This is a genomic window from Micromonospora sp. DT15 (assembly GCF_049841475.1).
In the GTDB taxonomy this organism is placed as follows: Bacteria; Actinomycetota; Actinomycetes; order Mycobacteriales; family Micromonosporaceae; genus Micromonospora.
The window spans coordinates 616,477-670,987 of record NZ_JBNCKJ010000001.1; the positions used below are offsets into that span (position 1 = coordinate 616,477).

59 protein-coding genes, 1 tRNA gene and 1 pseudogene (2 of these 61 running past the window's edge) are annotated in these 54,511 nt (G+C 70.2%); 36 read left to right on the forward strand and 25 right to left on the reverse strand.

What is annotated here, in order from left to right:
• The 6 genes in view from ACLQ3F_RS02850 to ACLQ3F_RS02875 are tightly spaced (at most 11 nt apart) and all read left to right on the forward strand, a layout consistent with a single transcriptional unit that may run on beyond the window.
• Positions 1-422: the 3' end of an ABC transporter substrate-binding protein gene (locus tag ACLQ3F_RS02850; protein WP_425845673.1), read on the forward strand. It extends 610 nt beyond the left edge of the window; the window shows 422 of its 1,032 coding nt (coding positions 611-1,032); its start codon lies beyond the left edge, outside the window; the stop codon is at positions 420-422.
• Complete coding sequence (locus tag ACLQ3F_RS02855; protein WP_357204605.1) at positions 419-1,348, forward strand: ABC transporter ATP-binding protein; 930 nt, start codon at positions 419-421, stop codon at positions 1,346-1,348. Before ACLQ3F_RS02850 ends, ACLQ3F_RS02855 begins: the two co-directional genes overlap by 4 nt.
• The gene (locus tag ACLQ3F_RS02860) at positions 1,341-2,213 is read left to right on the forward strand and encodes an ABC transporter permease (RefSeq protein ID WP_425845676.1); all 873 of its coding nucleotides are present in this window, start codon (positions 1,341-1,343) and stop codon (positions 2,211-2,213) included. Before ACLQ3F_RS02855 ends, ACLQ3F_RS02860 begins: the two co-directional genes overlap by 8 nt.
• Before the next feature lie 11 nt (positions 2,214-2,224).
• Entirely contained in the window at positions 2,225-3,559 is a 1,335-nt protein-coding gene (locus ACLQ3F_RS02865) for an LLM class flavin-dependent oxidoreductase (protein ID WP_425845678.1), read from the forward strand.
• The gene (locus ACLQ3F_RS02870; RefSeq protein ID WP_357204599.1) at positions 3,556-4,116 is read left to right on the forward strand and encodes a flavin reductase family protein; all 561 of its coding nucleotides are present in this window, start codon (positions 3,556-3,558) and stop codon (positions 4,114-4,116) included. Before ACLQ3F_RS02865 ends, ACLQ3F_RS02870 begins: the two co-directional genes overlap by 4 nt.
• Positions 4,113-4,730, forward strand: a complete 618-nt coding sequence (locus tag ACLQ3F_RS02875) for a malonic semialdehyde reductase (RefSeq protein ID WP_357204597.1) — start codon at positions 4,113-4,115, stop codon at positions 4,728-4,730. Before ACLQ3F_RS02870 ends, ACLQ3F_RS02875 begins: the two co-directional genes overlap by 4 nt.
• 63 nt (positions 4,731-4,793) lie before the next feature.
• Here the strand turns inward: ACLQ3F_RS02875 and ACLQ3F_RS02880 are convergent, their stop codons facing one another.
• On the reverse strand, positions 4,794-6,518 hold the full coding sequence (locus ACLQ3F_RS02880) for an exo-alpha-sialidase (RefSeq protein ID WP_425845682.1): 1,725 nt from the start codon (positions 6,516-6,518) through the stop codon (positions 4,794-4,796).
• A 433-nt stretch (positions 6,519-6,951) separates the two neighbouring features.
• Positions 6,952-7,683, reverse strand: coding sequence for a FadR/GntR family transcriptional regulator (locus ACLQ3F_RS02885; protein ID WP_425845684.1), 732 nt, complete (start codon positions 7,681-7,683; stop codon positions 6,952-6,954).
• A 137-nt stretch (positions 7,684-7,820) separates the two neighbouring features.
• Here ACLQ3F_RS02885 and ACLQ3F_RS02890 point away from each other — a divergent pair, with 137 nt between their 5' ends.
• The 8 genes from ACLQ3F_RS02890 (at position 7,821) to ACLQ3F_RS02925 (ending at position 17,161) form a co-directional block, all read left to right on the forward strand.
• The gene (locus ACLQ3F_RS02890; RefSeq protein WP_425845686.1) at positions 7,821-9,446 is read left to right on the forward strand and encodes an ABC transporter substrate-binding protein; all 1,626 of its coding nucleotides are present in this window, start codon (positions 7,821-7,823) and stop codon (positions 9,444-9,446) included.
• Positions 9,447-9,551: 105 nt separating this feature from the next.
• Positions 9,552-10,508, forward strand: coding sequence for an ABC transporter permease (locus ACLQ3F_RS02895; RefSeq protein WP_124859013.1), 957 nt, complete (start codon positions 9,552-9,554; stop codon positions 10,506-10,508).
• Positions 10,508-12,466, forward strand: coding sequence for a dipeptide/oligopeptide/nickel ABC transporter permease/ATP-binding protein (locus tag ACLQ3F_RS02900; protein WP_425845687.1), 1,959 nt, complete (start codon positions 10,508-10,510; stop codon positions 12,464-12,466). The genes ACLQ3F_RS02895 and ACLQ3F_RS02900 overlap by 1 nt, the downstream gene beginning before the upstream one ends.
• Positions 12,463-13,536 carry an oligopeptide/dipeptide ABC transporter ATP-binding protein gene (locus ACLQ3F_RS02905; protein ID WP_425845690.1) on the forward strand — a complete coding sequence of 358 codons (1,074 nt, stop codon included), beginning with the start codon at positions 12,463-12,465 and terminating at the stop codon, positions 13,534-13,536. Before ACLQ3F_RS02900 ends, ACLQ3F_RS02905 begins: the two co-directional genes overlap by 4 nt.
• Complete coding sequence (locus tag ACLQ3F_RS02910) at positions 13,533-14,471, forward strand: dihydrodipicolinate synthase family protein (protein ID WP_357200323.1); 939 nt, start codon at positions 13,533-13,535, stop codon at positions 14,469-14,471. Before ACLQ3F_RS02905 ends, ACLQ3F_RS02910 begins: the two co-directional genes overlap by 4 nt.
• Positions 14,472-14,473: 2 nt before the next feature.
• Entirely contained in the window at positions 14,474-15,421 is a 948-nt protein-coding gene (locus tag ACLQ3F_RS02915) for an ROK family protein (protein ID WP_425845692.1), read from the forward strand.
• A complete protein-coding gene (locus ACLQ3F_RS02920; RefSeq protein WP_425845695.1) occupies positions 15,418-16,101 on the forward strand; it encodes an N-acetylmannosamine-6-phosphate 2-epimerase in 684 nt (227 codons plus the stop codon). The genes ACLQ3F_RS02915 and ACLQ3F_RS02920 overlap by 4 nt, the downstream gene beginning before the upstream one ends.
• A gap of 97 nt (positions 16,102-16,198) precedes the next feature.
• Positions 16,199-17,161 carry an acetylxylan esterase gene (locus tag ACLQ3F_RS02925; RefSeq protein ID WP_425845698.1) on the forward strand — a complete coding sequence of 321 codons (963 nt, stop codon included), beginning with the start codon at positions 16,199-16,201 and terminating at the stop codon, positions 17,159-17,161.
• A 21-nt stretch (positions 17,162-17,182) separates the two neighbouring features.
• On the opposite strand, the gene ACLQ3F_RS02930 is transcribed toward ACLQ3F_RS02925, so the two are convergent.
• Positions 17,183-17,638: an RrF2 family transcriptional regulator gene (locus tag ACLQ3F_RS02930; protein ID WP_030333674.1), complete on the reverse strand. Its 456-nt coding sequence runs from the start codon at positions 17,636-17,638 to the stop codon at positions 17,183-17,185.
• A gap of 7 nt (positions 17,639-17,645) precedes the next feature.
• Complete coding sequence (locus ACLQ3F_RS02935) at positions 17,646-18,638, reverse strand: helix-turn-helix transcriptional regulator (protein WP_425845701.1); 993 nt, start codon at positions 18,636-18,638, stop codon at positions 17,646-17,648.
• Between the two features lie 202 nt (positions 18,639-18,840).
• On the opposite strand from ACLQ3F_RS02935, the gene ACLQ3F_RS02940 reads away from it, so the two are divergent.
• Entirely contained in the window at positions 18,841-19,617 is a 777-nt protein-coding gene (locus ACLQ3F_RS02940) for a glucose 1-dehydrogenase (RefSeq protein ID WP_425845703.1), read from the forward strand.
• A gap of 105 nt (positions 19,618-19,722) precedes the next feature.
• Here ACLQ3F_RS02940 and ACLQ3F_RS02945 read toward each other — a convergent pair whose 3' ends face one another.
• Positions 19,723-20,154 (reverse strand): SsgA family sporulation/cell division regulator, encoded by a 432-nt coding sequence (locus ACLQ3F_RS02945; protein ID WP_007457244.1) that lies wholly within the window; start codon positions 20,152-20,154, stop codon positions 19,723-19,725.
• A gap of 273 nt (positions 20,155-20,427) precedes the next feature.
• On the opposite strand from ACLQ3F_RS02945, the gene ACLQ3F_RS02950 reads away from it, so the two are divergent.
• From ACLQ3F_RS02950 to ACLQ3F_RS02960, 3 genes are all read left to right on the forward strand, one after another.
• Entirely contained in the window at positions 20,428-21,072 is a 645-nt protein-coding gene (locus ACLQ3F_RS02950; protein WP_357195033.1) for a PGPGW domain-containing protein, read from the forward strand.
• A 50-nt stretch (positions 21,073-21,122) separates the two neighbouring features.
• Positions 21,123-21,194 (forward strand) — tRNA-Val (locus ACLQ3F_RS02955).
• A gap of 100 nt (positions 21,195-21,294) precedes the next feature.
• A complete protein-coding gene (locus tag ACLQ3F_RS02960; protein ID WP_425845706.1) occupies positions 21,295-21,636 on the forward strand; it encodes a hypothetical protein in 342 nt (113 codons plus the stop codon).
• 70 nt (positions 21,637-21,706) lie between these two features.
• Here the strand turns inward: ACLQ3F_RS02960 and ACLQ3F_RS02965 are convergent, their stop codons facing one another.
• The 8 genes from ACLQ3F_RS02965 to ACLQ3F_RS03000 form a co-directional block, all read right to left on the reverse strand.
• Entirely contained in the window at positions 21,707-21,964 is a 258-nt protein-coding gene (locus ACLQ3F_RS02965) for a hypothetical protein (RefSeq protein ID WP_425845708.1), read from the reverse strand.
• Positions 21,965-21,986: 22 nt separating this feature from the next.
• Positions 21,987-22,613, reverse strand: a complete 627-nt coding sequence (locus tag ACLQ3F_RS02970) for an EndoU domain-containing protein (RefSeq protein ID WP_357195802.1) — start codon at positions 22,611-22,613, stop codon at positions 21,987-21,989.
• 10 nt (positions 22,614-22,623) lie between these two features.
• Complete coding sequence (locus ACLQ3F_RS02975; RefSeq protein ID WP_425845712.1) at positions 22,624-23,349, reverse strand: WXG100 family type VII secretion target; 726 nt, start codon at positions 23,347-23,349, stop codon at positions 22,624-22,626.
• Between the two features lie 19 nt (positions 23,350-23,368).
• Positions 23,369-23,683, reverse strand: a complete 315-nt coding sequence (locus tag ACLQ3F_RS02980) for a type VII secretion target (RefSeq protein WP_357235097.1) — start codon at positions 23,681-23,683, stop codon at positions 23,369-23,371.
• Positions 23,683-24,075, reverse strand: coding sequence for a YbaB/EbfC family nucleoid-associated protein (locus ACLQ3F_RS02985; protein ID WP_425845716.1), 393 nt, complete (start codon positions 24,073-24,075; stop codon positions 23,683-23,685). The genes ACLQ3F_RS02980 and ACLQ3F_RS02985 overlap by 1 nt, the downstream gene beginning before the upstream one ends.
• Before the next feature lie 200 nt (positions 24,076-24,275).
• Entirely contained in the window at positions 24,276-25,058 is a 783-nt protein-coding gene (locus tag ACLQ3F_RS02990) for an aminoglycoside adenylyltransferase domain-containing protein (RefSeq protein WP_425845719.1), read from the reverse strand.
• A 424-nt stretch (positions 25,059-25,482) separates the two neighbouring features.
• Positions 25,483-26,331 carry a PhzF family phenazine biosynthesis protein gene (locus ACLQ3F_RS02995; RefSeq protein WP_425845722.1) on the reverse strand — a complete coding sequence of 283 codons (849 nt, stop codon included), beginning with the start codon at positions 26,329-26,331 and terminating at the stop codon, positions 25,483-25,485.
• A 79-nt stretch (positions 26,332-26,410) separates the two neighbouring features.
• Positions 26,411-26,698 carry a winged helix-turn-helix transcriptional regulator gene (locus ACLQ3F_RS03000; RefSeq protein ID WP_124855833.1) on the reverse strand — a complete coding sequence of 96 codons (288 nt, stop codon included), beginning with the start codon at positions 26,696-26,698 and terminating at the stop codon, positions 26,411-26,413.
• Between the two features lie 146 nt (positions 26,699-26,844).
• On the opposite strand from ACLQ3F_RS03000, the gene ACLQ3F_RS03005 reads away from it, so the two are divergent.
• The 6 genes from ACLQ3F_RS03005 to ACLQ3F_RS03030 all read left to right on the forward strand — a co-directional run bounded on the left by ACLQ3F_RS03005 (position 26,845) and on the right by ACLQ3F_RS03030 (position 33,237).
• The gene (locus ACLQ3F_RS03005) at positions 26,845-27,849 is read left to right on the forward strand and encodes an NAD(P)H-dependent flavin oxidoreductase (protein ID WP_425845725.1); all 1,005 of its coding nucleotides are present in this window, start codon (positions 26,845-26,847) and stop codon (positions 27,847-27,849) included.
• Between the two features lie 82 nt (positions 27,850-27,931).
• Complete coding sequence (locus ACLQ3F_RS03010) at positions 27,932-28,237, forward strand: HAD family hydrolase (RefSeq protein ID WP_425845728.1); 306 nt, start codon at positions 27,932-27,934, stop codon at positions 28,235-28,237.
• Between the two features lie 157 nt (positions 28,238-28,394).
• Entirely contained in the window at positions 28,395-30,950 is a 2,556-nt protein-coding gene (locus ACLQ3F_RS03015) for a tetratricopeptide repeat protein (protein ID WP_425845731.1), read from the forward strand.
• A 529-nt stretch (positions 30,951-31,479) separates the two neighbouring features.
• Positions 31,480-31,839 (forward strand): hypothetical protein, encoded by a 360-nt coding sequence (locus ACLQ3F_RS03020; RefSeq protein ID WP_425845734.1) that lies wholly within the window; start codon positions 31,480-31,482, stop codon positions 31,837-31,839.
• A gap of 113 nt (positions 31,840-31,952) precedes the next feature.
• The gene (locus tag ACLQ3F_RS03025) at positions 31,953-32,384 is read left to right on the forward strand and encodes a DUF6196 family protein (RefSeq protein ID WP_425845737.1); all 432 of its coding nucleotides are present in this window, start codon (positions 31,953-31,955) and stop codon (positions 32,382-32,384) included.
• Positions 32,385-32,544: 160 nt separating this feature from the next.
• Positions 32,545-33,237, forward strand: coding sequence for an HAD family hydrolase (locus ACLQ3F_RS03030; protein ID WP_425845740.1), 693 nt, complete (start codon positions 32,545-32,547; stop codon positions 33,235-33,237).
• 70 nt (positions 33,238-33,307) lie between these two features.
• On the opposite strand, the gene ACLQ3F_RS03035 is transcribed toward ACLQ3F_RS03030, so the two are convergent.
• Entirely contained in the window at positions 33,308-33,541 is a 234-nt protein-coding gene (locus ACLQ3F_RS03035) for a holin (protein WP_088990712.1), read from the reverse strand.
• Positions 33,542-34,301: 760 nt separating this feature from the next.
• Between ACLQ3F_RS03035 and ACLQ3F_RS03040 the strand changes: the two genes are divergently transcribed.
• The 4 genes from ACLQ3F_RS03040 to ACLQ3F_RS03055 all read left to right on the forward strand — a co-directional run bounded on the left by ACLQ3F_RS03040 (position 34,302) and on the right by ACLQ3F_RS03055 (position 36,909).
• Entirely contained in the window at positions 34,302-35,168 is an 867-nt protein-coding gene (locus ACLQ3F_RS03040; protein WP_425845744.1) for an oxidoreductase, read from the forward strand.
• Positions 35,165-35,452 (forward strand): hypothetical protein, encoded by a 288-nt coding sequence (locus ACLQ3F_RS03045; RefSeq protein ID WP_425845747.1) that lies wholly within the window; start codon positions 35,165-35,167, stop codon positions 35,450-35,452. Before ACLQ3F_RS03040 ends, ACLQ3F_RS03045 begins: the two co-directional genes overlap by 4 nt.
• Before the next feature lie 197 nt (positions 35,453-35,649).
• Complete coding sequence (locus ACLQ3F_RS03050) at positions 35,650-36,081, forward strand: winged helix-turn-helix transcriptional regulator (RefSeq protein ID WP_425845750.1); 432 nt, start codon at positions 35,650-35,652, stop codon at positions 36,079-36,081.
• A 420-nt stretch (positions 36,082-36,501) separates the two neighbouring features.
• Complete coding sequence (locus ACLQ3F_RS03055) at positions 36,502-36,909, forward strand: nitroreductase family deazaflavin-dependent oxidoreductase (protein ID WP_425845753.1); 408 nt, start codon at positions 36,502-36,504, stop codon at positions 36,907-36,909.
• Between the two features lie 86 nt (positions 36,910-36,995).
• Here the strand turns inward: ACLQ3F_RS03055 and ACLQ3F_RS03060 are convergent, their stop codons facing one another.
• Positions 36,996-37,823, reverse strand: a complete 828-nt coding sequence (locus ACLQ3F_RS03060) for an SAM-dependent methyltransferase (protein ID WP_425845756.1) — start codon at positions 37,821-37,823, stop codon at positions 36,996-36,998.
• Positions 37,824-38,136: 313 nt separating this feature from the next.
• On the opposite strand from ACLQ3F_RS03060, the gene ACLQ3F_RS03065 reads away from it, so the two are divergent.
• Entirely contained in the window at positions 38,137-39,321 is a 1,185-nt protein-coding gene (locus ACLQ3F_RS03065; protein WP_425845759.1) for a cellulose binding domain-containing protein, read from the forward strand.
• A 9-nt stretch (positions 39,322-39,330) separates the two neighbouring features.
• Complete coding sequence (locus tag ACLQ3F_RS03070; RefSeq protein WP_425845762.1) at positions 39,331-40,473, forward strand: glycoside hydrolase family 53 protein; 1,143 nt, start codon at positions 39,331-39,333, stop codon at positions 40,471-40,473.
• A gap of 278 nt (positions 40,474-40,751) precedes the next feature.
• Here the strand turns inward: ACLQ3F_RS03070 and ACLQ3F_RS03075 are convergent, their stop codons facing one another.
• The 3 genes from ACLQ3F_RS03075 to ACLQ3F_RS03085 form a co-directional block, all read right to left on the reverse strand.
• Positions 40,752-41,357, reverse strand: a complete 606-nt coding sequence (locus ACLQ3F_RS03075) for a hypothetical protein (protein WP_425845765.1) — start codon at positions 41,355-41,357, stop codon at positions 40,752-40,754.
• Positions 41,357-42,652, reverse strand: a complete 1,296-nt coding sequence (locus tag ACLQ3F_RS03080) for a GAF domain-containing protein (protein ID WP_425845768.1) — start codon at positions 42,650-42,652, stop codon at positions 41,357-41,359. Before ACLQ3F_RS03080 ends, ACLQ3F_RS03075 begins: the two co-directional genes overlap by 1 nt.
• Before the next feature lie 585 nt (positions 42,653-43,237).
• A complete protein-coding gene (locus ACLQ3F_RS03085) occupies positions 43,238-43,663 on the reverse strand; it encodes a MerR family transcriptional regulator (protein ID WP_425845771.1) in 426 nt (141 codons plus the stop codon).
• Positions 43,664-43,717: 54 nt separating this feature from the next.
• Here ACLQ3F_RS03085 and ACLQ3F_RS03090 point away from each other — a divergent pair, with 54 nt between their 5' ends.
• Complete coding sequence (locus ACLQ3F_RS03090; RefSeq protein ID WP_425845774.1) at positions 43,718-44,623, forward strand: oxidoreductase; 906 nt, start codon at positions 43,718-43,720, stop codon at positions 44,621-44,623.
• A gap of 66 nt (positions 44,624-44,689) precedes the next feature.
• Here the strand turns inward: ACLQ3F_RS03090 and ACLQ3F_RS03095 are convergent, their stop codons facing one another.
• From ACLQ3F_RS03095 to ACLQ3F_RS03105, 3 genes are all read right to left on the reverse strand, one after another.
• Positions 44,690-45,553 (reverse strand): TIGR03620 family F420-dependent LLM class oxidoreductase, encoded by an 864-nt coding sequence (locus tag ACLQ3F_RS03095; protein WP_425845777.1) that lies wholly within the window; start codon positions 45,551-45,553, stop codon positions 44,690-44,692.
• 239 nt (positions 45,554-45,792) lie between these two features.
• Positions 45,793-46,440 carry a response regulator transcription factor gene (locus ACLQ3F_RS03100; RefSeq protein ID WP_355006970.1) on the reverse strand — a complete coding sequence of 216 codons (648 nt, stop codon included), beginning with the start codon at positions 46,438-46,440 and terminating at the stop codon, positions 45,793-45,795.
• Positions 46,437-47,543, reverse strand: coding sequence for a sensor histidine kinase (locus tag ACLQ3F_RS03105; RefSeq protein ID WP_425845781.1), 1,107 nt, complete (start codon positions 47,541-47,543; stop codon positions 46,437-46,439). The genes ACLQ3F_RS03100 and ACLQ3F_RS03105 overlap by 4 nt, the downstream gene beginning before the upstream one ends.
• A 138-nt stretch (positions 47,544-47,681) precedes the next feature.
• Between ACLQ3F_RS03105 and ACLQ3F_RS03110 the strand changes: the two genes are divergently transcribed.
• Together ACLQ3F_RS03110 and ACLQ3F_RS03115 are read left to right on the forward strand one after the other, a co-directional pair.
• Positions 47,682-48,275: a CDP-alcohol phosphatidyltransferase family protein gene (locus ACLQ3F_RS03110; protein ID WP_425845784.1), complete on the forward strand. Its 594-nt coding sequence runs from the start codon at positions 47,682-47,684 to the stop codon at positions 48,273-48,275.
• Positions 48,272-48,742, forward strand: coding sequence for a hypothetical protein (locus tag ACLQ3F_RS03115; RefSeq protein WP_425845787.1), 471 nt, complete (start codon positions 48,272-48,274; stop codon positions 48,740-48,742). The genes ACLQ3F_RS03110 and ACLQ3F_RS03115 overlap by 4 nt, the downstream gene beginning before the upstream one ends.
• A 13-nt stretch (positions 48,743-48,755) precedes the next feature.
• Here the strand turns inward: ACLQ3F_RS03115 and ACLQ3F_RS03120 are convergent, their stop codons facing one another.
• Positions 48,756-49,409: a response regulator gene (locus ACLQ3F_RS03120; RefSeq protein WP_425845790.1), complete on the reverse strand. Its 654-nt coding sequence runs from the start codon at positions 49,407-49,409 to the stop codon at positions 48,756-48,758.
• Entirely contained in the window at positions 49,406-50,506 is a 1,101-nt protein-coding gene (locus ACLQ3F_RS03125) for a sensor histidine kinase (protein WP_425845793.1), read from the reverse strand. Before ACLQ3F_RS03125 ends, ACLQ3F_RS03120 begins: the two co-directional genes overlap by 4 nt.
• A 191-nt stretch (positions 50,507-50,697) precedes the next feature.
• Between ACLQ3F_RS03125 and ACLQ3F_RS03130 the strand changes: the two genes are divergently transcribed.
• Positions 50,698-51,099, forward strand: a complete 402-nt coding sequence (locus tag ACLQ3F_RS03130; protein WP_425845796.1) for a DUF6069 family protein — start codon at positions 50,698-50,700, stop codon at positions 51,097-51,099.
• Positions 51,096-51,551: a hypothetical protein gene (locus ACLQ3F_RS03135; protein WP_425845798.1), complete on the forward strand. Its 456-nt coding sequence runs from the start codon at positions 51,096-51,098 to the stop codon at positions 51,549-51,551. Before ACLQ3F_RS03130 ends, ACLQ3F_RS03135 begins: the two co-directional genes overlap by 4 nt.
• A 16-nt stretch (positions 51,552-51,567) precedes the next feature.
• Here ACLQ3F_RS03135 and ACLQ3F_RS03140 read toward each other — a convergent pair whose 3' ends face one another.
• Positions 51,568-52,410 (reverse strand): LysR family transcriptional regulator, encoded by an 843-nt coding sequence (locus ACLQ3F_RS03140; protein WP_355006962.1) that lies wholly within the window; start codon positions 52,408-52,410, stop codon positions 51,568-51,570.
• A gap of 99 nt (positions 52,411-52,509) precedes the next feature.
• On the opposite strand from ACLQ3F_RS03140, the pseudogene ACLQ3F_RS03145 reads away from it, so the two are divergent.
• Positions 52,510-53,508, forward strand: a pseudogene (locus tag ACLQ3F_RS03145) (MFS transporter); the annotation flags it as partial.
• Positions 53,509-53,679: 171 nt separating this feature from the next.
• Here the strand turns inward: ACLQ3F_RS03145 and ACLQ3F_RS03150 are convergent.
• Positions 53,680-54,511, reverse strand: partial view of an MFS transporter gene (locus tag ACLQ3F_RS03150; RefSeq protein WP_425845801.1) — the 3' portion only. 335 nt of this gene lie beyond the right edge of the window; only the last 832 of its 1,167 coding nucleotides appear in the window; its start codon lies off the right edge, out of view; it ends in the stop codon at positions 53,680-53,682.

The window sequence follows — 54,511 nt, forward strand, 5'->3', positions numbered from 1 at the left end:
ACAAGGCGGTCGCCGGTGGCGGCATCCGCACCATCTTCACCGACTACGAGCTGCTCGGCGCCTTCAGCGGCGGCACCTACGTCTTCCGCGACGACTTCATCAAGCGCAACCCGGAGACCGTCAAGGCGTTCGTCACCGGGGTCGGCAAGGCCATCGAGTGGGCCCGCACCCAACCCCGGGAGACAGTGGTCGCCCGGATGCGGGACATCATCGGCAAGCGCGGCCGCAACGAGGACCCGTCGCTGGTCGCGTACTGGAAGAGCAGTGGCGTCGCCGGCCGTGGCGGTGTGATCGGCGAGCAGGAGTTCGCCACCTGGATCGACTGGCTCGCCGCCGAGGGCGAGCTCAAGGGCGACCGTCCGAAGCCCGGCGACATCTACACCAACCGGTTCAACCCCTTCGTGGACGGGGGGAACGCGTGAGCACCGACAAGATCCTCTTTGATCGCGTGAGCAAGACCTTCCCGGTCCGCGCCAGCCGGCGTGGTGGCGCCGGCGCGGTCACCGCGCTGGACGAGGTCACCCTCGGGGTACGCCCCGGCGAGTTTCTGGTCGTCGTCGGCCCCAGCGGCTGCGGCAAGTCCACGTTGCTCGACCTGCTCGGCGGGCTCACCGAGCCGACCGCGGGACGTGTGCTCGTCGACGGTCGGCCCGTCACCGGTCCCGGCCTGGACCGGGGCATCGTCTTCCAGCAGTACGCGCTGCTGCCCTGGCGCACCGCCGCCGGCAACGTCGCGTTCGGCCTGGAGGCCAAGGGGGTGCCCCGCGCCGATCGCGCCGCCCTGATCGAGCACCACCTCGACCTGGTGGGCCTGCGCGGCTTCGCCGACCGCTACCCGCACGAGCTGTCCGGCGGGATGAAGCAGCGGGTGGCCATCGCCCGCAGCCTCGCGTACGACCCGGACGTGCTGCTGATGGACGAGCCGTTCGCCGCACTGGACGCGCAGACCCGCGACTCGTTGCAGGACGAGTTGGTGCGCATCTGGGCCCGCACCGGCAAGACCATCGTGTTCATCACCCACGGCATCGACGAGGCCGTCTACCTGGGTCAGCGGGTGGCGGTGCTGACGTCCCGGCCCGGGCGGCTCAAACAGGTCATCGACATCGACCTCGGCGACCGGGACGCGGTCGAGGACGTGCGCTCCACCGACGCGTTCCGCCACCACCGCCACCAGATCTGGACCCTGCTGCGTGACGAGGTGCGGGCCGCCCAGGCAGCCGAGAGCGCCACCGGCAGCCGCACCGCCCACACCGGAACAGTTGGTGCTCGTACTCCCGTCGTCGCCGGAGCGGACGCGCGGCGCGCGGCGCCGGCGGCGGCCCACACCGAGGAGGCCCGCGTTGGTTGACATCGCCGAACGTCCCACCCGGCTGGCGGCCCCGACGGCCGTGCCGGACGCGGTGGCCGCCGCCGGACCCGGTGCCGGTGGCCTTGCCGGTCGGCTGCTCGGCGTGGGTGGAAAGGCCCTGCACCGCAGCGTCGCGATTCTCGCGCTGGCCGCGATCTGGGAGGGCGCACCCCGGCTCGGGCTGGTGGACCGGGTCTTCCTGCCGCCGCTGTCGGAGGTGCTGGTGGCCTGGTGGGAGTTGCTGCGCAGCGGGCAGCTCGCCGAGCACGTGGGCGCGAGCCTCACCCGGTCGTTGGCCGGGCTCGGCCTGGCGGTGCTCACCGCCATTCCGCTCGGGCTGCTGATCGGCTGGTACCGGCCGCTCGCCGAGTTGCTCAGCCCGCTGCTGGAGGTGTTCCGCAACACCGCCGCGCTGGCCCTGCTGCCGGTGTTCGTGCTCATCCTCGGCCTGGGGGAGACCTCCAAGATCGCCCTGGTGCTGTACGCGTGCTCCTGTCCGATCCTGCTGAACACCATCGCCGGGGTGAAGGGCGTCGACCCGCTGCTGATCCGGTCGGCCCGCTCGATGGGGCTCAACCACCTGCGGCTCTTCCAGAAGGTGATCCTGCCGGCCGCGGTGCCGACCATCTTCACCGGCGTCCGACTCGCCGGGGCGTACTCGATCCTGGTGCTTGTCGCGGCCGAGATGGTCGGCGCGAAGGCCGGGCTCGGCTACCTCATCAACTACGCGCAGTACAACTTCGCGATCGCCGACATGTACTCCGGGATCATCACGATCTCCGCCATCGGCCTGGTCGTCAACCAGCTCCTCGTCGCCCTCGAACGTCGCTTCTCCACCTGGCGCGTCGACGTCTCTGCCGGATAGGACGGACACCAATGACCCGCACCCTGCACCTCAACGCGTTCCTGATGGGCGTCGGCCACCACGAGGCCGCCTGGCGGCACCCCCGCACCGACCCGCGTCGGGTCACCGACGTTCGTCACTTCCAGGAGCTGGCCCGGATCGCCGAACGCGGCACCCTCGACTCGCTCTTCCTCGCCGACGGTCTCTCGGTCGGGCCGAACCCCCGGCACAACATCCAGGCCGTCTTCGAACCGCTGACCCTGCTGGCGTCGCTCGCCGCGGTGACCGAACACATCGGTCTCATCGCGACGGTCTCCACCACCTACAACGAGCCGTTCCACGTGGCCCGCAAGTTCGCCTCGCTGGACCACCTCAGCGGCGGTCGCGCCGGCTGGAACATCGTCACCTCCGCCCAGGAGCGGGAGGCGGTCAACTTCAACCGGGACAGCCACCCCGAACACGCCGACCGTTACCGGCGGGCCGCCGAGTTCGTCGACGTGGCGATCAAGCTCTGGGACAGCTGGGAGGACGACGCGCTGGTCTTCGACACCGGCGCCGGGGTGTTCGCCGACACCGACCGGGTGCACGAGGTGGCGCACCGCGGGCCGGAGTTCCAGGTCCGCGGCCCGCTGAACATCCCCCGGGGGCCGCAGGGCCGACCGCTGCTGGTGCAGGCCGGCTCGTCGCCGGACGGCATCGCCTTCGCCGCCCGCTACGCCGAGGCGGTCTTCACCGCGCAGCAGACCCTCGCCGACGGGCAGAGCTTCTACGCCGAGCTGCGCCGACAGGTCGCCGCCGCCGGTCGGGACCCGGACCTGGTGAAGGTCCTGCCCGGCATCGCGCCGGTGCTCGGCGGCACCGAGGCCGAGGCGCTGGCGCTCGCCGCCGAGCTGGAGCAGCTGATCGTCCCCGACTACGCCCTCGCCCAGCTCTCCGGGATGCTGGGCATCGACCTGACCGGCCTGCCGCTGGACGGGCCCCTGCCGGAGCTGCCGGCCGCCGGCACCGTGCAGGCCCACCAGAGCCGCTACCAACTCGTCACCGAGCTGGCCCGCCGGGAACAGCTCACCATCCGCCAGCTGATCGGTCGACTCGGCGGCGGTCGGGGTCACCGTGTCGTCGCCGGTACGCCGGAGCAGATCGCCGACCAGATCGAGCTGTGGTTCACCCAGGGTGCCGCCGACGGGTTCAACATCATGCCGCCGCACCTGCCCGGCGGGCTCGCCGACTTCGTCGACCACGTGGTGCCGGTCCTGCGCTCCCGTGGGCTGTTCCGCACCGAGTACACCGGTCGGACGCTGCGCGAGCACTACGGCCTGCCCCGACCGGCCAGCGCGTACGCCGCGTCGACCCTGGTGCCGGCGTGACCACCGTGGAGCGCCCATCGGCGGACATCGCCGAGCTGCGACCGGTGAACCCGGACCTGTTCCGCGCTCTGCTGCGGCGGCAGGCCAGCAGCGTCACGGTGGTCACCGCTGTCGCCCGCGGCACCGACCCCGCCTGCCTGGGTGGGATCGGCGCGCCCATCCGGGCGGGCTTCACAGCGACCTCGTTCACGTCGGTGTCGCTGGACCCGCCGCTGGTCTCGTTCTGCCTCGGGGTGGCGTCGTCGAGCTGGCCGGTGCTCGCCCGCGCCGAGCACGTCGCCGTGCACCTGCTGGGCGCCGGGCAGCGGGAGGCCGCCACTGTCTTCGCGACCAGCGGCATCGACCGGTTCGCCGCGTACCCGGACTGGACGTCCGGGCCGTTCGGGGTGCCGCTGCTCGACGGGGTGCTGGCCCGGCTGCTCTGCCGGGTGGTGCACCGGGTCCCGGCCGGCGACCACACGCTGGTGATCGCCGAGCCGTTGGCGCTCGGCGACGGCGGTGACGGTGCCCCGCTGGTGCACCATCGGGGCGGCTACACCACGGCTGCGCCAGCGTGAGCGCAGCCACCACGGCCGACCTGCTCGCGCTGGACCGGGCCGCCCAGGACCTGCTGTTCCGGGCGGCCCGTACGGCCGACACGTTCACCGACGAGCCGGTCACCGACGCGCAGATCGCGGCGATCCACGACCTGATCCGGTACGGGCCGACCGCGTACAACGGTCAGCCGCTGCGGGTGCTGCTGCTGCGCTCGCCGGAGTCCCGGGCCCTGCTGCTGCCGTACCTGTCCAGCGGCAACCGGGCCAAGACGGCCAGGGCCCCGCTGACCGCGATCCTCACCGCCGACGTGGACTTCCACGAGCGGCTGCCCGAGCTGTACCCACACCGCCCGCAGGCCCGGGACTGGCTGGCGGACCGGGCGGCGCGCGTCGAGCAGGCCCGATTCAGCGCCACTTTGCAGATCGGCTACCTGATCGTCGGTGTCCGCGCGGCGGGTCTCGCCGCCGGCCCGATGGCGGGTTTCGACGTCGCGGGCGTCCAGCGGACGTTCTTCCCCGACGGTCGGCACGAGGTGCTGCTCCTGCTCAACCTCGGGCACCCGGGCCCGCACACCGGGCCGACACGTCTGCCCCGGCTGGACACCTCGGAGGTGATCCGCACCCTCGACGGCTGAGCGGACAACGGGACCGCCCCCGGTGCCGGCGTGGTGCCGGCGCCGGGGGCGGAAGGTTGCCGGTCAGGCCCCCTTGACCCAGTCGAGGGTGAAGCGGGCGAAGAAGATCCCACCGGTGTTGCCCACCTCGTACAGGTTGCCGACCGTCCCGTCGGACAGCACGGCCATCGTCGAGTAGCCCGCACCGCCCGGCTTGACGAGGGCGCGAGCCGGCCAGCTGACGCCGTCGTCGGTGGACAGCCGGACGGTGAGGTCGTTGCGCGCGGCCGGGGCCGCGTTGTTACTGAACAGCGCGGTGCGGGTGCGTACCGGCGCGCCGTTCGTGCCCAGCTCGGACGGGCGCAGGTAGGAGATCTCGTCGGCGTTGCAGAGCGGATCGGTCAGCACCGCGCTGGCCGTGGCCGTGCCGAACGTCACGCCACCGTCGGTCGACGTCGAGTAGAAGCGGCTGCGGGTGCTGTTGTGCCGCATGTTCTGCACGATCGCCCCGGTGCCGCGCTCGATCGCCTTGCTCTCGTTGATGTTCCCGCCGGCCGGTCCGCCGCGCCGCCACGTCACGCCGTGGTCGTCGCTGTAGATGTTGCCGGTCTGGGTGAGGCCGGCCCCGTCCCGGTAGACGAACGGCTGGATGAGACGGCCGGTGCTGCTCTGGATGCCGTGCCCGGAGGAGAAGAACGCCTGCTGCCACGTCGGCAGCTTGATCGTCGGGTTCAGCTCCACCGGGGCGCTCCAGGTGGCGCCGTTGTCCCGGCTGGTGATGTATTGCAGGTGCAGGCTGTTCGGGTCGTTGGCGGTGTTCAGACCCGAGGAGCCGGACCAGAAGCTGATGCCCGGCCTGGGGGAGTAGGTGTAGAAGCAGTAGACGACACCGGTGCTGCGGTCCACCAGCAGGCTGGGGTCACCCGCTCCCTCGCTGATGGTGGCCGGTGCGTGGATGATGCGCGGCTGGTCGAAGCTGCGTCCACCGTCGGTGCTGCGGGTCATCGCGATCTGGATGTTGTTGGTGCCGCCACCCAGGTCGTACGAGCCGTTGACCCGGGCGTCGGCGACGGCGATGACGGTGCCGTTGTTGGTGACGGCCATGCCCGGGATGCGGACCGAGGCGGCCGTTCCGTCGTACCGGCCGTTCGCGCCGTTGAGGTTGCGGATGACGCTCTGGGTGGTCAGCACCGCCGTGCTGTTCATCTGCGGTGTGCCGGCGGTCAGGCCGCACCCGGCGGTGCCGCGCACCGTGGTGTCGAAACCGGGAGCGGTGACCCGCAGGGTGTACGCGGTGCCCGCGCCGACGGTCCAGTAGTGCAGGTAGTTGCCGCCAGCGGCGATGGCGCGGGTCCACGGGGATCCGGTGCGCCCGGCCCAGGTGACGGTGAAGTCCCGGGCGGTGGTGGTGCGGTTCTCCAGCGCGAGCTGGAGACGGCCGGCCGTGCAGTCGTAGCTGCTGAGCGCGGACATGCCGGTGCCACAGTGGAAGATGCCGGCGGAGGTGTCGTCCAGCCCGGTCGGGGTGGTCGTGCGCAGCGTGTAGGCAGTGCCCGCCGGGAGGGTCCAGTACAGCTCGTTGCTGCTGCTGCCGGCTGCGACGGTCCGGGTCCAGGGCGAGTTGGTGCGGCCCGGCCAGGTGACGGTGAAGGTCTGCGCGGTGGTGCTGCCATTGGTGAGCCGCAGGTTGAGCCGGCCGGTCGTGCAGTCGGCGCTGGCCGTCGCGCTCACACCGTCGGGGGCGGCGTGAGCTGGCGTGGTGGGCAGGATCGCGAGCACGCCGAGGACAGCGGCCAGGAGCGCTGTCATTCGGCGCGGTAGTGCTCGGACAGGAGACACAGGATTCCTTCCGGGGGACGGGGGTGCGCACGGGGGATGTCAGGCATAAGACGTCGGATATCTGACGTCTGGACGCTAACCGGACGTCGCACTGGTCGTCAATAGATCGACGCGGAGCGGTGTGGACGCCGCGGTCACGACGCCTGCCCGAAGGAGACTTCGCTCGACGCGCTCTCCGGTTCCACCGCCCGGGCCCGCATCTGGCGCGGTGGCACCCGGAAGGACGCCGTCAACTGGCGGGCACGCCAGGTCGGCGAGCAGCACGGGATGCGGGACGAGCGCCCGGTGGGCGGGCACGGTCAGCATCACCGGGGTACGGCGACAGTCTCATGTGCACTAAGCACAATGGACACTCATTCGCCGTGCGTTCCGCCGAACGTCGACGGCGGTGGCGGTGCCGGTTTCAGGGCTGCGCGATGCGGGCGATGCTCGCCCGTATGGGCGCGTAGTGCTCGGCGATGGCGGCCTGCAGGTCCGCCACGTCGCCGGCGGCGATCGCGTTCACGATCGCCCGGTGACGATGGGCGGTGATCACCCGGTCCTCCGGCTCGGTCCGCAGTGTGGGGGCGACGATGGCCTGTACCTGCCAGAACGCCTCGGTCAGCTGGAGGATCAGGTCGTTGCCGAGGGGTTCCAGCAGCTTCACGTGGAAGGCCCGGTCGACGTCGAGGAAGTCCTTGCCCTGGGCGGCCAGACTCTCCATCTCGTCGGCGAGGGTGGAGAGGGCGGCCTGGTGCTCGCTGTCGAGAACGGCGATGACCTGGGCTGCGAGCCCTTGTTCGAGGGTCTGCCGGACGTCAACGACCTGCCCCAGCACGTGATGGTCCTCCTCGCCGCTGAGCAGCCCGCGGAAGGTCAGGCCCTCCACGAGGGCGGCGAGGGACATGCGGCCGACGAAGGTGCCGTGGCCGTGCCGCACCTCGACGATGTCGAGGGCAGAGAGGATCTTGACGGCCTCGCGGACGCTTGAGCGGCTCGCGCCCACCGCCTCACACAGCTCCGCCTCGGTGGGCAGAATGTCTCCCGGCTTGAGACGGTTGCGCAGGATGTACTCCTTGATCTTGGCCCCCACCTCCTGCCGGCGGGGACCTGGGCGCTCCGCACCGCGTAGCGGGGACGCGTCAATGGTCGTCATCTGCCACTTGCCCTTCGTTCACGGATCTGACACTCTCACCATATCGGCATCAGATGTCTGACGTCAGACCCCATTATCTTCGAATCCCTCAGCGCGAGCGGTAAGCGAGCGCATGAAGAGCCTATGGAGGCAGCTACGTGAGCACCACCGTTGAGCCAAGGGAGAGTCGGCGCCGCCCCCCGCGCCGGTTCCGTTCGTTGGCCGTCGCGTCCACCGCGGCAACCCTCGCTCTCGGACTGGTCGCCTGCAGCGGCGGCCCGGCCTCGACCAACGCCGTCGAGGGAAGCGGGGGGAAGACGTCGATCGAGACCACCCTCGCGTTCACCCTCTCTAGCGGGTTCGACCCGGCGAACGCCTCGTCGGCGGTGGCGACGGCGGTCAACCAGCACACCTTCGAGGGTCTGATCGATCTTGACCCGGTTACCCGGGAACCATACCGCGCACTCGCCAAGGAAGACCCGGTGGCCAGCGCGGACGGGCTCACCTACACCGTGGCGGTGCGTGACGGTGCCAAGTTCTCCGACGGCACCCCCGTCACCGCCGAGGACGTCGCCTGGTCCTTCACCCGCGTGCTGAAGCCGGCCGACCCCAAGGCCCCGCCGCTGATGCAGGGGTTCGTGTCGTTCATCGACTCGGTGACGGCCAAGGACGCGACGACGGCCGAGTTCAAGCTCAAGTACCCGTTCGCCCTGTTCGCGGAGCGGATCGCCGTCATCAAGATCCTGCCGAAGGCGAAGACCGCGGACGCAGCCGCGTCGAAGGCCTTTGACACGGCGCCGATCGGCTCCGGCCCGTTCAAGTTGGACAGCGCGTCCAAGGAGTCGGGTGTCAAGCTCAGCAAGAATCCGAACTACAACGGCCCGCGTCCGGCCAAGGTCGAGACGATGACCTGGAACACCACCTCGGAGGCTTCCGCCCGGGTGTCTGACCTGCAGGGCGGCCGGGTCCAGGCCATCGAGTCGGTGCCGTACCTGAACGTCGACTCGCTCAAGGACAAGTACACGGTCGATGTGAAGCAGGCCTTCAACCAGGTCTTCCTCATGTTCAACTCGTCGGCGGCGCCGTTCAACGACAAGCGGGTGCGACAGGCGCTGCACTACGCGATCAACAAGGACGAGGTCATCAAGACCGCCCTCAACGGCTATGGCAGCCCGGCGACGAGCTACCTGGACGAGGGCAACAAGGACTACCAGAAGGCCGCCACCGTCTACGACTACAACCTGGAGAAGGCCAAGAGCCTGCTCCAGGAGGCCGGTGTCACGAACCTGTCGTTCCAGCTCGACACCACTGACAACTCGGTCGTGAAGGATGTCGCGCCGCTGGTCATCGAGCAGTGGAAGAAGATCGGCGTCACCGCCAGCCTCAACACGGTGCCGTCCTCGGCCATCTACGGCGACATCGTTCCGAAGGACACCTTCCGGGTGCTGATGGCCACCGGTGACCCCAGCGTCTTCGGCGTCGACACCGACCTGCTGATGCGCTGGTTCTACTACGGCGAGACCTGGCCGGGGCAGCGTTACCGGTGGAGCGCCGCGGACCGCAAGGCCATGGCCGACCTGCTCGACAAGGCGGCGCAAACCTCCGACGAGGCGGCCCGCAAGGCTCTGTGGAAGCAGGCCCTGGACAAGGTGGCCGACGAGGCCCCCCTGTACCCGATCCTGCACACCAAGGTCGTCACCGCGTACGACCCCGCGAAGCTCTCCGACTTCTCGGGTGCGTCGACCACCGGCCTGTACTTCCTGGGCTCCAGCCGAAAGGGCTGAGCTCCACCTCGGGGGCCCCACCCTGGCCCCTCCGCGTCCCGCCCGGCCCTCAGTCCCTGGGGCTGGGCGGGACGTCCCGGCGGCCCTCGACGAGAGAAAGACACCATGCTGAGCGTTCTGAGCCTGGTCGCGCGACGACTCCTGACCCTGATACCCCTGGTGCTGGGCATCACGATCTTCGTCTTCGTGATCATGCAGTTCTCCCCGATCGATCCCGCGCTGTCCGTCCTGGGCGATCAGGCGACCCCCGCGCAGGTGGCCGCGTTCAAGGCCGCCAACGGTCTCGACGACCCGCTGCCCCTGCGGTACCTGCACTTCCTGGGCGACCTGCTCCGGGGCGATCTCGGCGTGACCTTCCCGCCGTCCGTCCCGGTCGCCGACAAGATCGCCACCGCGCTGCCGCTGACCATCCAGCTGACCGCCCTCGGTATCGTCGGCGCGCTGGTCATCGCGTTGGCCCTCGGCATCCCCGCCGCGCTGTACCGGGACCGCTGGCCCGACCAGGTCATCCGGTTCGTCTCGATGGCCGGTATCGCCATGCCGTCGTTCTGGCTGGCTCTCCTGCTCATCCAGGAGCTGTCGGTCCGTCGCCCCGTCTTCCCGACCGGCGGGTACGTCAACCCCGGCGACTCGTTCTCCCTCTGGCTGCAGTCCCTCGCCATGCCGGCGCTGGCCCTCGCCGTGCCGGTCGGCTGCTCACTGGCCAGAATCGTGCGGACGTCAATGGTCGAGGAACTCGACAAGGACTACGTGCGGACGGCGATCGGCGCCGGGCTGCCGCCCCGCGTGGTGGTCGGACGCAACGTGCTGCGCAACGCGCTGGTCAACCCGCTCACCGTGCTGGGCCTGCGAATCGGCTACCTGCTGGGCGGCACTGTCGTCATCGAGGCCATCTTCTCGCTGCCCGGCATGGGCACCCAGATCATGAGCGCGGTCCAGCAGAACGACACCGCCCTCGCCCAGGGAACCGTGCTGACGATCGCCATCTGCTTCGTCCTCGTGAACCTGGTGGTCGACATCCTCTACCTCTTCGCCAACCCTCGACTGCGCGGAGCCCACTGATGCGTCGAACACTCACCGCCAGGCTGTCGGCTCCCGGCATCGCCTTCAAACGGCTCAGCGTCACGGCTCGGATCGCACTGAGCTTCGTCCTGCTCATCGTCGTGGTGGGCATCTTCGCGCCGCTGATCCTGCGACACGACCCCGCGCAGGCCGGGCTCGGCCCCGCGCTGACCGGCCCGAACGGCGACTACTGGTTCGGCCTGGACAAGCTCGGACGCGACGTGTTCTCGCGGCTGGTCGCCGGCACCCGGCGTTCGTTGATCGTGGGCTTTGGCAGCGCCGGCATCGCCCTGGTGATCGGCGCGATCCTGGGCGCGCTGGCCGGAACCAGCCGGCCCGCTGTCGACGAGGTGGTGATGCGGTGCCTCGACGTCGTCATGGCCTTCCCCGCCATCGTGCTTTCCGCCCTGCTGATCATCTCGTTCGGCAAGAACAGCCTCCTGGTCCTCGTGGTTGCGATCGGTTTCGTCTTCGTGCCCTCGATCGCGCGCATCGTGCGCGCCAACGTGCTCTCGCAGTACCGCGAGGACTACGTCGCGGCCGAACGGATCATCGGCGCGCGGCGACCGCACATCCTCTGGCGGCACATCCTGCGTAACTGCGCCGCCCCGATCCTCGTCTTCGTCACCGTGATGGTGGCCGACGCCATCGTGTTCGAGGCGTCGCTCTCGTTCATCGGTGGCGGGCTGGCACCCCAGGAAGCCGCCTCCTCGTGGGGCTCGGTCATCGCCTTCGGCAAGGAGATGGTGCAGATCGGTGGCTGGTGGGCCACGTTCTTCCCCGGCCTGCTGATCCTGCTCACCGTGCTCGCCCTGAACGTGCTCTCCGAAGGGATGTCCGACGCCTGGGCCGCCCCGGCGGCGCGACGTGCCACCGCCACGAAGATCGGGGACGCGCAGGAGGAGGCGCAGCCCGGCTCCGGTGAGGTGGTGCAACTGCCCGGCCTGGCCGAGGCCGCGCAGCGGCTGCGCGAGCGCGCCCGCCCCCTCCCGGACGGGGAGCCCGTCCTGGAGGTCCGGAACCTGTCGATCGGGTTCGAGGGACGCCACAGCGGCGTCGACATCGTCGACGACCTGACCTTCGACATCCGCCCCGGCGAGGTCCTCGGCCTGGTGGGGGAGTCCGGCTCCGGTAAGTCGCTGACCTCTCTCGCCGTGATGGGCCTGCTGCCGCAGGGCGCCCGGGTCCGCGGCGAGGTCCGCTTCGCGGGCACCGACCTGCTGACGGTGAGCACCAAACGACGCCGTGCCCTGATGGGGCGCGAGATCGCGATGGTCTACCAGGACGCCCTCTCGGCCCTGAACCCCTCACTGCGCATCGGCCCCCAGCTCGCCCAGATGATCAGCCGTGGCGGCACGCGGTCGGCCCAGGAGCTGATGGAGCTGGTGGGCCTGGACGCGCAGCGCACCCTGTCCGCGTACCCGCACGAACTCTCCGGTGGGCAGCGGCAGCGCGTGGTGATCGCCATGGCGCTGTCGCGGGATCCGCGCCTGATCATCGCTGACGAGCCGACCACCGCGCTGGACGTCACGGTCCAGGCGCAGGTCATGGAGCTGCTGCTGCGGCTGCGCGGGCAGCTCGGCTTCGCGCTGATCCTGGTCAGTCACGATCTCGCGCTGGTCAGCGACGTCGCGGACCGGGTCGTGGTGATGTACGGCGGGCAGATCGTCGAGAGCGGTGTCACCGCCGACGTGGTTGGCGCGCCGGCACACCACTACGCCCGAGGTCTTCTCGGTTCCGTGCTCTCCCTCGAGGCCGGCGCGGAGCGGCTCACCCAGATCCGCGGCGTGGTGCCGTCGCCGGCCGACTTCCCATCGGGCTGCCGGTTCGCTGACCGCTGCCCCATGGCCACCGAGGTCTGCCGGGAGGAGACGCCCCGTCTGGAGGGCGTCCCCGCCCACCGGTACGCCTGCCACCACCCGGCCGTCACCGTCACGGAAGGGGAGCTGGCCCGATGAGCGCGTCAGTCCCACACCAGTCGATCGTCGAACTGCGCGACGTGCACGTGGTGCATCGCACCCGAGGGGGTGGCCTGTTCGGCCGCGAGCGGGTGTATGCCCTCACCGGCGCGGACCTGACCGTGCGTGCCGGCGAGACGATCGGTGTCGTCGGCGAGTCCGGCTGCGGCAAGTCCACGATGGCCAAGGTGCTGGTGGGCCTCCAGCGGCCGACGAGCGGCACCGTTGCCTTCTCCGGCAAGGACGTCTGGTCGATGAGCGCGGCGGAACGCCGACTGCACATCGGCGCCGGCGTCGGCATGATCTTCCAGGATCCGGCCACGTCGCTGAACCGGCGCATGCCGGTCCGCGACATCCTGCGCGACCCGCTCGACGTGCACCGTCACGGCACCCGCAAGGAGCGCGAGGAGCGGGTCAGGGAGCTGATGGCGCTGGTCGGGCTGCCCCGGTCGGTCGCCGACGTGCTGCCGAGCCAGCTCTCCGGCGGCCAACGCCAGCGGGTGTCCATCGCGCGTGCCCTGGCCCTGGAGCCAGGGCTGGTCATCGCCGACGAGCCCACCAGCGCGCTCGACGTGTCGGTCCGGGCGCAGATCCTCAACCTGCTCCTGGACCTCAAGGAGCGTCTGGACCTGGCCATGGTCTTCGTCTCGCACGACATCCAGACGGTCAAGCGGATCAGTGACCGCGTGGTCACCATGTACCTCGGCCGGATCGTGGAGCAGGCGCCCGCCGCCGGGCTCCCCGAGGTCGCCCAGCACCCGTACACCCGGGCGCTCTTCTCCGCCACGCCGGGGCTGCTTTCGCCACTCGACCCGATCCCGCTCGTCGGCCCCGTTCCACTCGCCACGAAACCGCCGACCGGATGCCCGTTCCGCACCCGGTGCTGGAAGGCGACCGACGGCTGCGCCATCGAGATGCCGCCGGTCCGGTCGGGCGACGGCGGTGCCGGTGCCCACGAATTCCGGTGCTACCACCCCGTTCCTGCCGGATCCAGCAACACAGAGCTGGTCGAACTCGCCAGAGCATCGACCGGCCGCACCACCCCCCTACATGTCGAGGAGTCAGCGTGACCACCCCAGCCCCGCGGTTCGCCGGAGTCGTGCCGCCGGTCGTCACCCCCCTGACCGAGGAGGGGGCGGTCGACGTCGCCTCCCTTGAGCGGCTCGTCGAGCGGATGCTCACCGCCGGCGTCGACGGCATCTTCGCCCTCGGCAGCTCCGGCGAGACGGTGTTCCTCACGGACAGTCAGCGGGACCAGGCTCTCGAAACCGTCGTGAAGACCGTCGGCGGGACCGTACCCGTCATCGCGGGCTGCATCGAGCCGACCACCCGCCGGGTCCTCGACCGGGCCGACGCGTCGACGCGCCTGGGTGTCGACGGCCTGGTGGCCACCGCCCCCTTCTACGCCATTGTCGGCCCCCACGAGGTCGAGCGGCACTTCCGGTCCCTCGCCGCTTCGGTCGAACTTCCGCTGCTGGCGTACGACATTCCGGTCTGCGTGCACACCAAGCTGTCGCCGGGCCTGCTGAGCCGACTCGCCGCGGAGGGCGTCCTCGCCGGCGTCAAGGACTCCAGCGGTGACGACGTCTCGTTCCGCCAACTGGTGCTGTCCATCGCGGAACGCGCGCCGAACGCCGGCTTCAGCCTGTTGACCGGCCACGAGGTGGTGGTCGACGCGATGATGCTCGCCGGCGCCTCCGGTTCCGTCCCCGGCCTGGGCAACGTGGACCCGGAGGGCTACGTGCGACTTCACCGGGCCTGCGTGACCGGCGACTGGGAAACCGCCCGCGCGGAGCAGGACCGACTGACCCGGTTGTTCCGGATCGTCGACGCGGCCGACCCGGCTACGGCGGCAGGGGCGACCCGGGGCGTGGGCGCATTCAAGACCGCACTGGCCCTGCTCGGCGTCATCGACAGCAACGCCGTGTCGCTTCCGCTGCGACCGCTCGACGCCGATGAGGCGAGCCGGGTGCGTGCCCAGTTGGAGCTGGCGGGGCTGCTCTAGCCATGTCCGAGGCACCCGAGCCCTCGGTCGTCGACGTGGCGGTGGCCGCGCTTGACATCGGGGGCACCAAGACGGCCGCTGCCATCGTGACCCGCCACGGCGAGGTCATCGACCAGATCACCGTCCCCACCCCCGGCCGGGCCGGGGCGACCGCCATCATCGACACCGCAGCCGACCTCGTCGGTCGGCTGCGGGCTAGGGCGACGGGAACCCGCATCCGTGCCCTCGGCGTCGGTAGCGCCGGGGTGATCGACCACCGGACGGGTCGGGTGCTGTCGGCCACCGACGCCCTGGCCGGTTGGGCCGGCACGGACCTGAGCGGCCGACTGCGGGAACTGCTGGACCTGCCCGTCACAGCCATCAACGACGTGCACGCGCACGCCCTCGGTGAGGCGCGACACGGCGTGGCGGTCGGCCACCAGACGATGCTCTTCATCGCGGTCGGCACCGGTATCGGCGCCTCGTTCGTCGTCGACGGCACCGTGCTGACCGGCGCCCACTCCGCCGCCGGCCACGCCGGCCACCAGCCCTCGCCGTACGCCGGGCAGTTGCCCTGCACCTGCGGCGGGCGGGGGCACCTGGAGGCGATCGCCTCCGGGCCCGCTCTCACCGAGGAGTACGTGCGGCGTACCGGTCAGCCGGTCGGCGACCTGCGCACTGTGGCCGAGCGCGCGGCGGACGGTGACGCCACAGCCCGGGAGGTGGTCCTGCTGGGTGGGGCCGCCGTCGGCTCGGCGGTCGGCGGGCTGGTCAACATGCTCGACCCCGCTGTCGTCGTCATCGGCGGCGGTGTCGCCGGCCTCGGCGACACCTGGTGGCAGGCACTTCGGGGCGCCGTGCGGCGGGAGACGTTGCCCAATCTGGACGGCGTGCCCGTCCTGGCCACGACCCTCGGATCGGACGCCCCACTTCTCGGCGCCGCCGCACTCGCCTGGGAGGGCACCGCATGAACACGCTGATCGCACAGCTCCGCCACCGCCTCGTCGTCTCCTGCCAGGCGTACCCCGGTGAGCCGATGCGCAGCCCGGACACGATGCGCCGGGTGGCCCTCGCCGCCGCCCAGGGCGGTGCCGCCGGCATTCGCGCCCAGGGCCTGGCGGACATCGCGGCCATCCGGGGGGCGGTCGACCTGCCGCTGATCGGTCTGTGGAAGGACGGGGACGACGACGTCTTCATCACCCCCACGCTGGAGCACGCGCTGTCGGTGGCTCGGGCCGGCGCGCACGTCGTGGCCCTTGACGGCACCGCGCGGCCCCGGCCCGACGGCCGAACCCTCGGTGACACCATCGCCGCCGTCCACGACCTGACCGGGGCTCTGGTGATGGCCGACTGCTCCACCCTCGACGAGGGGGTCGCCGCCGCGGCGGCGGGTGCCGACCTGGTCGGCACCACACTGGCCGGCTACACCGCGTACACCACCAAGCAGCCCGGCCCCGACCTGGACCTGGTCGCCCGGCTCTCCAGGTCGATCGACGTGCCGGTGGTGGCGGAGGGTCGGATCCACACACCGGCCCACGCGGCGCAGGCGCTGCGGGCCGGGGCGTGGACGGTGGTGGTGGGCACGGCGATCACCCACCCCAGCACCATCACCGGGTGGTTCGCATCGGCGATGGCGAACGCCGGCCGGTGAGCGGTCGGAGCACGAGCCGTCGGGCCGCGGTTCCGCGTCGCGGGCGACGGTCCACCCCACTGACAACTGACAACCCTGCTGTCCTGGAGGCCAAGCTGTGGCTTTGAGCGATCTCACCGTCGCCGACTGCTGGGCGTACCGACCCGACCTGACTGTTCCGGAGGACCTGGACGCCTTCTGGGGTCGGACGCTGGGTGCCGCCAGTGCCGCAGCGGCGACGTACGAGCCCGTCGACACCGGTCTCACCCAGATCCACACCTTCTCGGTCACCGTCCCCGGCTACGGCGGCGAGCCGGTGCACGGCTGGCTGCACCTGCCGGCGCACGCCACCGAGCCGTTGGCGTGCGTGGTCGAGTACCTCGGGTACGGCCGAGGCCGTGGGCTGCCGCACGAGAAACTCTTCTGGGCCTCGGCGGGCTTCGCGCATCTCATCATGGACACCCGGGGTCAGGGCTGGAGTGCCGCGCCCGGCGGCACCGCCGATGCGCACCCTTACCCAGCAGGCACCGTTCCGGGTTTCCTCACTCGCGGGGTCACCAGCCCGGAGGAGTTCTACTACCGCAGGCTGATCACCGACGCGGTCCGGTTCGCCCAGGCTGCCCAGGAGCATCCCGCCGTCGACCCCGACCGGGTCGTCGTCACCGGCATCAGCCAGGGAGGCGGCCTGTCACTGGCGGTGGCCGCGCTGTTTTCGGGCGTGGCGGCGGCCATGCCCGACGTGCCCTTCCTGTGTGACTTCCCGCGCGCCGTCCGGGTCGCCGCCGAAGGCCCCTACGGCGAGGTCGCCGAGTATCTCGCGCTCCACCGTGACCAGAGCAGTCAGGTGTTCCGTACGTTGTCGTACGTCGACGCCGCCGTGCTCGCATCCGGCGCGACCGCGCCCGCGCTGTTCTCCATCGCGATGATGGACCGGACCTGCCCGCCCTCGACCTGCTTCGCCGCCTACCACCGCTACGGGGGCGACAAGGAGGTGCGCGTGTACGAGTTCAACGACCACGAAGGTGGCGAGGCGCACCAGCAGCTCGAACAACTCGCCTGGCTGCGCAAGCTCTTCGGCTGAAAACAGCACCCGCTGCTGGCGTCAGCGGGGCTCCCACGCATCGGGCAGCGCGGTGAGCTTGCGGACGTGAGCGGGCAGTCGACCGCTGACGATCTCGGCGAGGCTCACCTCGTCGACGACCCGCCGCACGGCGGCGCGGACCGCCACCCACAGGCCGGGCAGGTTTTCCGCCGATCCCTCGTACCGGGTCTCCTCGGGGCGCAGCCCGCGTACCCCGGCCAGTGGGCCCTCGACGGCGCGCAGCACCGCGCCGACGGTCACCTCGCGGGGTGGGCGGGCGAGGGTGTAACCGCCCTCGGCGCCGCGTTGGGCGCGGACGATGCCGGCCCGGCGCAGATCCGCCAGGACCGCCTCCAGGAACTTGCGGGGCATGTCCTGCTCCGCGGCGATGGCCTGGGTGGAGAGCAGCGAGGGGTACGCGGTGGCGAGGCTCAACGCCGCCCGTACCGCGTAGTCGCCGCGCGCGGAGATCTGCACCCTGCCATCATGCCCGGCCGGTGCCGCCCAGCCCTCCGGCGGGCGGCCCGGGTCTCGTGGCGTACCCGCCGTTGGCGGGTTCGCCGAGGGTGCCGGGGCGGAACCAGCCGCTGTTGACGCCCGTCGACTCGGCCGGCGGTCGAGGCCGGACCACCCGGCCGGCCACCGGTTGATCCCGGGCGGCCCGGAACGCGCCGGGGCTGACCCCGACCTCGCGGGTGAAGAAGCGGCCGAAGTTCGTGGGTTCGGAGAAGCCGAGCCGCCGGCCGATCTGGGCGATCGGCTGATCCGTCGCGGCCAGTAACCGGCTGGCCTGCAACGCGACCCGCTCGTCGATGACCTGCTTGGCGCTGCGACCGGTGACGGCGAGGCAGGCTCGGGTCAGGGTCCGCACCGAGCAGCCGAGCTCGGCCGCATAATCCTCCACCCGCCGGGTCCGCGGGTAGCCGTGCTCCACCTCGCGGCGGAACCTGCGGAACGTCTCGTCCTCGGGTCGGGAGGGCGACCGGTCGTCACGGGCCACGGCCAGCCGCAGCAGCAGCACGGCCAGTTGATGCCGGAGCAGCGCGCGGGCGGTGGGGCTGTCGGGGTGCCGCCGGCAGTCCACCGCCAACTGGCTCACCTCGCTGATCACCGCGTCCTCGTCCTCACCTGCCAACTGCCGCCACGTCGCGGTCGTGGTCAGGTCGACGTCGAAGCCGCGCAGCGCCTCGGCGTCCCAGGCGACCACTGTGGCGTCGAACTGGGGGCCGGCGCAGCGCAGCACCTGGCCGGGGCGGACCCGCAGCAGCGTGCCGGGCCGGCACGGCAGCAGGTGAAAGTCGAGTTCCGCGTCGCCGTGCCCACGCGTGGTGAGAAGCAGAAGCTCCCGCTCGACGATCACCGGCCGACGCCAGCCCGGGGCACCGGCAAGATCGGCCAGCGCGAACGTGGCTATCTCGTCGGTGACGGGAGACGCCGTTCCGATCGATGGCGCGGGGGAGGGATCGGTGGAGACCATCGCCTGCGACGGTAGCCCGAACCGCAGGTCACCGCATCCCGATCGACGTTCGCAGCGGAATCCGCGGCAAGCCGCGGGCTTGTCCCGGTCCCGGCGGCCGGGCTACGTTACCCGGCGGTAGCGCCGTCGGTCCGCGGTCCACCCGGTATCCGCCGGTCACCTGACCGGCCGCCGGCACCCGCCGACTCGCGATGGGATGGGCATGACGCAGCTGTTCTCGGTCGAAGGTAAGACGGTCCTGGTCACGGGCGGCTCGCGGGGGATCGGGCTGATGATCGCCCAGGGCTTCGTCCGGGCCGGCGCACACGTGATCATCTCGTCCCGCAAGGCTGACGTCTGCGAGGCGGTCGCCACCACCCTGTCCGCCGAGGGTCGCTGCGAGGCCATCCCCGCCGACCTCGGCGACGAGGCCGGCGCCGAAACGTTGGCCGCCGCAGTGCGCGAGCGCTTCGGCCGCCTCGACGTGCTGGTCAACAACGCCGGAGCGACCTGGGGCGCGCCACTTGAGGACTACCCCGAGGCCGCGTTCGACAAGCTCTGGGCGGTCAACGTCAAGGCCGTCTTCCGGCTCACCACCGCGCTGCTGCCGGCGCTGCGCGCCGCCGCCAGCGCCGACGACCCCGCCCGAGTGATCAACATCGGGTCGATCGACGGCATCCGGGTGCCGATGATGGAGGTGTACGCGTACTCGGCCACCAAGGCCGCCGTGCACATGCTCACCCGCAGCCTCGCCCACCAACTCGCCGGGGAGCAGATCACCGTCAACGCCATAGCGCCCGGCCCGTTCGAGAGCAAGATGATGGCGTTCGCGCTCGACGACCCGGCGAGCCGGGCCGCCATCGAGCAGCAGGTCCCGCTCGGCCGCATCGGGCGCCCCGAGGACATGGCCGGCACGGCCATCTACCTCTCGTCGCGCGCCGGCGCGTACCTGACCGGAGCGGTCATCCCCGTCGACGGCGGCATCACCACGCACGGCTGAGCACCGGCCGACCCGGGGCGGGCACGCCCTGGGCGTGTGCCGGGGCCGCGCGGACTCGGCAGATCCGCGCGGCCCCGGTGTGGCCGATGTTGCCCGTTCGGGCGGTCAGCGACCGGCGAGCAGCCGGTTCACCGCCGTGTCGACGTCCAGGTGCTCGGCCTCGCGGCCGCGCGGGACGACGACGTAGGTCCGTCGAAGGAAACGCACCAGGACGCTGCGCGGCACCTCGAAGAGGGCGTTGCCGTCCGGTGACGAGAGGGCCAGCGCGACGAAGTCGCCGCGCGGTGTGGCCCAGGGCCAGACCCGAACGTCCCCGATGCCGGCCGGCTCGTCCAGGCCGGTGACCAGAAGTTCGCGAGCGAACGACCAACTCACCGCCTCGCCCCCTGCCGATTCGGCATGGAACAGGACATGGACCGCATACGGGTCAGCAGGGTCGTAACGCAGACTGGCACGCACCGGCAAGGCGGTGGCGTCAGGTGCGACGAGCCTTAGCGACGTCTCGACCTCTACGGTCGTCGGTCGGATGACACTCATGGACGTTCTCCCCCCGGCACCGCTGCGGAACGCGCGTGTCCCGCTTTTCCCATACTCAGGTGCTACCTCTGGCTACGCTCCGCCATACGCTGACTTCACCCAGTGGTGGGAAGGGGGACGGAAACGCCGCGTGAATGTGAGCATTCATGTAGGATTTCCGGTTCTGCCCAGTGCGTGATCCCGCCCGGTATCGGGTGGCTCAGTCGTCGACTTACTCCGGTAACGTCCAGTCGGCCGTTGCAGTGACGGGCCCGAGCGACACTGGGGGGTGAAATGGTGACGAAGCAATCCTCAGTGGATCCCGCGGCGGCACCCGGCCCGCCGAAAGTCGCGGTCCGAGCAGCCGAAAAGCGGGGGTACGGAGTGCCGATGGAGCAGCCCGAACGGGCCGGTCGGCCGGCGTCCGACGCCGGACGGTCCGGTGGCGGCGGCGCCGGTGCTGGTCGTGGTGACGACGCTGCCGCCGGTGACGACGCCGCCATTGGTGGTGGCGGAATCGCCGTGCAGGATCCTCCACGCCGGCCTCGCTGGCGTGAACGGATCTCGCTGACCCTCGACCTCATCCGCGCCAACCCCACCGGGCGGATCGCACTCAAGATCTTCATCGCCATCGCCGGGGCGCTCGTGGTGACCATCGGCATCGCCCTCATCCCGCTCCCCGGGCCGGGCTGGCTGCTGGTGATCGCCGGCCTGGGCATCTGGGCCGTCGAATACCACTGGGCTCGACGGCTGCTCGGCTTCACCCGTCGCCACGTCCACGGCTGGACACGCTGGGTGACAAGGCAGTCGCTGTTGGTGCGAATCGTGCTCGGCTCCGTCGGCCTGGTCTTCGTGGCCACTGTTGTCTGGCTGTCCCTCAAGTACAGCCTCGGCATCGACGTCGTCGCCGAGGCGATGCAGTACCTGGCGACGCACTGACCCCGGATTTCCGGTCCGGTTGCACGATCGGGTAGAGTCAGTGTCGCTGAGGGCGATTAGCTCAGTGGGAGAGCGCTTCGTTCACACCGAAGAGGTCGCTGGTTCGATACCAGCATCGCCCACTCTCAGTTATGGCAGTTCAGAGGCCGCTTCCCGGGTTCGGGAGGTGGCCTTTTTGCTGCCTGTACAGCAGCCGGGGTGTGTGGCGCTGCCGGGAGGGCGGTGAACGTGACGGACGTGTTGAGGGCCCAAGACCTCCGCCGGGTGTGCGGCGTGCTGCTGGACATGGTGGAGGAGCGGTTCGGCGCGGAGATCGATCTTTCGGGCGTCGGTGTCGATCTCTACTGGAACGTCGACCTGGAGACCGCGTTCGAGCTGAGAGACGTTCCGGAATCGGGGATCAACGTCGGGCAATGCAGTGACGACGTGGCAGAGCTACATGCACTGCTGCGCCGTCCGGCAGACGCCGTGCCGGTGCTCTGGCACGACCTGCAACACCTCGCCGGTGTCCTGCGGCTGCTGGCCTATCTCGACCTGTCAGGCGTCAACGCTAGCGAGAGCTGAAGGAGCACCAGCGAGCGCGCGCTGGTCGACACGGTGCAGGGTTCGAGGGGCCTGCTCTACGCTTCGGCCGTCAGTCCGAGGTCCGGATCTGCTCCAGGTAGGTCAGAGGCTCCCGGCGGAACTCCATGAGCTCCCGCAGCGCGTCCTTCTCCGCCGTGGTGATCACGACGTCCTCCTCCGACAGGGCGCCGACGAGCTCCGGGATCGCCAGGTCCCAGGCCCCGGCGCTGGCGGCGGTCAGGACGATCGGCCGGTACTTCGTGCTGATCCTGGGTGCGAGCTGGTCGGTGATCTGGTGGCTGCGCCGGTAGAAATCGTTGACTTCCATGGGTCTCCCGTGGGTTCGGTGGCTAGGCCTTCGGGTTGGTGGTGACGCCCTCGCCGCTGAGCGGGAAGCCGCCGGAGATGCTGCCGTCCTTGTCCAGGGTAACGCCGAAGGTGATGCCGTCGCGGGTGCCGGTGACGAGCCAGCCGTCGCCGTGGGAACGTTGCTGAGGGCGGCTGTCGGGGTTGGCGGCGATGCTCTTGAACCAGCCCTCGACCTGCTCCTTGGTGGTGCCGGGCGGGAAGAGCGTCTTGCCGGGCTCGGTGGACGAGGGCTTGTGGTTGCCACTGCCCATGCCGTCGCCGTCCCAGATCTTGTCCATCGCCCCGTCGCCCATCTCACCGAAGCGTTTCATGTCGTACCTGGCGTCGGCGAACTCGGGGTCGTCCCAGGGGTTGGTCCTCTTGGGTACCTCGGGCTCGGATGTGTCGGCGTCCTTCGGGCGACCCTCCCCGGCGCGCTTGATGCCGTGCTGCTGGGCTGGTCCCACGCGCTTGGGCATCATTCCCGGGTTGAACTTGGGACGGTTGGGGCCATCGCCGCCACCGCCGTGCGGTGGGGTGGGGCCTGAGGGGTGTTTGTGGAGAGCCGCCACAGCGAACAGGACCACCAGGACGGCGGTGGTCCGCAGAGCCGCCATGAGTTGTCGCATCAAGGGCCGCCTAGACGTCGAGGAGTGCGCGAAGGGCGGAGAGGCTGGCAATCAGGCCCATCAGCCAGCCGAAGATGCGGCCGGTCCAGCGGACGACGGCGACCGCGAGCTGGGAGGCGACCAGCGGTGTGGCGAAGCCGAGAGAGAAGACCACCTCGGCCAGCCACACCACGACCTTGGCGATGCAGTCGGCGATGAAGGCCCGCACGACCTCGCGCACTATCTGCACCACGGTTCCCGCGCCACGGGTCGCGGCACCCATGCCGGCGGCCGTGCCTGCGAAGATCCCGGCGACGTCGATGTTGATGGTCAGGATGTCGCGGTAGGCGTCGGCGGCGGTGCCCTGCCATCCGTCGAGGTCGCCGACCAGCCGCGCCTTGAGGTCCTCGGCGATGGAGAACAGCTCATTGGCCATGTTGTCCCAGGTCATGGCGTGCGTCTCGATGGTCTGGGGATCACCGGCGAGCCAGTCGAGTGCCTGCTTCAGTGGCTCGACCTGCTCGATGGCCCACTCGATGCCCATCGACAGGAGCGTGCTGAACGGGTCGATGGCGATGGCCGCCCCGTCGAGAGCGGCGCCCAAGCCCGCGATTGAGCCGTCGATCCAGCTGCCGGAGTCGATGGCGTCCTTGATGCCCATGTAGTCGTCGGCAAGCGGCAGGCCGGTCCAGCCGTCGCGGTGCGCGGCGCTGGTCGAGGGGATGTCGGAGGTCGTGGCGACCAGTGGGTTGCTCATGAGATAACGCCGGGCCGGCTCAGGTCGCGGAGTGGAAGGAGTTGAAGCCGTCGGTGGTCGACTCCTCGGTCCGCTCGTAGGCGTCGGCGGTTCTCTTGATTCCCGCGGCGAGCAGCGCGATGTTCTCGGCGAGCATGTCTACGCCCTTGTCCTGGTCCCGGTGGCGTCCTTCCAGGATGGGCGGTAAGAACTGGCAGAGCTGCCCGTAGGCATCGTCGGCCTGGAAGATGGTGCCGCTCGCGGCCTTGACGGCGGCGAAGCGGTCGTGGATGGCCAACATGGCCGTGGCGTGCGCGCGCAGCGCCTCGACGTCGACCTCGAATCCCCCGTGCATCAGTAACGCCCCTCTTCGTCCTCGGTGTCGGCGGTCCGGAATCCGGCCAGCAGGGCCCGGCCGGTCGCCGAGTCGGCGCCGACCGTCTCCCGCACGACCTCGGCGGCGGCCTCGGCGAGCTTGACCCGCGCGTTGCGATAGGCGCCCATGATCGCCTGCTGCGTCTGCTCCAGGCTCATGCGCTGTACCCGCGCGGAGAGCCGGACGTCGGCCATCGCCCCCGTGGAGTCGACGGTGACCTCGACGATCCCGTGGGCGTCGGTGGCCGCGACCCGCAGCGCGCGCAAGCCGGCAGCGGCGGCCTGCGTGTCGGCGGCCCGACGCACGGCATTGGCCTGCCATGCCTCCAGGCGTTCCCGCGCATCCTCGGCGTCCAACAGCGGATTAGCCATCGCGCCTCCGTTTCCGTTGCCGAGCAGGGGATTTAGAGGCGTCAGTGTAGCCACGGCCCGCCACACCAGGTTGCCGAGCGAATGCCGCGTGATCTGATCGATTTGGATCTCAGCGATGTGGATGCTGATGGTCGTCTTTTTTGGACCTGCTCGACCTGGCGGCGGTCAAGGAGCTGGGTCGACGGTTCCGTCGGCGACCGTCAGCCGGTGTGTGGGGCCCGGTCCGAGGCCAGGATGGTGGCGCTGAGTTCGTTCACGAATGCCGGGACGTCGATGGCGCTGCCGTGATCGGTGTCTTGGCCGGAGTTGTACCACCAGTCGCGTGCCCAGATGATGAGGTGTGCCCACCGGGGGCGGGCGCTGACGGTCTCGTCGGCGGCTTGCCGTTTGGACAGTTGCCTGTCGTTCTGGAGGCGTTGGAAGGCGCGGCAGAGGGTGAGCACCGCGTAGGCCTGGGCTCCGGGGGTGGTCATGTGGGTCACCCAGGTCGGCCAGTCGCGGACGTGGTCCAGCAGAGCCGAGCGGACGAGGTCGGGGTCGACGGCGGGTAGCAGTGTGTCGGCTGGGGGTCCCAGCAGTGTGCGGCCGTGGTCGCGGACCGCAGCCCAGGTCACGACGCGGTGGGTGGTGGCGGGTAGCAGGTGCAGCGATTCACCGGGGCTGACCCGGGCAATGACATGGTCGCGGCCGACGCGGCCGTGCGCCGCGTCGCGCGCGGCAGCCAGTGACATGTACTCCACCTCGATCCTGCCGGCCCACTGCGGGTGTCGCCGGTCAAGGTTCGCGTGCAGTCTGGCGAGCAAGTCGAGGAGGTTCTCGTCCGGGTCGGCGTCGAGCACTGCGAGTAGATCAAGGTCACTGCGGTCCGGAGCGAAGTCGCCGACTACCAGCGAGCCGTGCAGGTAAAGGCCCAGAAGCCTGCCGGCCAGCGCAGGACTCCACGCATCACGAAGATCGGACAGGACTGTCTCCGCTGGTGCCACCCGGTCATCCTGCGCTGCCGCCCGCCGGCCACGCCACCGGGTAGACACAGGCAGCCGCTGACACGATCCGCGCCGTGGGTACGCGCGGGCAACTTCAGTCCAGATCCTCGCATCGGACACCGGCGCTGACTATCTCCCCGCTGCGAACGAGTGCTCCGATAGCCGTGTTCTGGTTGGTACGCCCGGTTCCGGCACGATCAGCTGGTCAATGCCCCAGAAGTAACTGCCGCCTTCACCGGTCTCCTTCCAGGTCGCCAGCAGGCGGCGGACCTCGTCGACGGTGAAGATTGTCAGCGCCCAACTGGAGCCGTCAGGGAGGTCGACGAAGGCGTCTACGTGCGGTGGTCGAAGATGGCACTTAGAGACGGTCCTGGGGTGCCAGTCGTGGGTGCAGGCGGCTGGTGCGCATAGATGGACGGTGGTGCTACGGCGCGCCGAGGTCAACCAGTCCGCCGATTCTCGCGACGATGCCGTCTGCGGTGTGTGTCGCGCTGGCGAAGACCGACGATGGGCTCTGGTGCGTGTCGCCCTGGTGGATTTCGATCGCGCTGTTGCCGGATGTGTCGAGCAAATGAGCGACGAGGCAGCCGACACTGTTGGCGTTCGCGATGTCCTCGTCGACGCCGATCGCTGGGGCGAACATCCGGGCGGCGCCCGTTCTTGCGGTCGGGGGCAGCGCGTAGGTGAAGCAGCCGAGATATCCGAGTAGCCGACACTCGGTTGCCAGCCGATCGAAGTCGGGCTGCATGGACAGCAGTGTGCGGCGATCCCGGACGGGAACGAGGAGTCGTGGCATGCCGGGCGAGGCGACCCGTAGGTCGGCGGCGATGTCTGCCCGTTGCAGGCCGAGGGCCGCGATGATGCCACCGCCAGTCGCGTCGGCATGGTCCGACAAGGCGATGACGCCCTGGTCGAACCAGACCTCAATGCCGTCATGGCGCCGGACGGCGGTCGTGGCGAAGGTGCGTCCTCCGCTGCGCTGGCGGCCGTGGTGCTCCTTGGCGCCGCTGCGGGCCAGCAGGACGGCCTGCGCGGCGATGGTGCCGTGCCCGCAGTTCGGGAGCTCCCCGGTGCTGGTGAAGAACCGCACCCTGGGTGCGTCCGCTGTGGTGGTGTCGATGAACGCGGTGTGGGAGGTGCCGGCCCTCAGGGCGATCGCGTGCCGTTCGTCGTCGATGAGCATGGCATCGTCGATCACGACTGTGGTGGGGCTACCGCCTTCGCCGTAGCGGGTGCAGGCGTTGACCACCGCCACGGGTGGGATGCGAGCCATGACCGGACTCCGATGCTTCGGATTCAGAAGCACGGTAGCGATTTCGCTTCCGAAGCGCCAGGGCAGGCGTTTCGCGGGTTCAGGCCTTGTCGTCCACGCTCAACGTCGAGGCCCATGCGTCGGACCAGCGAACGAGCGGGCGCAAGGCCTGGTAGGCGCCGCGGCCGAGGTCGGTGAGCGCATAGGCCGTGTCCGCCTGCTGCGCGACGAGGTGGGCGTCGAGCAGTTCGGTCAGCCGCTGCCGCAGAACGCTGGATGACATGTTGTCGCAGCGCTGCTGGAGCGCGCGGAAGCCGACCGGCCCATGCTGCAACTCCCAGATGATGCGCAGGTTCCAGCGACGCCCGAACAGGTCGAGGGCGGCCATGAGGGGTCGTCCGGTACTCGATCCGCGTACCGGCTTGCCCGGCCTGGGTGCCGTCATCGCCTGCGCCGCCCCTCTTGATGCTTCGATATTCGATACAGTACCGTCCGATGTACTGATTCGATTTCCGAAGCGATCGGGGCTGCTTCGTGAGGCGATTGCGCACTGCCTTGTGTGACCGGTTGGGCATCGATCTGCCAATCATTCAGGCGCCAGTGGGTTCCGCGGCGGTACCGGAACTGGCGGCGGCGGTGTCCGAGGCAGGTGGTCTTGGCATGCTGGCGTTGACGTGGCAGACCCCCGATCAGGCACGGCGGAGCATCCGGCGTACCCGGGAACTCACCACCCGGCCGTTCGGGGCAAACCTGGTACTCGACTTCCCGGTGGACGATCTGCTCACCGTGTGCCTCGAGGAGAAGCTGGGGATCATTTCCACCTTCTGGGGCGACCCGTCGCCGGTGCACGGCCGGATTCACCGGGCCGGCGCGCTGCACCTGCACACGATCGGCGACATCGCCGAGGCCGTGCAGGCTGTGACGGCGGGGGTGGACGTCGTCGTGGCCCAAGGCTGGGAGGCGGGCGGTCACGTCCGCGGCGGCACGACCACGATGTCCCTGGTGCCGGCGATCGTCGACGCGGTCGGGCCGGTGCCGGTGGTGGCTGCGGGAGGAATCGCGGACGGGCGTGGCGTCGCGGCGGTGCTCGCGCTCGGCGCCCAGGGCGCCATGCTGGGCACCCGCTTCCTGGCCGCTGCCGAAGCCGCCACCCACGAGGTGTACCGGCAGCGCCTGATCGCGGCCACCGGAGCGGACACCGTACACACCCTCTGCTTCGACGGCGGATGGCCGAACGCCCCGCATCGCGCGCTACGCAACACGACCCTTCAGCGTTGGCAGGCGGCCGGCTCGCCGCCCGCCCCACTGCGGCCCGGCGAGGATGATGTCGTCGCCATCGACGCGTCTGGCAAGAGCCGACCTCGATACGAGGACCTGATTCCGTTGCCCGGGATGACCGGTGACCTGTCAGCCATGGCCCTGTACGCGGGCCAGTCCGTGAGCCTCGTCCACGACGTCCTGCCCGCTGCCCGCCTGCTTCACGACATCGCCGGTCAGGCCGCCGCCACCGTCGACCTGCTGCAGAGCCAGGCGACGTGATGTCCATTCCATCTGCGGTGTTGTTCGATGTCGACGGCGTGCTGGTCGACTCCTATCCGGCATACCGGCGGATCTGGAGTCGATGGGCGACGCTGCGCCACCTCGACCCGGACCTGGTCTGGTCCCATACCCACAGGTCCGGCGCGGCAAGCCGAGCCCCGAGGGCTATCTGCGCGCGGCGCATCTTCTCGACACCCCAGCAGCGAACTGCCTTGTGATCGAGGACGCTCCCGCCGGAATCGAAGCAGCCCGGCTCGCTGGCATGACTGTCGTCGCCGTCCGCACCACACACCCTGCCGACGAACTGACCGGCGCTCACCACCGTGTCGACACCCTCGGGGACACGATCCCCCTCCTCGCGGACTGGCTGGACGGGCCTCGACCATGAACGAGGCGACCGGACAGATCGATCTGGTGGTCCTCGGGGCAGGTCCAGGCGGCTACGTCAGACCGGCTGTCGCTGGTTATGGAAGTCGTTGGCCCAGCGACAGAAGCGTCCTCGCGCTGTGCCGAACCGCAGGCAGCCTGCCCGCTACCATCCACGCGTGACACGAGCCCGTCGATGGATGCGGTGGATCTTTCTCGTCAGTGGTGCGGTCTTTCTGGCGACGGGCGGGTACTGGCTCTTCACCACAACCCGGGCTCAGGCCAACGGGCAGGCGGGTTGGACCGGTGGGTTCATCGCGGTAGCTGGGTTGGCGTTCGGGATGGCCCAGGTTGTTCTCGGCGCCTTGGCGCTGCGCCGACAGCAGCCGGCCCGCGGCGTAGCGTCGACCGTGGCACCCCTGGGAACACCAGGGATGATCTCGCTTGCCGTGCCGGAGCCGGCCGCATTCACGCGGGGCCGTGACGAACTGGTCGGCGAGCTCGCCAGGCTCAATCGCGGGTGGTACCAGCCGGCGGCGCGGGTACGGGTGCTGCACGGCATGGGCGGTGCGGGCAAGAGCACTGTGGCTCAGCTGGTGGCCAGGCGATTCGCCGATCGTAAGGGAAAGGTCTGGTGGGTCTCGGCGGCGAACGCCACCGCCCTGCAGACCGGCATGCGGCAGCTCGTCGCCGATCTCGGCGCCTCCGATCACGACATTCAGCGAGCCTGGTCCGGGCTCACCGGCGCTCCGGATCTGCTCTGGAGGCTGCTGTCCGCCGTTCCCGGACGCTGGCTGCTGGTCATCGACAACGCCGACGACACCCGGTTGCTGGGACTGGACGGTGAGCCGGTCACGTCCGCTCGGGGGTGGGTCCGGCCGATACCGAATCGTCGGGGCTTTGTACTGATTACAACTCGCGACGGCGACCCCGAGGTGTGGAACACCTCCTGGTGCCGAATGCACCCCATCCCAATGCTGTCCGCCACCGACGGTGCGGCTGTACTGCTCGAACATGCCGGGAAGCGCGCGGGTGGCGTACGGGAGGCCGTCGCGCTGTCGCAGCGTCTCGGCGGCCTGCCGCTGGCTCTCGGTCTGGCCGGCCGAGCTTTGGCCGACGCACAGCAATTGCGGCTACCCGGCATCGCGACCACCTTCGCGGCCTATCAGGCCGCGATCGATCAGCTCGGCGGGTCCACCATCGGCGAGGCCGTAAGCCGTACCTGGGAAATGTCGCTCGACATGCTCGACAGTCGTGGCCTGCCTGAAGCCCGGTCGCTGATGTGGCTCCTCGCAACCTTCGCCGACGCGCCGATTCCGGCCGGGCTGCTGGGATCACCGTTGAATCCCCGCGATACGCAGGAGTCGCTGCGCGCCCTGGCCACACTTGGCCTGATCACAATCGAGGACGGCGAGCAGGACGCGGCGAGCCTGCGCATTCATCCGCTCATCCGCGCCGCCGCTGATCCGGTGGCTCAGTTGAGCCTGGCGGTCACACTGCTGGCCGGATTCGCCGACGGCGACCCGGACGACTCCGCGCAGTGGCCACAGTGGCAGGCCGCTGCCCCGCATGCCTTCCACCTGCTGAACCAGGCAGCCCGCACCACCGACACCGACCTGATCATCCGTGCCGCTCGCATTGCCGAAGACGCCGCCCGTCACCTCAATGCCACCGGGCTGTACGCCGTAGCCCTCGACCACTTGAGCGCCCTGCGGTCGATCCGGGAACGGGAGCAGGGCGCACACCATCCCGACACCCTCACCATCCGGTACCGCCTGGCGTACACAACCGGATTCGCCGGCGATCCCGCGGCCGCCCGCGATCAGTTCGCCGCGCTGTTGTCCGCTCAGGATCGAGCGCTGGGCGCCGACCACCCGGACACCCTCGACACCCGCAACCAGCTGGCCCGCTGGACCGGAGAGACCGGCGACATCGTGGCGGCCCGTGATCAGTACGCCGCACTGCTGCCCGTCCAGAAGCGCATCCTCGGCCCAGAACATCCGGCCACCCTCGCGTCGTGGCACGGGCTCGCCCAATGGACCGGCCGGGCCGGCGACGCAGCCGCTGCCCGCGATCAGTTCGCCGCGCTGCTACCCGTCCGGGAACGGGTACTGGGCGACGAACACCCGGACACGCTGGCCACCCGGCATCGGCTGGCCCAGTGGACCGGCTGGTCAGGCGACGCCAGGGCGGCCCGCGACCTGCTCATCGGCGTGGCCGACAGTTTCCGCCGGACACTCGGTGCGGAGCACCCGGATTGCCTATACGCCCGACATGACCTGGCGCGCTGGATCGGATACGCGGGCGATGCCGCCGCTGCTCGCGACCAATTTGCCGCGCTGCTGCCCATCCGCGAGCACGTCCTCGGCCCGGAACATCCCAACACCCTGGCCACCCGCCATGGTCTCGCCCTCTGGATCGGTGCCGCCGGCGACGCCGCCGCCGCAAGACATATGTTCGCCGCACTCGTCCCCGTCCGCGAACACGTTCAAGGTCCGGAACACCCGGACACGCTGGGCAGCCAGCACGAACTTGCCTCTTGGACGGGGAAAGCGGGCGACGCCGAGGGCGCCCGTGCGCAATTCGCCGCGCTGCTGCCGGTTCGCGAACGAGTGCTGGGCACCGACCATCCCGACACCACCGACACCCGCCGCAGACTGATCGAGCTTCTGGACGGAACCACCAGGCCCACCCCGAACGGTGGTCGCGGGAGCGACGTCTCAATGACTGACTGAATGACAAGCGTCGCAACCGTGCTGGACGTCCGTGGACGTCAGACGATGTGGGGCGGGGCTCCCGCGCTACGACAACCAACACCACGAGCGATGCCACCAGAGTCGTCGTGCTACCGGCTATCGCGACGAGCAGGATCGGCGGCGGACGGGAGCGGGCGGCACTTGACCTCAATAGGAGCATCGGGATGGCCGGCGGCGAGTCGCATCACCGGCAGGCGTTGAGGGTACGTGCTGTCGATGCGCCTACATCCGGGTGAGGTCGAAGCCGTTGGCTGGCAGGTCGTGACCGTGTTCGACGCCGTCCGGCAGTTACGCGACGCATCACCAGACGTCAGCGGGCGTCCGCGCGTGATCGCCATCGACGGCCGGGGTGGTGCAGGCAAGACGACCCTGGCTGGGAGGCTGCGTCAGGCGGAACCCAACTCGGCCACCGTGCACACCGACGACGTGGCCTGGAACCACGCCTATTTCGACTGGGGCGCGGTACTCACCGAGAACATCCTGCGACCCCTGCACCGGGGGGGAACCGGTGGACTTCCGTCCCGACGCCTGGATCAGTCACGATCGAGCCGGATCGATCACCGTCCCCGCCGACGTCGACTTCGTCTGGGTCGAGGGCACCGGCATCATCCGGGAGGAAGTGGCCCCGTGGCTGGACGCCTCGATATACCTACAAGGCGATCTTGATGAACAGGAGCGCCTGTTGGGCGATCGCGACGGCGACTCTTCCGAACAGCGGGAACACGTGGCGAGTTGGCTGCGGGAGGAACTGCCCTTCATGCTGCGAGAACAGCCGTGGCTCCGAGCCACCCTGATCGTCGCGGGCCCTTCGCCGGTTGATCACGACCCGGACATCGAACTGGTCGTAGCTCGACCGCCGAGCTCCTAGAATCCGAGCGCTGCAGCAGTGCCGGGTCGCAGATCAGGTGAGCCATTGGGCTGGTCGGCGGCGATGTGTCGAGGGCGACTGCGTTGGCCGGCGTCATCGGGCAAGATCGGCGCATGGTCAGCATCAGCCAGGAGTCGAGTGACGAGACCGCGCAGCGGTTGCGGCGGGTCATCGCGGCCGCCGAGCTGGTCATGTTCGATGGTGAGTGGTCATTCTTCGAGGCGCCGCTCACCCAGCCGCCGGCCTTGACGGCCGACCTGCTGGCCGTCGTGCGCGACGAGGACCGGTGGTCCTGGCTGGAGCCGGGTGCCGGGACCGATGGTGAGCGCTTCGCGGTGTTCTCGGTTCACTTCCCGCCCGACGTGGACAACAGCGGGTTCGTCGGATGGCTGGCCACCGAGTTCAAACGCCGGCTGGGCACCGGCGTGTTCGTCATCTGTGGTTACAACAGCGAGCGCGGTGGCATCTACGACTACTGGGGCTGCCCGGCGCAGGTTCGCGCCGAGGCCGTACAGGTCCTTGCTGAGCTGCGCGCTGGTCGGTAGCCGTCCGCACTCGGTGGTCGATGTCTCGTACATCGGGAGGTTGCTGGTCCGATACCAGCACCAACCACCCTCAGTTTCCATGATTCAGAGGCCGTAAGCCGGGATCGCAGGCGGTCGACGGCGGTGACGGCCTCAGTAGGATGCTGAAATGTCTCGGCCGGTGATCTTCGACCTCTTCCATACCCTGGTGCACGGTGCCGATGACGAGCGTGACCGGGTCGTTGGCGAGATGGCGCTCGTGGTCGGGGTGGCGCCGGCCGCGCTGGTCGCCGCCTATCACGCCACTTGGCGTGACCGGCTGGTCCGGTGGGACGTGGAGGGCACCGTCCGCATCCTTGCCGGACGCCTCGGCGGCACGCCAACCGACGAACAGGTGGAACGGGCCGGTGAACATCGCCGTGCCCTCGCGCGCCGGGTGTTGGGCGCTGTTTCGACCGCCACCCTGGGTGTGCTCGACGCGCTGCGCGACGGCGGGCATCCACTCGCCCTCATCAGCAACGCCACCTCCGAGACCGCCGAGGCATGGCCGCAGAGCCCGCTCGCCCGCCGCTTCGACGTCGCGGTCTTCTCGTGCGAAGTCGGGCTTGCCAAGCCCGACCCGGCGATCTACCGCATCGCCGCTGAGCGCTTGGGCGTCGCGCCGGCTGAGTGCGTCTTCGTCGGTGACGGCGCGGACGGCGAACTGGCCGGCGCGGCAGCGGTCGGCATGACCGTGCTTCGTACGACTGAGCACAACGACACCGACCCGAGCTGGGGCGGACGTGCGTTCGCCAGCCTTGGCGACCTGCCGACCCTGCTGCGCGAGTCGACCGTGCTGTCTTCCGCTTCGACGCCTGACGGTCGGCCCGGGTGACCACCTCAGAGAGTGAGACGCCCCCGCCGACCGAAGCCAGCGGGGACGCACCGTTGGCAGCCGGATGAGGCTACTGCTCGGCGCCGACGAGGCTGGGCGAGTCGCCCTCTCCGGAGACCTTCGCACTCACCAGTGAGGTGAGCACCGACAGCACCGCCGCACCGGACGCGATCCCGCCGGCCGCTGCCCAGTCCGCCTGCCAGGCGTTGAACACGACGTCAGCGCCCCAGTAGAGCAGCAGACCCTGTGCGGCGCTCTTCACCGCCCGCTCGGCGGTGGCCTTCCAGAACTTCGTGGTGAACATGTTGATACCTCCAGGGGTAGGTTCATCGGACGGTCCATATGTCAAGAATGCCTGGTCAGAGGCGGTTAGTGCTTGCCGCGCTGTCCGGGCCGCCAGCGGGTACGGCACCGGCAGCGGCCAGAACGCGATCTGGCAGGTCGAATACGCGACCAGCAGGCAGGCACGGGCGATCACCGTCTGCTTGCTGGCGGATAGGCATGACCGTCCACGGCCCGGTCATGCCTATCTGGAACTGCGGTGGCTGCGGCCTGCCCTGGCCCTGCCTGACCCGGAAGAGCGAGATGCGAGCGGAGTATGCGGATGCTCCCGTGTCGCTGGCTCTCTACCTGGGGTCCTACCTCGTTCAGGCTATCCTCACGGGTCGCGCCGCCCCAGATGCCGGCGAAGTCGGTCCCGTGCACCGGCTCCAACCGCCCCGCACTGACGATCCGTCCGCCAGCCCCGGCGACCCACAGCTCCATGCCGTCATTGCGGGCCAGGCGGCGCAGGAGGGCGTCCGCCACGTCGTCGCTCACCGGTGTCGGGTGACCGAGACCGCGCTCGGCGTCTCGGCGCTGCGGCAGCGGGGCCAGAGGTGCAACTGGCTTTCGAACCAATCCACGACCCTGGCCTGCCGCGCTCCCCTGCCGCGATCAGTGCTAGGCAGGTTACTTACGCACCTTGAGGTGCCTACTTCCTGATAGAGAGCAACCCTGTCATCGTGGAGAAGCACCCGGTCAGGTAGCAGGATTACCTGGCTTTACGAGAACGGAGCTATGACATGTCGAATGCTTCTCTGCCTGGAGGTAGGTGGAAGCTGGGGGACTCGACGGTGACCCGGTTCGGTTACGGCGCCATGCAACTGGCCGGCCCCTGGGTCATGGGACCCCCCGCCGACCATGCCGGCGCTGTGGCTGTACTGCGCGAGGTGGTCGAGCTCGGCATCACCCACATCGACACCAGCGGCGCCTACGGACCGCGAGTGACCAACGAGCTGATCCGAGAGGCGCTGCAGCCCTACCCGGAGGGGCTGTTCATCGCCACCAAGGTCGGAGCTGTCCGCGATACTCAGGGCGGTTGGCCCGTCGCCCGGCGGCCCGAAGACCTCCGTAAGCAGGTCCACGAGGACCTCGAGGTCCTCGGTGTCGAGACCCTCGACCTGGTGAACATGCGTATGGGTAATGCCGAAGGTCCCCAGCCCGGATCGCTGGCCGAGGCGTTCGGCACCCTCGTTGAACTGCAGCAGGAAGGCCTGATCCGTCACCTGGGCATCAGCAACGTCACCGCCGAACAGGTCGCCGAGGCGCAGGCCATCGCGCCGATCGTGGGCGTGCAGAACATGTACAACCTCACTCACCGCTACGATGACAAGCTCATCGACCGGCTCGCCGCCGAGAACATCGCGTACGTGCCCTTCTTCCCGCTGGGCGGCTTCTCACCGCTGCAGTCCGAGGCGCTCTCAGCGGTGGCGGCGCGGCTGCAGAGCACGCCCATGTCCGTCGCGCTTGCCTGGCTGCTGCAGAGATCGCCCAACATTCTCCTGATCGCGGGCACCTCGAAGGTCGCCCACCTGCGGGACAACGTCGCGGGCGCGGGCCTTTCCCTGTCCGCCGAGGACCTCGCCGAACTGGATCGGATCAGCCGATGAAGAAGATGCGTCTCTGGCTAACCACCGTCGCGACCGCAATCGCCCTCGCCGCCGGGATAAACGCCTCAGCTCCCTCGCCCGCCGCGGCCCACGAGGGCGACCCGCGCCACAGCTCCATGAGCGTGCGCGTGGCCGTCGGCGTCGACGGGCTGTCCTCGGCGACCATCCACGCCCCCCGCGTCGACGCCGTACTCATCGAGAACGCGGCCCACAACCTGGCAATGCATGGCAATCCCGCGCAGACCACCGACCTCATCAACCAATGGGCGGCAGCCCACTCCTGAACACTGACTGTGCGGATGAGTGGCGCACCGCATCGGCGGGGCCCGCTCATCCGCACGCAGCTGCGAGGCGGAGTAGGCCTGTGATCAACCCCACTGGCACCTGACTGATGCCTGGTCCACCATGAGAGCGCAACTTCCCGGGAGAGAGCAGGCACTACAAGGGGACGTAACATGCCCCGAGGTTCGAGGAGGGCATGATGGCAACGCCGACAGCGGCCCAGCAGCGGAACCACAACAAGAGCAATTACAACGCCTTCCTAGCCGCTTGCCCGAGCCACAAGATGTTGGAACGCATCTCCGGCAAATGGGTCACGCTGATCCTCTCCGCACTCGGCAGCGGCCCCGACTGCACCGGTGAGCCCACCCCCATGCGCTACTCGGAGCTGTCGCGCCTACTGGCCGGCGTCAGCCAGAAAATGCTTACCCAGACCCTGCGCTCCCTGGAACGCGACGGTCTCGTCAGCCGCACCGTGACACCGACCGTGCCCGTCACTGTCAGCTACGAGCTGACCGAGCTGGGCCTGTCCCTGCACCAGATGATGCGCGGCCTCAAGATCTGGGCCGAACTGCACATCGACGAAGTCGCCACCAATCGCGCCAAGTACGACCACGCCACTCCCGCGAACTGAACAGGGAAGCGCGGCGGGCAGCCGAGCCCCTGCGGGTCCACGTCGCCGACGTCCCGGGCCAACGTACCGGTGAGCGTCTCCACCGAGCCCTTCACGTGGCGGCGGGTAGCCAGGTAGGACCGCGAGCACCGCGCACGGCCGCCCGGCGGCACCCTGCTGATCGTCGGGCACCTGCATACCTCACAACCCACCGGCCACGGTCATCCCGCCGAGGCGACTGTCGCCCTTGCCGACATCACCCAACGCGCCAAGGAGAAGCGACCGGCTGAGGTATCGCACGGTGGACGGCTATCCGGCATGTCCTTGACGTAGAAACGGTCGCCCGACGACGACGCCAACGCCGGAAGCGTTCGCTGCCGTTCACCGTTGGGACTGTCAGAATGTGTCGACGGAGCCGGTGCGCGGACGCGGGGAGAATTCATGAGTGACTGGAACGACAAGATCATCGCTGAGTTTCGTGCCAACGGTGGGCAGGTCGGGGGTCAGTTCGCCGGCGCTCCGCTGCTGCTGTTGCACACGGTCGGTGCCAAGAGCGGCCAGCCTCGCCTGAGCCCGATGATGTACCAGACGGTGGACGGCGGCTATGCCGTGTTCGCCTCCAAGGGCGGCGCGCCCAGCAATCCCGATTGGTACTACAACCTGCTGGCCAACCCGAAGGTCCAAGCGGAGATCGGTACGGACAAGGTCGAGTTGGTCGCCAGAGTGGCCGCCGGGGACGAACGTGAAGCGATCTGGAGCGCGCAGAAGGTCGCGTATCCGGGCTTCGCCGACTACGAGCGGAAGACGACCCGGCAGATCCCAGTCGTCGTCCTGGAACCCGCACCCTAGGCAGGGTCGGTACAACCACGTTCAGATCTGACACGTGAGCACGTCGGCGGGGGTGCCCCGCCGACGTGCTCACCAGAAGACGGCGCCTACGGTTTGTGGGCGAGGAGCCCGACGAACGTGTGATAGGTGTCGGTCTGCACCGTAGTCGGTGCGTCCGGCTCTGGGCGCCACTCGGCCAGCGGCACCAGACCCGGCTCCAGCACCGTCAACCCATCGGCGAACGAGAGGATCTCCTCGTCGGTGCGCCAGCGGCCGGTGCCGAGTGATTCGTTGAAGACCCGCTCGACCTCGCGGGCCTTGCGGGAGCCCTCCGGGTCCCGCTCACCCGGGTCGCGGAAGTGCGAGATCGCCACGTAGCTGCCGGAGGGCAGCGCGTCGATCAACGCGGCCGCCACCGCCTTCGGGTCCTCGTCGTCGCCAAGGTGGTGCAGGATGGCGAAGAGCAGCAGGCCGATCGGCCGGTCGAAGTCGAGGAACCGTCGTACGTCAGGGTGGTTGAGGATCTCCTGCGGCTCCCGGATGTCCGCCTGGATCACCGTCGCGGTGCCCTCGGCGGCGAGCAGAGCCCGCCCGTGCGTCAGGACTATCGGGTCGTTGTCCACATAGACCACCTGAGCCTTCGGGTTGTGCTCGGTGGCGACCTCGTGCACGTTGCCCTGGGTGGGCAGCCCCGATCCGATGTCGAGGAACTGATCGATGCCCGCCTCGGTGACCAGGTACCGAATCACTCGACGCAGGAAGGCCCGGTTCGCCTGACCGGCTGCCGGTCCGTCCGGTGTGATCCGCAGGGCGTGCTCGGCGACCTTCCGGTCGACCTCGAAGTTGTCCTTGCCGCCCAGGAAGAAGTCATAGACCCGGGCCACGCTGGGAATGTTGGGGTCGATGCCGGGGGGTGCCGCCTTGTCGCGGGTCACAGGCGTCTCCATTCGATCGGGATTGGCGCGGGCTCGGCTCTGCGGGCGGTGCCGGCGTTGCGGCGAGTCTAGCGATCGGAAGCATTGGATTTTGCCCCACTGGTATCGCTCCCAGCGAATCGCTCGACCGCAACCAATGGCGTCGGTAGCGACACAGTGGATAGTCATCGACGTGCGGCCACACCGCGTCGCGGCGACACGGCCCAGGCGATGGGGGAGAGGAGTGGCGATGACCCGCAATGCGCCGGGTTGATCAGCGGCCGAGGCGTGAGACACGTTGGCGATCATCGATGTGTTGCTGCATCGTCGACGTATGACAGGTGCTCCCTCATCCTCGCTGTTCGGCCGTCCGCGGCCGGGGCTGCTGGCCGCGGTCGTGCTGTCGACGGCGGTGCTCGCCAGCGCTCTGGGCGCCGCGCCGGCGGCCGACGCCGGCACCGTGACGCCCGCCGTGTACCCGTTGGTCGCTCCGGCGCCCGCGGGGGCCGCGGTGTCGGTCGCAGCGCCGGCCGGGACCACCCCGCCACCGCCGACTGCGCCGTCCAGTACGCCGAGCACCTCGCCCGTTCCGCCGAGTGCCCCCACAAACCTGACCGCCAGCGAGGTCCGCAGCGCGTCGGTCACGCTCACCTGGACGGCCGCCACGTCCGGCTGCTGCGCCATCACCGGGTACGACATCACGTACTACCAGGAGTTCGGCGACATCGTCTTCAGCGCCAGCGTCGGGGCCGTCACCAGCACCACGATCACCAGCTACCTTGGGGCGGGCCAGCAGTACACGTTCCGACTGATCGCCCGGGACAGCCTCGGGCAACGCTCGAACTGGTCGAATGCGCTGACGGTGGTCACCCCGGTGACGGACACCGGCCCGGACACCATCCCGCCGAGCGCGCCGCAGAACCTGACAGTCGGCGAGGTGACCGCCTCGACCGGCACGTTGTCCTGGTCGCCGTCGACGGACAACGTCGGCGTGCTCGGCTACAACGTCTACCGGTTCGACGGCTGGTTCACCTCGCAACTGGTCGCCACCGTGCCGGGTACCACGTACACGGCGCCGCTACCTGCGTCGGTGCCGCTGCGCAACCTGTACTACGTGCGGGCCCGGGACGTGGTGGGCAACGTGTCGATCGCGTCCAACACTGTCACCCTGCCCACGACGACGACCACCCCGCCGCCCTCGACCTGCCGGGTGACCTACCGAAACCAGTCCGAGTGGCAGGGCGGTTTCGTGGCCACTGCGACAGTCCACAACGCCGGGACGGCACCGATCGACGGCTGGATCGTCACCTTCAGCTTCCCGGGGGACCAGGAGGTCACCTCGGGGTGGAACGCCACGATCGGCCAGACCGGGGCCGTCGTGACCGCCCGCAACGTCGACTGGAACCGCGTCCTCGCACCAAACAGCTCTGCGACCTTCGGTGTGCAGGGGCGGTGGGGCGTCAGTGACGCGCCGCCGACCGGCTTCTCGCTGAACGGCGCTCCCTGCACGGTGGGCTGAAGGAGTCTCGTGAACACACATTCGGCCACACCCCACCACCGCCGTGCCAGGGCTCTGCTCGCGGCCGTCGCAGTCGGCGTCCTCGGCGTCGCCAGCACGCTCGGCGGCGCGCCCGCGCCCGCCTCCGCCGCGAACACGCTCACCATGCGGGGTGCTGACGTCTCGTCGTTGCAGCGCAGCCTGGATCTGGGCGCCAGGTACTACGACGCCGGTGGCGTCGCCCGCGAGCCACTGGACATCTTGAAGTCCGTCGGCGTCAACTACGTCCGGTTGCGCGTCTGGAACAACCCGGTCAGCGGCTACAACAACAAGAGCGCGGTGCTGGGCCAGGCGAGGGCGGCCAGGGCGAAGGGCCTCAAGGTGCTCATCGACTTCCACTACTCCGACACCTGGGCCGACCCGGGAAAGCAGTACAAGCCGGCCGCCTGGGTCGGCCACAGCCTCAGCCAACTGCGTACCGACGTCTACGCCTTCACCTACGACGTCTGTTCCAGCCTGCGCGGGCAGGGCACCCTGCCGGACAGTGTGCAGATCGGCAACGAGATCAACGTCGGGATGCTGTGGAACGAGGGCAAGGTCGTCAACAACGACTTCGCCCCGCTGGCCGGCCTGCTGAAGCAGGGCTACAACGCGACGAAGGCGTGCGGCAGCGGCATCCCGGTGATGATCCATACCGCCAACGCGGACAGCAACGCCAACGCACGATGGTTCTACGACGGCATCCGAGCGCAGGGTGTGCAGTGGGACATCACCGCGCAGTCGTACTACTGCATGTGGCACGGCAGCCTGGCGAACCTCTACAACAACATCGTCGACCTGCGTGGGCGCTACGGCAAGCCGGTGGTGATCGTGGAGACCGCGTACCCCTTCACCCGGAACAACGCGGACAGCGAACCGAACGCCATCGGCGACGCGACCTGTGACGGCATCAGCGCGACCTGGTCCGGGCAGGCCCAGGAGTTCGACTGGGTGCAGAACACCGCCCGCAACGCGGGGGCCATCGGCGTCTTCTACTGGGAACCGACCTGGTACGCCGTCCGCGGCAACGGCTGGGACCCGGCCAACATCAACGGCACCGGTAATCAGTGGGACAACATGGCGGTCTTCGACTGGTCGGGGCGGGTGAATCCGGGCGTACGGTGGACGCCCTGACCCCGTCGGTCGTGCGGCGACGGCTCCTGGCCACTGCCACGATCGCGAAGCGCTCCTCGACAGCCACCTGCCGATGCTCGACCTGGTCGACAGCCTGGCCAGTCGTACAACGAGCATCCCGACTACCGCAAGGAGTGGCGGCCCTAGCTGTTCGGCGGGCCACCCCTGGTGAGGCAGGTCGAGACGCGCGCGCTGCGTCTCCTGCTGGGTGGCAAGGGGTACGCGCAAAAGCCGGTCGGAACGGAGGGTCTGCCTTGGGGTTGTTCGTCGCTCTCCGGCTATCTCGATCGCGCCGACGCGATCCACGGATGCCCGGGAACAACGGCGCTGTCCAGCGTCCGTGGGTCGATGCTCCACTGACCAGCGAGTGTGAGCACTGTTTCCTCATCCGGCCACGGCGACGTCTCGTCATCGTCGTCGTCCCAGGGTTCGTCCTCGTCAGGGGCCACCCCGACTCCGAGCGCCTGCTCCTCCAGCGTGCGTTCGCCGACGTCGAACAGTGCCTCGCCGCGCTCACCGAGGTAGGCGAATGCTCGCTCCACCACGCCACCCCGGGCGCGCCCCCACCCGTGGTATTCAACGACGCGATGAGTGCCGAAGTACTGCACCTCACCGAGCAGCCGGCTCAGCGCCGCCAGCCAAACGGCGAATCGGTCGTCTTCGGGTGCACAAACGTCTCTCGAAGCGGCGAGCGTCCACCGGGCAAGCGGCGGCGTGAGCAGCCACTGGCCGTGGTCGTCATACGCAGCGGTGACCGCACCACGCCAGGTGGCGGGAGTGGGACGGCTGAGGTTCAGCGCGGCAGCGACGGTATCGGCGTCCCGGTCACGGACGGCGAGCCACTCAAGCTTGTAGCCGAATCCGATCGCGGCATCGGCAACCATCAGCGGTTGAGGTAGGCGGTCAGGCCGCCGAGTTCCTCGCTGGCGATGAACACCGACCGCACGTTGAGGATGGCCTCCTCGACGTGGGCGGGGCAGCCCCACGCCGCGTCACCCCACGAATCGGCGACCTTGACCTCGGCTGGTGCCGTGCACCCGGCGGCGCCGCCGAGCTGGCAGTGCTCGGGGTGCGGCGCGGCGGCCTGCGCGGCTGCGGCGGCGCGCATCTGGGTGGCGAGTTCCGCCGCGACGGCGGCGCGCTGCTCAGCCTCGGCGCGCAGTTCCCGCTCCACGCGCAGCACCTTGGCCAACTCGTCACTGGCGGACTTGGCGCGCGCCTCGGCGGCGAGTTTCGCCTGCTCGATGTGGTGGCGTTCGATGGCCAGGGCTGCGGTGCCGGCGAAGAGCCGGGTGAGGGCGAGATCGGTGTCCTGCGGGACGCGCGGGGTGCGGTGATACATCGCGAAGGTGCCCAACAAGCCGCCGTCGCGGGCCAGGATCGGCGTGGACCAGCAGGCCGCCAACCCGGCCTGGTCGGCCAGCCCTCGGAAGTCGTCCCAGAACGGGTCGGTGGCGATGTCGGTGACGATCACCGGTTCTCGCCGGTGGGCGGCGGTGCCGCACGAACCGACACCTTCGCCGGTCGCGATGCCGTCGATGGCCTGGTTGTAGAAGTCCGGCAGGCTCGGCGCGGCGCCGTGGCGCAGGTGCCGGGCGTCGGGATCGGCGAGCAGTACGGAGACGAGCACCTCCTGCGGTGCGAGGTTCTCGATGCAGCGCGCCATCCCGTCGAGCACCTCGGTCAGGGGCGCCTGGCGGGCGATCTGCTCCAACAGGGCGCGGTGTTCGGCCATCAGCCGTTGGGCGTGCTTGACCTGCGTGGTCTCCACGCCCAGCACACGGATGCCGGTAACGGTGCCGTCTGCGCCCCGGCGCGGTTCGTAGGTGAAGTCGAAGAACGCCTCCCGCGCCTGCGGGCCGCTGCCCAGCACCACCCGGACGTCACGGCCGGTGTAGGGCTCGCCCGTGCGGAGGACCTGGTCCAGGAGTGCGATGAATCCCTGACCGGCCAGTTCAGGCATCAGTTCGGCGAGCGCGACCCCGACCCGGGCCCGCTCCTCGCCGATGGTGGCGAGGAACGCCGGGTTCGCCGTCTCCAGCAGGTGCTCTGGCCCGGCCAGCGAGGCGAAGACGGCGATGGACTGCCCGAACAGCGCCCGCAGGTCCTCCTCCGCTGCTTGCTTGGCAGCGGCCGGACGCGCAGCGGCAGTAGACCGTTGGCCTGGTACCGCGGTCATGGTGGGGGGTTCGCCTCTCGTCTGCGGATACGGGAACGTGTCACCGGTCGGTGCGGGTGGCCACCACTGCCCGGAAGGAGCCACCGCCGGTGCAGCCTACCCAGGTGCCCGACATTCAGGTCTTACCCCATCAACCACACACCGCAACCTGAAGCCCGGCCGACGGCCTGATCCGGTCCGGCGTTCACCGGTGCCGGCTGCGCTCGGCGAGTTGCTTCAGGTTCAGTAACTGCCGTCGCGCCATGATCAGGTCTCCGATGGACAGCCCGGGTGCGGCCCAGCGGGGCGTCTGCATGACGACTTTGAGGAGCAGACGCGTGGTGTTCCGCTCCCAGGCACCAGGACGTAGGACATGAAGGCGCCCATGATGGTGCTCGTGAGCTGCCTGCCGGGGTCGACGTCGAGCCAGTCATACGAGTACGGGGCAAGCCTCACTTGGGCCACCCACGGCCACACCGCTGCGGGGGCGCTGCGACCGACACTCCCCGCCATGCCTGGAGAGCGGGTGAGACGACGAAGTCGTCGCAGGGATAGGACCGCGTCGTCTCGTTCCTGGTCACGCCCCACCGGTCACCGATCACGCATTCATCCTCCCGTCGTGGGATGGGGCTGCTCGTGCCACGGATCACCTGAGGCGCCGGCGGTGAGGTGTCGTTCGTAGCCGGCCACCTTGGCATCGATGAGGTCGAGGCAGTCCTGCAGTTGGGTGAGCTGCTCGGTGACGTGGCGCTGGTGTTCGCGGAGCAGCTCGAGCCGCTCGGCCTCGTTGCCGCTGCCCTCGCGGACGAGTTGGGCCAGGCGGCCGATCGTCGTGAGCGGCATCCCGGAGGCCCGGAACTTCACACAGTTCGTCAGCCACTCGACGTCCCAGGCGCTGTAGACGCGCCTGCCGGACCCGTCGCGGCGCACGTCGCTGGCCAACAGGCCCGCACGCTCGTAGAGCCGCAGAGTGTGCACAGTCAACCCGGTGCGCTGGGCCACCTGCCCGATGCTGAGGCCGCCGTCCGCCATGCCTCGACCGTAGCCATTGACCTAGACCTCGGTCTAGCACCTAGCGTCCGCGGCATGACCTCCACCATGTTCGGTGCCCACAGCACTACTGCGGACGTCCTCACCGGAATCCACCTCACCGGCAGGACCGCCCTCGTCACGGGCGGCTACTCCGGCCTCGGTCTCGCCACGACCCGCGCGCTCACCCAGGCCGGGGCTCGGGTCGTCGTCCCCGCTCGCCGGCCCGACGCGGCGCGGAGGGCACTCGCCGACGTGGCCGGGGTCGAGGTCGACCAACTCGATCTGGCCGACCTCGCTTCCGTCCACGCGTTCGCCGAACGGTTCCTGCGTGACCACCCCGCTCTGGACATCCTGATCGCGGGTGCCGGAGTCATGGCCTGTCCCGAGACGCGGGTGGGGCCGGGCTGGGAAGCGCAATTCGCGATCAACCACCTCGGCCACTACGCGCTGGTGAACCTCCTGTGGCCCGCCCTCACCACCGCCAGGGCGGCTCGTGTCGTCTCGGTGGCCTCCGGGCGCGACCCGGCGTGGCGGATCCGGTGGGACGACGTGCAGTTCGCCCGCGGCTACGACAAGTGGGAGGCGTACACCCAGTCCAAGCTCGCGAACATCCTGTTCGCCCGCCACCTCGACATGCTCGGCGCGACGCACGGCGTCCGCGCCTTCTCCGTGAACCCCGGCTGGATCCTCACCCCTCTGCAACGACACCTCGCGGTCGAGGAAATGGTCGCCGCCGGCTGGATGGACGCGGAGGGGACTCCCGCGCCCGGCCTGTTCAAGACGGTCGAGCAGGGCGCGGCGACCCAGGTGTGGGCCGCCACGTCACCCCATCTCGACGCAAAGGGCGGCGACTACTGCGTGGACTGTCGCACCACCGATGGCAGCCCTACCGACAGCGGCGAAGCAGCTCGCCTCTGGGCGCTGTCGGCCGACCTGACCGGCCTCGACCTCGTCGGGTGAGCCTCAGTGGTGTCGCGGCGCTTCCACCACAGGCATGCCCCGATCGTGCCGCCGGGGTTTCGGAGGTCAGATCAGGGCTGCGGCGAGGGCGCGGAACGCGTCGGCGGGGAACGCCGTGTCGTCGCCTCCGTTGAGCACCTGGATCGCCACCTCGTCCGCGCCGGCCTGGTAGTGCTTCTCCAACCCGGCCACCACCTCTTCGAAAGTGCCCCACGGGATCAGGGCGTCGACGAGGCGATCACTGCCGCCGTCGGCGAAGTCCTCGTCGGTCCAGCCGAACCGCCGTAGGTTGTTGGTGTAGTTCGGCAGCGCGAGATACCCGCTCGTGTACTGGCGGGCGGTGGCGCGCGCGGTGGTGGCGTCCGCGTCGAGGACCACGGCGACCTCGGGGGCGAGCAGCCGGTCGGGCCCGATTGCCGCCCGGGCTTCGGCGGTGTGCTCGACAGGGACGAAGTACGGGTGCGCCCCGGTCGAGCGGTCGCGGGAGAGTTCGAGCATCCGGGGGCCCAGTGCCGCCAGGATGCGCCGCTCGGGCGAAAGCCCGGCCGCGTCGAGGCCGTCGAGGTAATCGACCATTCGTGAGTACGGCTTGCGATAGTCGGTGCCGCCACTTTCCACCACCACCGCGTGGCTGGCGCCGAGACCGAGCAGGAACCGGCCGGGGTGCGCCTGCTCCGCGTCCTGGGCGAACGCCGCTGCCTCGGGTGGCGACGAGTGCCAGATGCTGAGGATCCCGGTCGCGACCCCGATGCGCGTGGTCCCGTCCAGGATCTCCCGGAAGCGGGGGGCGACGTTCTCCCCGAACCCACCGGAGAACCAGATCCGGGAGTAGCCGAGGCCCTCCAACTCCGTCGCGGCGTCGATGGCCGCGCCCTGACTCTCGCTAGCCAGGAAGAACGGTTGCCATACGCTCACGAGTCGTTGTGCCATACCGGAACCCTACGACCCTCAGCCGGGGACCGCTTCGGGTAACGCCGCCAAGGCTGATCCCGACGGCTGACCGCGGTGTGGCCGGGCAGAGTTTGTGGGGCCATGAGCCGAGCACGTCACCCCGGTGGCCATGGTGTTGACCATCGCGTCGGCCCTCGTCATCGCATTCGTGGCGCGGACGAGCTTCGGAGGTTGGCAGGCCAGCCCGGGAAGCCGGCTGGCACCCGCCGGCTCCTGAGTCACGGTGTGAGGCCGGCCTGGATCGCCAGGATGGCGGCTCCTACACGATCGCGGCTGCCGGTCTTGGCCAGCACGTTTGTCACGTGGGTCTTCACGGTGCTCATCGACAGGTAGAGGCGTTCGGCGATCTCGTTGTTGTTGAGCCCGGCGCCGATCAGGGCGAGCACGTCGGTCTCCCGAGCGGTCAGCTGGTAGGCCGCCAACTCCACCTGGGTGGCCGGCCCGGTGGCGCGGACCCGGTCGAGTACGGCGCCGGTGACCTCGGCGGAGAGGACCGCCTCGCCGGCCGCGACGGTACGCACCGCGGCGATGAGGTCGCGCGCGCTGGACCGCTTGAGCAGGAATCCGCGTGCCCCGGCGGCGATGGCGTCCAGGACGTAGGCGTCGTCGTCGAAGGTGGTGACGACGATGACGGCCGGCGAGTGTGGGATTCTGGCCAGCTCACGGGTGGCTTGCAGGCCGTCGAGTACCGGCATGCGGATGTCGACGAGGGCTACGTCGATGCGGGAGTCGCGCCGCACCGCGTCGAGCAACTGCCGCCCGTCGGCCGCCTCGGCCGCGACCTGGATGTCGGCTTGAGATCGCAGGATCAGGCTGAAGCCGTCCCGGACAAGTTCCTGGTCGTCGGCGACCGCGACGCGGATCACGGGTTCACCACCGGAAGATTGGCCTGCACCACTGTGCCTCCGCCGGGGCGCTGGCTCAGCTCCCAGCTCCCGCCGCGCGCGGAGACGCGTTCCCCGATGCCGAGCAGACCCGAGCCTTTCGTGCCTGCGCGGGGTGGGCCGATGCCGTCGTCGCTGACCCGCAGGCGAACATGGTCGCCGACCCGGATCAGCTCGACCCAGGCCGCCGTGGCTCTCGCGTGCCGGGAGATGTTGGTGAGGGCCTCCTGGGCGATGCGGTAGGCGGTCAACACACCGATCTCGTCGAGGCCCGGGTCGGGGTCCAGCTCGACCCGCACCGTCACGCCCTGTTGACGTAGCGGCTGGGCGAGCAGCTCGTCGATGTCGGACAGGCGCGGCGGCGCGCTCACCGCTATCGACGCGGTGGGATCGCGCAGGTGCACGACGAGCGTGTCGAGCTCGCTCAGTGCGGTGCGGCCACTACCCGCGATCGCCCGCAGCGCAGCCCCCGGATCGTCGCTGAGCTGGCCCGCCTCGGCCTGCACCACCATCGCGGTGACATGGTGGCCGACCACGTCATGCAGCTCGCGGGCCAGGTTGGTGCGCTGCTCGCGCCAGGCCGCCTCCTCGCGTAGCTCGCCTGTCTCCCGAGTCAGGGCGAAGCCACGTGACCACGATAGGAACAGGACCGCGAGGAGGTAGCCGGCCGTCACGAAGAAGAGCGGCTGCTCGTACACCCCTCGCTCGTTGAGCAGCGCGATGGTGAGGGCGCCGGCCGCGCCGATCAGGCCAACCACCCACCCCAGCCACGGGTGTCGAGCCGGGTCCTCGCAGACCGAGACGAACACCAGGCCGGCTGCCGCGAGGCCCAGCTGCACCGACTCTCCGGTGCTTACGATCGCCACGAAACCCGCGCAGACCGCGAAGACCAGGGTGCGGTAACGGGGGCGCAGCGCTGTGGCCCCGAGGCCGACCGGCAGCACCAGCCACGCCCAGCCCGCCGGCACGGACACACCGTCCTCGACGGTGGTGACCACGGCCGCGATGATCAAAGCCGCCGCAGCGTACGCGAGCCGGCGCACCCGCCCGGGGTCGCGCAGCCGTTCGCGGATTCCAGTCAGCACCAGCACAGTCTCCGTGACGGGCCGGAAGACCGGCCAGTACCCGGGTACCGGATCGGCCGGCACTCCGGTACCGCCCTCGGAACCAGAACGGCACCGCGGCACGTTCCGCGTGAACGCTCGCCGGACGACTCTGCGGAGGTGACTCTCGTCGACTCCCGCGCCGCCATGACCGTCGGCCCGCTTCGTACGGTTCCCAACTACATCACCGCCGTTCGCACGGTCGCCGCTGTCGCCGTCGGGATCGTGGCCCTCGTCTCCGGGTCGGTGGCATTGATGGCGGTATCGTACGGTATCTACTGGCTCGGTGACGTGCTCGACGGCTGGGTTGCCCGCCGACTCGGCCAGGAGACCCGGGCGGGGGCCGTCTTCGACATCGTGAGCGACCGGGCGTGCACCGCCGTACTCTGCGTCGGCCTGGTGTCCCTCGTGCCGGACGTCGCGGTCGTGGCAGTGGTCTTCCTGCTCTCGTTCCTGGTGCTGGACACCATGCTGTCGCTGGCGTTCCTGTGCTGGCCGGTGCTCAGCCCCAACTACTTCCACCTGGTCGACCGGCGGGTGTGGGCGTTGAACTGGTCGCCCTTGGCCAAGGTCGCCAACACCGCCGGCGTCATCGGCGCCATCGCGTTCGGCCAGTACCTGCTCGCGCTGGGCGTCGCCGTCGCCGTCGTGGCGGTCAAGCTGTGGTCGGTCGCCGCGGTGGTCCGGCTGCTCGAACGGGACGGCCGGGCATGAGCAGCCTCGTCGAGGCCGTGGTGGCGCTCGGCTACGGTGTCGCGTCGGCGCTCGTCCCGATCGTCAACGCCGAGGCCTACGCCGTGGTCGCCGGGCAGCGCGGCGGCCACGCTCTCGTCGCCGTGCTCGCCCTGGCACTCGGGCAGACCGCCGGCAAGCTGCTGCTGTTCGAGTCGGCGCGTCGTGGGTCGGGGCGGCTGGCCCTGAAGATCGCGAAGCGGGCACAGTCAGGTCGGGCGGCGACTCGGGCGGCGCGGTGGACCGAGCCGATCCGACGCTGGCTCTCCCGCCGCCGCACGGCCCTGCCGACCGTGCTCGCCTCCGCTGCGGTCGGAGTTCCACCGCTGGCCGTCGTCAGCATCGCCGCCGGCACTGCGGGCCTTCGACGCTGGGAGTTCGCCGTCGCCTGCCTCTCCGGGCGGGTGATCCGTTTCGCATTGCTCGTGCTGCCAGCGGTGCTGGCCTGACCCCGGCTCCCCGTCAGAGGAGCCGACCGTCGTGGGCGAGCAGGGCGATCTGGGTGCGGTTGTCGAGGTCCAGCTTGGTCAGGATGTGCGAGACGTGGGCCTTCACTGTGGTCACGCTCATCAGCAGCTCGCTGGCGATCTCGGCGTTGGAGCGCCCCTGCGCGATGGCCAGCACGACGTCGCGTTCCCGGGGCGTGAGCAGGGCCAACCGGTCGTGCGCCTGCTCGTAGGATTCGGCCCCCGACGCGACCCGCTGCATGAGGCGGCGCGTCACGCCCGGAGACAGCATCGGGTTGCCGGCCGCCACCGAGCGGACCGCCTGGCTGATCTGCTCGGGCGGGGTGTCCTTGAGCAGGAAGCCGCTCGCGCCGGCTCGGAGCGCCCGCAGCACGTGCTCGTCGGTGTCGAACGTGGTGAGCACGATGATCTCGGGTGGCCGATGACGACGGCGCAGGCGCTCGGTGGCGGTGATGCCGTTGACGCCGGGCATCCTGATGTCCATCAGCACCACGTCGGGCAGGTGCCGATCCACCGCCGTGATCGCCGTGGCGCCGTCGGCGGCCTCGCCCACCACGACGATCCCGTCGGCGCCGTCGAGCATCAGCGTGAGCATTCCCCGTACGAGAGGATCGTCGTCGACGATGACGACCCGGATCGGAGCCGTCACCTCGGCCACGGCAACCACGCGGTGAGGTGGAACCGACCTCCGGCGTCGACGTGGTGGGCGACCCGACCGCCGGCGAGCGCAGCCCGCTCGGCGAGGCCGATCAGGCCGGTGCCGGCGCTGCCGGTGGCGCCGCTGTCGGGCGTCGTCGGGTTGCTCACCGCGATGCTCAGCCCGGAGCCGGGTGCGCCGCCGAGCACCAGCCGGACCGGCTGGCCGGCCGCGTGCTTGCGGGCGTTCGTCAGTGCCTCCTGCGCGATCCGGTACGCGGTGCGGCCAACCGTCGGGGAGATCTCGACCGGCGGGCCGAACGGGTCGTCGACCTCGATCTGTTGCCCGGCGGCCCGCGCCTCGTCGACCAGGCGCGGCAGGTCGGCGAGGGTCTGCCCGGGTGGTGCGTCGGTCGGCGACTCGGTGTCGTCGCTGCGCAGCAGGGTGATGACCTCGCGCAGCTCGTCGAGAGCGTGGTGTGCGCTGGCCCTGATCACCCCGGCGGCGGCGCTGAGCCGCTCCGGCGGCGCGTCCGGCCGGTACTCCATCGCGCCAGCGGCCGCCGCCAGCAGGGACAGCCGGTGGGCCAGCACGTCGTGCATCTCCCGCGCGATCCGGTTGCGCTCTGCCGCCCGCGCCTCGTCGACCCGTCGTTCCTGCTCCCGCTCGGCCCGTCGGGCCCGGTCGCGCAGCGCCGCCAGCAGGGCGTTACGTGCCTGCGCCCAGGTGCCCCAGCCGAGCAGGGCCGCGTAGGCGATCGTCATCAGCACCAGCCGCCACCCGTAGGGCAGGCTGGGCACCGGCCGCCAGAGCGCCTGCACCGCCTCGCCCGCCACGCCGACCGCCGCCACCGCCGCCGCTTGCCGAAACGGCCGGTTGCGCGCGATGAACAGCACCGCGAAGCTGGCCACCGGCGTGGCCACCGGAGACAGCGCGACGAGCAGGCCGGCCAGCACGCCACCGACCCGCGGGCGGCGGACGACCACCGGGACGAGGGCCAGGGAGGCCACCGCCAGCGCGACGTCGAGGCCGACCAGGCCGGCGGAGCTGGAACGGGTGGCGGACCACAGCATGGTCGCGACGAGGACGCCGATCGCCACGGTCGTCACGACCACCGGGACGGAACGCCACGTCCGCGGCGGCCTGACCTCGCACGTCGCCGCATCCACATGGCGCACGCTACTGGGCTCGGGGCCGGCCGGACCACCTCCTTTGGTAGTACGCCGGGCCGCCAGCGGACGTACCCGCCGCGGCGTCTGGACCGACGCGTCCGGCCCGGCCCGGTCCACAGACTCAGGCCATGACAAACAACCTTCTCCTGGGACGGGCCGCGGTGACGGCCGGCGCGATCGTGGTGGCGGTGGTCGAGTTCGCGCTCCTGCGCTCGGCGGCCGGCGTCGACCTGGCGGTCAGGTCGGCGAACTCGACCCGACAGATCACGGTGGCAGCGGTCATCGTGGCCACCGCGGTCGCGGCACTGGCCGGCTGGGCGCTGCTCGCGGTGCTGGAACGCCGCACCAACCGCTCCCGCGTCTGGTGGACCTCGATCGCGGTCGCCGTCCTGCTGCTGTCACTCGTGCTCGGGCCGCCGAGTGGCGTCGGCGGGGGAGCGAAGGCGACCCTCGCGCTGCTGCACGTGAGCGTCGGCGTCATCCTCATCCTCGGCCTGCCCCGGTCGCGCCCGGAAAGGGCGAGCCGATGACCACGCTGACCGTACGCAAACAGGACGGGGTCTTCGTCCTCGACTCCGGGGCGCACGCTTCGCTGCGTACCGGCTGGACCTGGCGGTGCGGCGAGATCCGCACCGGCACCGGCCGCTGGACTGTCGCCCCGACCGACCGCCGACGTATCGGGTTCACCGCCCAGGGCGAGCACGGCGTGCCGGTGCGGCTCGACCCGCGCCGGTCGCACGTGCCAGGGCCCGGCGGGGTGGCCCACTGGGCGCCCGGTCGCTGCGGCGGTGAACTGGTACGCGACGGGCACCGCCTCGCGGTGCGCCTCCCCGGTCGACGCGGCGGGCCGATCCGCGTCGACGTCACCGGTGAGTGGGCCGAGCTGGAGCTGGTGGTGCTCACCGCCTGTTTCGCGCTGACGAGTCAGCGTCGGCGACGCACCCTGATCATGATGGCGGTCGTCAGCGGGGCGAGTGGGTGACCGCCCAGGCGCGTGCTCAGACGAGGCGACGGAGCACTGTCTCCACGGCGTCGATCAGCGGATCACCATCGGTGCGGGGGTGCCGGGCGAGACCGAACTCGACGTCCGGCAGGACGGGCAGGGCATCGGTGTCCCGGCAGATCATGGCCGGTTCGAGGTTCGCGGGCATGAGCGCCGCCACGCCGAGCCCGGCCCGTACTGCGGCGAGCACCCCGACCAGGCTGTTGCTCTCGAAGGCCACCCGCCAACGCCGATCGGCACGCTCCAGGGCGTCCAGCACCGACGTACGCCAGGAGCACGGGTTGGAGAAGAGCACCACCGGCAGCGGGTCGGCGGCCACGTCCACACCCTGCCCGGTCGCCCAGACCAGCGGGGCGCGCACCGTCCAGCGGGGCGGTCCGGGAATGTCCGGCACCGCGTCGAGCACGAGTTGGACGCGTCCCGCGTCGTACGCCTCCCGCATGGCGGCATTGGAGCAGCTGAGCACCTCCAGCGTCGCGCCGGGATGCAGCCGGGCGAGGTCGGCGAGGGCCTGCGGAAGGTGGGACGCGGCGAGGTCTTCGAGCAACCCGACGCCACAGTGGCCGGTGAGCGCCCGGCCGGTCTCGGCGAGTGCCTGTGCGGAGAGCGCGAGGATGCGTTCGGCGTACGGCAGGATCTCTTCGCCCGCCCGGGTCGGTGAGACACCGGACGACGACCGGTGCAGCAGCGGTCGACCGACGACGGTTTCGAGCTTGCGCAGTTGTTGGCTGAGGCCGGGCTGGGTCTGCCCGAGCGCGGTCGCGGCACGGCTGATGCTGCCTTCCCGTACGGCGGCGACGAACGACCGCAGCAGGGCGGTCTCCAGGTCCCTTGCCATAAGGATTCATTATGCCAGCCTCAACAAGATGACGTCTTCTTATGGCGTGTGGGCGGGGCTAGCGTCAGACGGGTGACCAGTTACCGGCAGGTGCTCGCCGTGCCAGGGCTGGCACCGCTGCTGGGCGTCTCACTGCTCGCCCGTACCGCGATAACCGCCGACGTGATGGCGCTGACCCTCTTCGTCGTCCTCGGCCTGGAGCTGAGCTACGCGGCAGCGGGCGGGGTCGCGGCGGCGCTGACCGCCGGAGTGGCACTGGGTGGGCCGCTGCTCGGCCGCATGATCGATTCGCGGGGCCTGCGTCCCGTCCTGCTGGTGACCGTCGGCGCGCAGGTCGTGTTCTGGCTGGGTGTGCCGGTCCTGCCGTACGGGTTCCTGCTGGTCGCCAGCTTCGTGGCGGGCCTGCTGATGGTGCCGGCCCAGGCGGTGAGCAGGCAGGCGATCGCCGCGATGACGACGTCGGAGCAGCGCCGGGCCGCGTTCGCGCTGGAAGCCGTGCAGGGCGAGCTGTCGTACATCGTGGGGCCGGCGGTGGTGATCCTGGGCGCGGCGACGGTGTCCCCCGACGTGGTGGCCTGGGGGGTCGGCGCCGCGATCCTGGCCGGCGGCGTCGGCATCGCCGTGCTCAACCCACCGATGCACGCCCGGGACGAGGCGGAGGCCGCCGCCGCGGAACGACCCCCACGGCGGCAGTGGTTGAGCGCGAGGATGGTCGCCGCGCTGACGATGGCGTTCGGGACGACGACGCTGCTCAGCGGCATCGATCTCGCCATCGTCGCCACGCTGCGGGAGGCGGGTCAGGTGTCCTGGGCCGCCGTGGTCGTCGTGGTGTTCGGCGTGTCGTCGGTCATCGGCGGGCTGGTCTACGGCGCGCTGCCCCGCCCGCTGCCCACCTGGCTGCTGCTCACCCTGCTCGGGCTCGTGACGATTCCCGCCGGACTGGCCCACGACTGGCCCTGGCTGTGCGTGGCCGTCGTGGGAAGCGGCCTCCTCACCGCGCCGACCCTCGGCTCGGTGGCCGACGCGGTGAGCCGTCTGGCGCCGTCCGGCGCACGCGGCGAGGTGACGGGTCTGCAATCGTCGGCGCAGAGCGCCGGTTTCGCGCTCGGATCCCCGCTCATCGGTGTGGCGATCGACCTCTCCGTGCCGGCGGCCGGTTTCGCGGCGGCCGGTCTGGCCGGCCTGGCCGCCGCGGGGACCGGATACCTGCTGTCCCGCCGATCACCCGCGCGACAACGTCGCCGGGCGATGCCGGGGACCACCGCAGGTCTAGGTGTTTTGTCCATGGAGGTCGGAGACACGGCTGGCGGGTGCGGTGCGGTGGCGACGGGCGTCCACGGCGAGCAGCGTGAGCGCGGCCAGCGTCAGCAGTCCGCCGGCGAGCGCCAGCGGGCGTGCCCCCGAGGCGGGCAGGAGGGCACCGCCGAGCAGTGATCCGCCGGCGATGCCGGCGTTGAAGGCGACGCTGACCCCGGCCGACGCGATGTCGGTGCTGCCCGGGGCCAGGTGCAGCATCCGGTTCTGTACGGCGGAGCCGAACGCCGCGTACGCGAGGCCGATCCCGGCGAGAAGCGCGACCACGCCCGGCTTGAGCGTGCCGAGCGCGTGCAGCCCGAGCAGCGAGGCCGTACCGATGCCCAGCGGCGTCAGCAGCGAAGCGATCGGTCGGCTGTCCAGAGTCCGGGCCGCGACCAGGGTGCCGACGACGCCGGCCGCGCCGGAAACGAACAGCAACGGCGCCAGCACCGCGTCGGCGAAGCCGCTGACGTCGAGCAGGAACGGTGTCACGTAGGTCTGCAGGGTCATGAAGCCGCCGATGCCGAGGGCGGTGGCGGTCAGCAGGACGGCAAAGCGCCGGCCGTCCGGTGCGCTTCCCCGGGCAGCGCCGCCGGCGGCCGGGGGATAGGAGGGCAGAAGGAGCAGCACCGCCGCGGCGATCACCACCCCGATCCCGGCCAGCACCGCGAACGCCGCCCGCCAGCCGGCCTGCTGCCCGAGCCAGGTGCCGAGGGGTACGCCGAGCACCGGGGCGAGCGTCGCCCCGGTCGCGAACAGCGCCACCGCCCGACCTCGCACCGCGACTGGGAACGGCCCGATCACG

What these genes read in the sequence shown, in the direction of transcription:
- ACLQ3F_RS02940 (WP_425845703.1), top strand. Translation starts at nt 18,841, where the DNA reads ATGACGCAGCTGTTCTCGGTCGAAGGTAAGACGGTCCTGGTCACGGGC.
- ACLQ3F_RS03025 (WP_425845737.1), top strand. Translation starts at nt 31,953, where the DNA reads ATGGTCAGCATCAGCCAGGAGTCGAGTGACGAGACCGCGCAGCGGTTG.
- ACLQ3F_RS02975 (WP_425845712.1), bottom strand. Translation starts at nt 23,349, where the DNA reads ATGAGCAACCCACTGGTCGCCACGACCTCCGACATCCCCTCGACCAGC.
- ACLQ3F_RS03085 (WP_425845771.1), bottom strand. Translation starts at nt 43,663, where the DNA reads ATGGCGGACGGCGGCCTCAGCATCGGGCAGGTGGCCCAGCGCACCGGG.
- ACLQ3F_RS02895 (WP_124859013.1), top strand. Translation starts at nt 9,552, where the DNA reads ATGCTGAGCGTTCTGAGCCTGGTCGCGCGACGACTCCTGACCCTGATA.
- ACLQ3F_RS03065 (WP_425845759.1), top strand. Translation starts at nt 38,137, where the DNA reads ATGACAGGTGCTCCCTCATCCTCGCTGTTCGGCCGTCCGCGGCCGGGG.
- ACLQ3F_RS02885 (WP_425845684.1), bottom strand. Translation starts at nt 7,683, where the DNA reads ATGACGACCATTGACGCGTCCCCGCTACGCGGTGCGGAGCGCCCAGGT.
- ACLQ3F_RS03115 (WP_425845787.1), top strand. Translation starts at nt 48,272, where the DNA reads ATGAGCAGCCTCGTCGAGGCCGTGGTGGCGCTCGGCTACGGTGTCGCG.
- ACLQ3F_RS03095 (WP_425845777.1), bottom strand. Translation starts at nt 45,553, where the DNA reads ATGGCACAACGACTCGTGAGCGTATGGCAACCGTTCTTCCTGGCTAGC.
- ACLQ3F_RS03050 (WP_425845750.1), top strand. Translation starts at nt 35,650, where the DNA reads ATGGCAACGCCGACAGCGGCCCAGCAGCGGAACCACAACAAGAGCAAT.
- ACLQ3F_RS03135 (WP_425845798.1), top strand. Translation starts at nt 51,096, where the DNA reads ATGACCACGCTGACCGTACGCAAACAGGACGGGGTCTTCGTCCTCGAC.
- ACLQ3F_RS02965 (WP_425845708.1), bottom strand. Translation starts at nt 21,964, where the DNA reads ATGGAAGTCAACGATTTCTACCGGCGCAGCCACCAGATCACCGACCAG.
- ACLQ3F_RS03130 (WP_425845796.1), top strand. Translation starts at nt 50,698, where the DNA reads ATGACAAACAACCTTCTCCTGGGACGGGCCGCGGTGACGGCCGGCGCG.
- ACLQ3F_RS03055 (WP_425845753.1), top strand. Translation starts at nt 36,502, where the DNA reads ATGAGTGACTGGAACGACAAGATCATCGCTGAGTTTCGTGCCAACGGT.
- ACLQ3F_RS03040 (WP_425845744.1), top strand. Translation starts at nt 34,302, where the DNA reads ATGTCGAATGCTTCTCTGCCTGGAGGTAGGTGGAAGCTGGGGGACTCG.
- ACLQ3F_RS03080 (WP_425845768.1), bottom strand. Translation starts at nt 42,652, where the DNA reads ATGACCGCGGTACCAGGCCAACGGTCTACTGCCGCTGCGCGTCCGGCC.
- ACLQ3F_RS02985 (WP_425845716.1), bottom strand. Translation starts at nt 24,075, where the DNA reads ATGGCTAATCCGCTGTTGGACGCCGAGGATGCGCGGGAACGCCTGGAG.
- ACLQ3F_RS02915 (WP_425845692.1), top strand. Translation starts at nt 14,474, where the DNA reads ATGTCCGAGGCACCCGAGCCCTCGGTCGTCGACGTGGCGGTGGCCGCG.
- ACLQ3F_RS02995 (WP_425845722.1), bottom strand. Translation starts at nt 26,331, where the DNA reads ATGGCTCGCATCCCACCCGTGGCGGTGGTCAACGCCTGCACCCGCTAC.
- ACLQ3F_RS02920 (WP_425845695.1), top strand. Translation starts at nt 15,418, where the DNA reads ATGAACACGCTGATCGCACAGCTCCGCCACCGCCTCGTCGTCTCCTGC.
- ACLQ3F_RS03010 (WP_425845728.1), top strand. Translation starts at nt 27,932, where the DNA reads ATGGGCGACGCTGCGCCACCTCGACCCGGACCTGGTCTGGTCCCATAC.
- ACLQ3F_RS02980 (WP_357235097.1), bottom strand. Translation starts at nt 23,683, where the DNA reads ATGCACGGGGGATTCGAGGTCGACGTCGAGGCGCTGCGCGCGCACGCC.
- ACLQ3F_RS03000 (WP_124855833.1), bottom strand. Translation starts at nt 26,698, where the DNA reads ATGGCCGCCCTCGACCTGTTCGGGCGTCGCTGGAACCTGCGCATCATC.
- ACLQ3F_RS03090 (WP_425845774.1), top strand. Translation starts at nt 43,718, where the DNA reads ATGACCTCCACCATGTTCGGTGCCCACAGCACTACTGCGGACGTCCTC.
- ACLQ3F_RS03045 (WP_425845747.1), top strand. Translation starts at nt 35,165, where the DNA reads ATGAAGAAGATGCGTCTCTGGCTAACCACCGTCGCGACCGCAATCGCC.
- ACLQ3F_RS02935 (WP_425845701.1), bottom strand. Translation starts at nt 18,638, where the DNA reads ATGGTCTCCACCGATCCCTCCCCCGCGCCATCGATCGGAACGGCGTCT.
- ACLQ3F_RS03035 (WP_088990712.1), bottom strand. Translation starts at nt 33,541, where the DNA reads ATGTTCACCACGAAGTTCTGGAAGGCCACCGCCGAGCGGGCGGTGAAG.
- ACLQ3F_RS02950 (WP_357195033.1), top strand. Translation starts at nt 20,428, where the DNA reads ATGGTGACGAAGCAATCCTCAGTGGATCCCGCGGCGGCACCCGGCCCG.
- ACLQ3F_RS02900 (WP_425845687.1), top strand. Translation starts at nt 10,508, where the DNA reads ATGCGTCGAACACTCACCGCCAGGCTGTCGGCTCCCGGCATCGCCTTC.
- ACLQ3F_RS02880 (WP_425845682.1), bottom strand. Translation starts at nt 6,518, where the DNA reads ATGACAGCGCTCCTGGCCGCTGTCCTCGGCGTGCTCGCGATCCTGCCC.
- ACLQ3F_RS02945 (WP_007457244.1), bottom strand. Translation starts at nt 20,154, where the DNA reads ATGAGTGTCATCCGACCGACGACCGTAGAGGTCGAGACGTCGCTAAGG.
- ACLQ3F_RS02970 (WP_357195802.1), bottom strand. Translation starts at nt 22,613, where the DNA reads ATGCGACAACTCATGGCGGCTCTGCGGACCACCGCCGTCCTGGTGGTC.
- ACLQ3F_RS02905 (WP_425845690.1), top strand. Translation starts at nt 12,463, where the DNA reads ATGAGCGCGTCAGTCCCACACCAGTCGATCGTCGAACTGCGCGACGTG.
- ACLQ3F_RS03075 (WP_425845765.1), bottom strand. Translation starts at nt 41,357, where the DNA reads ATGGTTGCCGATGCCGCGATCGGATTCGGCTACAAGCTTGAGTGGCTC.
- ACLQ3F_RS03140 (WP_355006962.1), bottom strand. Translation starts at nt 52,410, where the DNA reads ATGGCAAGGGACCTGGAGACCGCCCTGCTGCGGTCGTTCGTCGCCGCC.
- ACLQ3F_RS02865 (WP_425845678.1), top strand. Translation starts at nt 2,225, where the DNA reads ATGACCCGCACCCTGCACCTCAACGCGTTCCTGATGGGCGTCGGCCAC.